56 protein-coding genes and 1 riboswitch (2 of these 57 cut by a window edge) are annotated in these 57,671 nt (G+C 68.9%); of the genes, 11 read left to right on the forward strand and 45 right to left on the reverse strand.

Features of this window, described 5'->3' with window-relative positions:
• The 5 genes from HQ308_RS02375 to mqo all read right to left on the reverse strand — a co-directional run.
• Positions 1 to 68, reverse strand: the start of a protein-coding gene (locus HQ308_RS02375; protein ID WP_222645332.1) for a cobyrinate a,c-diamide synthase. 1,315 nt of this gene lie to the left of the window's left edge; the window shows 68 of its 1,383 coding nt (coding positions 1–68); it begins with the start codon at positions 66 to 68; the stop codon falls past the left edge of the window.
• Entirely contained in the window at positions 62 to 682 is a 621-nt protein-coding gene (gene cobO / locus HQ308_RS02380) for a cob(I)yrinic acid a,c-diamide adenosyltransferase (protein WP_027505063.1), read from the reverse strand. Before cobO ends, HQ308_RS02375 begins: the two co-directional genes overlap by 7 nt.
• A gap of 11 nt (positions 683 to 693) precedes the next feature.
• Positions 694 to 2,595: a VWA domain-containing protein gene (locus HQ308_RS02385; protein WP_222645333.1), complete on the reverse strand. Its 1,902-nt coding sequence runs from the start codon at positions 2,593 to 2,595 to the stop codon at positions 694 to 696.
• A 94-nt stretch (positions 2,596 to 2,689) separates the two neighbouring features.
• Positions 2,690 to 2,773: riboswitch (cobalamin riboswitch) on the reverse strand.
• Between the two features lie 39 nt (positions 2,774 to 2,812).
• Entirely contained in the window at positions 2,813 to 3,298 is a 486-nt protein-coding gene (locus HQ308_RS02390) for a GNAT family N-acetyltransferase (RefSeq protein WP_027505061.1), read from the reverse strand.
• 12 nt (positions 3,299 to 3,310) lie between these two features.
• Positions 3,311 to 4,870, reverse strand: a complete 1,560-nt coding sequence (gene mqo, locus HQ308_RS02395) for a malate dehydrogenase (quinone) (protein WP_222645334.1) — start codon at positions 4,868 to 4,870, stop codon at positions 3,311 to 3,313.
• A 158-nt stretch (positions 4,871 to 5,028) separates the two neighbouring features.
• On the opposite strand from mqo, the gene HQ308_RS02400 reads away from it, so the two are divergent.
• From HQ308_RS02400 to HQ308_RS02410, 3 genes are all read left to right on the forward strand, one after another.
• Positions 5,029 to 6,069, forward strand: a complete 1,041-nt coding sequence (locus HQ308_RS02400; protein ID WP_027505059.1) for an alpha/beta hydrolase — start codon at positions 5,029 to 5,031, stop codon at positions 6,067 to 6,069.
• A complete protein-coding gene (gene mtr, locus HQ308_RS02405) occupies positions 6,066 to 7,475 on the forward strand; it encodes a mycothione reductase (protein WP_222645335.1) in 1,410 nt (469 codons plus the stop codon). Before HQ308_RS02400 ends, mtr begins: the two co-directional genes overlap by 4 nt.
• Before the next feature lie 106 nt (positions 7,476 to 7,581).
• Positions 7,582 to 9,024 carry an HNH endonuclease signature motif containing protein gene (locus tag HQ308_RS02410; protein ID WP_222645336.1) on the forward strand — a complete coding sequence of 481 codons (1,443 nt, stop codon included), beginning with the start codon at positions 7,582 to 7,584 and terminating at the stop codon, positions 9,022 to 9,024.
• Here HQ308_RS02410 and HQ308_RS02415 read toward each other — a convergent pair whose 3' ends face one another.
• From HQ308_RS02415 to dxr, 8 genes are all read right to left on the reverse strand, one after another.
• On the reverse strand, positions 9,025 to 9,567 hold the full coding sequence (locus HQ308_RS02415; RefSeq protein WP_056445022.1) for an alpha/beta hydrolase: 543 nt from the start codon (positions 9,565 to 9,567) through the stop codon (positions 9,025 to 9,027).
• A gap of 37 nt (positions 9,568 to 9,604) precedes the next feature.
• On the reverse strand, positions 9,605 to 11,125 hold the full coding sequence (locus tag HQ308_RS02420) for a cobyric acid synthase (RefSeq protein ID WP_222645337.1): 1,521 nt from the start codon (positions 11,123 to 11,125) through the stop codon (positions 9,605 to 9,607).
• The gene (gene map / locus HQ308_RS02425; protein WP_222645338.1) at positions 11,122 to 11,979 is read right to left on the reverse strand and encodes a type I methionyl aminopeptidase; all 858 of its coding nucleotides are present in this window, start codon (positions 11,977 to 11,979) and stop codon (positions 11,122 to 11,124) included. Before map ends, HQ308_RS02420 begins: the two co-directional genes overlap by 4 nt.
• Before the next feature lie 29 nt (positions 11,980 to 12,008).
• The gene (locus HQ308_RS02430; RefSeq protein WP_222645339.1) at positions 12,009 to 13,817 is read right to left on the reverse strand and encodes a penicillin-binding transpeptidase domain-containing protein; all 1,809 of its coding nucleotides are present in this window, start codon (positions 13,815 to 13,817) and stop codon (positions 12,009 to 12,011) included.
• Positions 13,818 to 13,870: 53 nt separating this feature from the next.
• On the reverse strand, positions 13,871 to 14,704 hold the full coding sequence (locus HQ308_RS02435; protein ID WP_027505050.1) for a GNAT family N-acetyltransferase: 834 nt from the start codon (positions 14,702 to 14,704) through the stop codon (positions 13,871 to 13,873).
• Positions 14,705 to 14,792: 88 nt separating this feature from the next.
• Positions 14,793 to 15,956: a flavodoxin-dependent (E)-4-hydroxy-3-methylbut-2-enyl-diphosphate synthase gene (gene ispG, locus HQ308_RS02440; RefSeq protein WP_155956970.1), complete on the reverse strand. Its 1,164-nt coding sequence runs from the start codon at positions 15,954 to 15,956 to the stop codon at positions 14,793 to 14,795.
• Between the two features lie 103 nt (positions 15,957 to 16,059).
• Positions 16,060 to 17,271 carry an RIP metalloprotease gene (locus HQ308_RS02445; RefSeq protein ID WP_222630776.1) on the reverse strand — a complete coding sequence of 404 codons (1,212 nt, stop codon included), beginning with the start codon at positions 17,269 to 17,271 and terminating at the stop codon, positions 16,060 to 16,062.
• An 8-nt stretch (positions 17,272 to 17,279) separates the two neighbouring features.
• Positions 17,280 to 18,422, reverse strand: a complete 1,143-nt coding sequence (gene dxr, locus HQ308_RS02450) for a 1-deoxy-D-xylulose-5-phosphate reductoisomerase (RefSeq protein WP_222645447.1) — start codon at positions 18,420 to 18,422, stop codon at positions 17,280 to 17,282.
• 107 nt (positions 18,423 to 18,529) lie between these two features.
• On the opposite strand from dxr, the gene HQ308_RS02455 reads away from it, so the two are divergent.
• Both HQ308_RS02455 and HQ308_RS02460 read left to right on the forward strand, forming a co-directional pair.
• A complete protein-coding gene (locus tag HQ308_RS02455) occupies positions 18,530 to 19,063 on the forward strand; it encodes a DUF1990 family protein (RefSeq protein WP_051613190.1) in 534 nt (177 codons plus the stop codon).
• A 100-nt stretch (positions 19,064 to 19,163) separates the two neighbouring features.
• Positions 19,164 to 19,442 (forward strand): DUF2631 domain-containing protein, encoded by a 279-nt coding sequence (locus HQ308_RS02460; protein ID WP_037185298.1) that lies wholly within the window; start codon positions 19,164 to 19,166, stop codon positions 19,440 to 19,442.
• 4 nt (positions 19,443 to 19,446) lie between these two features.
• Here the strand turns inward: HQ308_RS02460 and rlmN are convergent, their stop codons facing one another.
• Positions 19,447 to 20,559, reverse strand: a complete 1,113-nt coding sequence (gene rlmN, locus HQ308_RS02465) for a 23S rRNA (adenine(2503)-C(2))-methyltransferase RlmN (RefSeq protein ID WP_027505044.1) — start codon at positions 20,557 to 20,559, stop codon at positions 19,447 to 19,449.
• 91 nt (positions 20,560 to 20,650) lie between these two features.
• On the opposite strand from rlmN, the gene HQ308_RS02470 reads away from it, so the two are divergent.
• Both HQ308_RS02470 and HQ308_RS02475 read left to right on the forward strand, forming a co-directional pair.
• Complete coding sequence (locus HQ308_RS02470; protein WP_027505043.1) at positions 20,651 to 21,043, forward strand: lipopolysaccharide assembly LapA domain-containing protein; 393 nt, start codon at positions 20,651 to 20,653, stop codon at positions 21,041 to 21,043.
• A gap of 178 nt (positions 21,044 to 21,221) precedes the next feature.
• Positions 21,222 to 22,067, forward strand: coding sequence for a CoA ester lyase (locus tag HQ308_RS02475; protein ID WP_197027755.1), 846 nt, complete (start codon positions 21,222 to 21,224; stop codon positions 22,065 to 22,067).
• Between the two features lie 3 nt (positions 22,068 to 22,070).
• Here HQ308_RS02475 and HQ308_RS02480 read toward each other — a convergent pair whose 3' ends face one another.
• The 7 genes from HQ308_RS02480 to rpsB all read right to left on the reverse strand — a co-directional run bounded on the left by HQ308_RS02480 (position 22,071) and on the right by rpsB (position 29,546).
• Positions 22,071 to 24,446: an excinuclease ABC subunit UvrA gene (locus HQ308_RS02480; protein ID WP_222645340.1), complete on the reverse strand. Its 2,376-nt coding sequence runs from the start codon at positions 24,444 to 24,446 to the stop codon at positions 22,071 to 22,073.
• Positions 24,447 to 24,542: 96 nt separating this feature from the next.
• Positions 24,543 to 25,238: a class I SAM-dependent methyltransferase gene (locus HQ308_RS02485; protein ID WP_222645448.1), complete on the reverse strand. Its 696-nt coding sequence runs from the start codon at positions 25,236 to 25,238 to the stop codon at positions 24,543 to 24,545.
• A 22-nt stretch (positions 25,239 to 25,260) separates the two neighbouring features.
• Complete coding sequence (locus HQ308_RS02490) at positions 25,261 to 26,127, reverse strand: phosphatidate cytidylyltransferase (RefSeq protein WP_037185291.1); 867 nt, start codon at positions 26,125 to 26,127, stop codon at positions 25,261 to 25,263.
• A 44-nt stretch (positions 26,128 to 26,171) separates the two neighbouring features.
• Positions 26,172 to 26,729: a ribosome recycling factor gene (gene frr / locus HQ308_RS02495; RefSeq protein WP_027505038.1), complete on the reverse strand. Its 558-nt coding sequence runs from the start codon at positions 26,727 to 26,729 to the stop codon at positions 26,172 to 26,174.
• Positions 26,730 to 26,778: 49 nt separating this feature from the next.
• Positions 26,779 to 27,504, reverse strand: coding sequence for a UMP kinase (gene pyrH / locus HQ308_RS02500; RefSeq protein ID WP_027505037.1), 726 nt, complete (start codon positions 27,502 to 27,504; stop codon positions 26,779 to 26,781).
• A gap of 156 nt (positions 27,505 to 27,660) precedes the next feature.
• Positions 27,661 to 28,485, reverse strand: a complete 825-nt coding sequence (gene tsf, locus HQ308_RS02505) for a translation elongation factor Ts (RefSeq protein WP_027505036.1) — start codon at positions 28,483 to 28,485, stop codon at positions 27,661 to 27,663.
• 128 nt (positions 28,486 to 28,613) lie between these two features.
• The gene (rpsB, locus tag HQ308_RS02510; protein ID WP_056445046.1) at positions 28,614 to 29,546 is read right to left on the reverse strand and encodes a 30S ribosomal protein S2; all 933 of its coding nucleotides are present in this window, start codon (positions 29,544 to 29,546) and stop codon (positions 28,614 to 28,616) included.
• 355 nt (positions 29,547 to 29,901) lie between these two features.
• Here rpsB and HQ308_RS02515 point away from each other — a divergent pair, with 355 nt between their 5' ends.
• Entirely contained in the window at positions 29,902 to 30,441 is a 540-nt protein-coding gene (locus tag HQ308_RS02515; RefSeq protein ID WP_222645341.1) for a M23 family metallopeptidase, read from the forward strand.
• Positions 30,442 to 30,448: 7 nt separating this feature from the next.
• On the opposite strand, the gene HQ308_RS02520 is transcribed toward HQ308_RS02515, so the two are convergent.
• The 4 genes from HQ308_RS02520 to HQ308_RS02535 all read right to left on the reverse strand — a co-directional run bounded on the left by HQ308_RS02520 (position 30,449) and on the right by HQ308_RS02535 (position 33,847).
• Positions 30,449 to 31,621 (reverse strand): AAA family ATPase, encoded by a 1,173-nt coding sequence (locus tag HQ308_RS02520; protein ID WP_374197718.1) that lies wholly within the window; start codon positions 31,619 to 31,621, stop codon positions 30,449 to 30,451.
• Between the two features lie 134 nt (positions 31,622 to 31,755).
• Complete coding sequence (locus HQ308_RS02525) at positions 31,756 to 32,685, reverse strand: tyrosine recombinase XerC (RefSeq protein WP_027505033.1); 930 nt, start codon at positions 32,683 to 32,685, stop codon at positions 31,756 to 31,758.
• The gene (locus HQ308_RS02530; RefSeq protein ID WP_222645342.1) at positions 32,669 to 33,412 is read right to left on the reverse strand and encodes a siderophore-interacting protein; all 744 of its coding nucleotides are present in this window, start codon (positions 33,410 to 33,412) and stop codon (positions 32,669 to 32,671) included. The genes HQ308_RS02525 and HQ308_RS02530 overlap by 17 nt, the downstream gene beginning before the upstream one ends.
• Positions 33,413 to 33,502: 90 nt before the next feature.
• Positions 33,503 to 33,847: an Lsr2 family protein gene (locus HQ308_RS02535; RefSeq protein WP_027505031.1), complete on the reverse strand. Its 345-nt coding sequence runs from the start codon at positions 33,845 to 33,847 to the stop codon at positions 33,503 to 33,505.
• Between the two features lie 250 nt (positions 33,848 to 34,097).
• On the opposite strand from HQ308_RS02535, the gene HQ308_RS02540 reads away from it, so the two are divergent.
• The gene (locus HQ308_RS02540) at positions 34,098 to 35,429 is read left to right on the forward strand and encodes a DNA cytosine methyltransferase (RefSeq protein WP_082544494.1); all 1,332 of its coding nucleotides are present in this window, start codon (positions 34,098 to 34,100) and stop codon (positions 35,427 to 35,429) included.
• Here HQ308_RS02540 and dprA read toward each other — a convergent pair.
• From dprA to HQ308_RS02555, 3 genes are read right to left on the reverse strand one after another with little or no spacing between them, the layout of a single operon-like run.
• Positions 35,349 to 36,506 carry a DNA-processing protein DprA gene (gene dprA, locus HQ308_RS02545; RefSeq protein WP_235578930.1) on the reverse strand — a complete coding sequence of 386 codons (1,158 nt, stop codon included), beginning with the start codon at positions 36,504 to 36,506 and terminating at the stop codon, positions 35,349 to 35,351. The two genes, HQ308_RS02540 and dprA, sit on opposite strands and share 81 nt — an antisense overlap.
• Positions 36,503 to 38,014, reverse strand: coding sequence for a YifB family Mg chelatase-like AAA ATPase (locus HQ308_RS02550; RefSeq protein WP_222645343.1), 1,512 nt, complete (start codon positions 38,012 to 38,014; stop codon positions 36,503 to 36,505). The genes dprA and HQ308_RS02550 overlap by 4 nt, the downstream gene beginning before the upstream one ends.
• Positions 38,014 to 38,370 carry a YraN family protein gene (locus HQ308_RS02555; protein WP_027505028.1) on the reverse strand — a complete coding sequence of 119 codons (357 nt, stop codon included), beginning with the start codon at positions 38,368 to 38,370 and terminating at the stop codon, positions 38,014 to 38,016. Before HQ308_RS02555 ends, HQ308_RS02550 begins: the two co-directional genes overlap by 1 nt.
• A gap of 198 nt (positions 38,371 to 38,568) precedes the next feature.
• Here HQ308_RS02555 and HQ308_RS02560 point away from each other — a divergent pair, with 198 nt between their 5' ends.
• On the forward strand, positions 38,569 to 38,871 hold the full coding sequence (locus tag HQ308_RS02560) for a hypothetical protein (RefSeq protein ID WP_204867859.1): 303 nt from the start codon (positions 38,569 to 38,571) through the stop codon (positions 38,869 to 38,871).
• Positions 38,872 to 38,908: 37 nt separating this feature from the next.
• Here HQ308_RS02560 and HQ308_RS02565 read toward each other — a convergent pair whose 3' ends face one another.
• The 6 genes from HQ308_RS02565 to HQ308_RS02590 all read right to left on the reverse strand — a co-directional run bounded on the left by HQ308_RS02565 (position 38,909) and on the right by HQ308_RS02590 (position 44,622).
• Entirely contained in the window at positions 38,909 to 39,214 is a 306-nt protein-coding gene (locus HQ308_RS02565; protein ID WP_027505026.1) for a DUF2469 domain-containing protein, read from the reverse strand.
• 7 nt (positions 39,215 to 39,221) lie between these two features.
• Entirely contained in the window at positions 39,222 to 39,965 is a 744-nt protein-coding gene (locus tag HQ308_RS02570) for a ribonuclease HII (protein ID WP_222645344.1), read from the reverse strand.
• Positions 39,966 to 39,976: 11 nt separating this feature from the next.
• Positions 39,977 to 40,732 carry a signal peptidase I gene (gene lepB / locus HQ308_RS02575; RefSeq protein WP_222630753.1) on the reverse strand — a complete coding sequence of 252 codons (756 nt, stop codon included), beginning with the start codon at positions 40,730 to 40,732 and terminating at the stop codon, positions 39,977 to 39,979.
• Positions 40,733 to 40,844: 112 nt separating this feature from the next.
• A complete protein-coding gene (gene rplS / locus HQ308_RS02580; protein WP_027505024.1) occupies positions 40,845 to 41,186 on the reverse strand; it encodes a 50S ribosomal protein L19 in 342 nt (113 codons plus the stop codon).
• Between the two features lie 191 nt (positions 41,187 to 41,377).
• Positions 41,378 to 42,235 (reverse strand): hypothetical protein, encoded by an 858-nt coding sequence (locus HQ308_RS02585; RefSeq protein WP_222637721.1) that lies wholly within the window; start codon positions 42,233 to 42,235, stop codon positions 41,378 to 41,380.
• 65 nt (positions 42,236 to 42,300) lie between these two features.
• Entirely contained in the window at positions 42,301 to 44,622 is a 2,322-nt protein-coding gene (locus HQ308_RS02590) for a Tex family protein (RefSeq protein WP_222645345.1), read from the reverse strand.
• A gap of 122 nt (positions 44,623 to 44,744) precedes the next feature.
• On the opposite strand from HQ308_RS02590, the gene HQ308_RS02595 reads away from it, so the two are divergent.
• A complete protein-coding gene (locus tag HQ308_RS02595) occupies positions 44,745 to 45,701 on the forward strand; it encodes a class A beta-lactamase-related serine hydrolase (protein WP_222645346.1) in 957 nt (318 codons plus the stop codon).
• A 9-nt stretch (positions 45,702 to 45,710) separates the two neighbouring features.
• Here the strand turns inward: HQ308_RS02595 and trmD are convergent, their stop codons facing one another.
• From trmD to smc, 11 genes are all read right to left on the reverse strand, one after another.
• Positions 45,711 to 46,391 carry a tRNA (guanosine(37)-N1)-methyltransferase TrmD gene (gene trmD / locus HQ308_RS02600; RefSeq protein ID WP_056445343.1) on the reverse strand — a complete coding sequence of 227 codons (681 nt, stop codon included), beginning with the start codon at positions 46,389 to 46,391 and terminating at the stop codon, positions 45,711 to 45,713.
• Positions 46,392 to 46,393: 2 nt separating this feature from the next.
• The gene (gene rimM, locus HQ308_RS02605; protein ID WP_222645347.1) at positions 46,394 to 46,939 is read right to left on the reverse strand and encodes a ribosome maturation factor RimM; all 546 of its coding nucleotides are present in this window, start codon (positions 46,937 to 46,939) and stop codon (positions 46,394 to 46,396) included.
• An 8-nt stretch (positions 46,940 to 46,947) separates the two neighbouring features.
• On the reverse strand, positions 46,948 to 47,190 hold the full coding sequence (locus HQ308_RS02610) for an RNA-binding protein (RefSeq protein ID WP_027505019.1): 243 nt from the start codon (positions 47,188 to 47,190) through the stop codon (positions 46,948 to 46,950).
• Between the two features lie 9 nt (positions 47,191 to 47,199).
• Positions 47,200 to 47,661: a 30S ribosomal protein S16 gene (gene rpsP, locus HQ308_RS02615; RefSeq protein WP_027505018.1), complete on the reverse strand. Its 462-nt coding sequence runs from the start codon at positions 47,659 to 47,661 to the stop codon at positions 47,200 to 47,202.
• Between the two features lie 194 nt (positions 47,662 to 47,855).
• Entirely contained in the window at positions 47,856 to 48,920 is a 1,065-nt protein-coding gene (locus HQ308_RS02620; RefSeq protein ID WP_222637819.1) for an amidohydrolase family protein, read from the reverse strand.
• Positions 48,921 to 48,951: 31 nt separating this feature from the next.
• The gene (gene ffh, locus HQ308_RS02625) at positions 48,952 to 50,520 is read right to left on the reverse strand and encodes a signal recognition particle protein (RefSeq protein WP_056445067.1); all 1,569 of its coding nucleotides are present in this window, start codon (positions 50,518 to 50,520) and stop codon (positions 48,952 to 48,954) included.
• A gap of 91 nt (positions 50,521 to 50,611) precedes the next feature.
• Positions 50,612 to 53,098 (reverse strand): [protein-PII] uridylyltransferase, encoded by a 2,487-nt coding sequence (locus tag HQ308_RS02630; protein ID WP_261775694.1) that lies wholly within the window; start codon positions 53,096 to 53,098, stop codon positions 50,612 to 50,614.
• A gap of 57 nt (positions 53,099 to 53,155) precedes the next feature.
• Positions 53,156 to 53,494 carry a P-II family nitrogen regulator gene (locus tag HQ308_RS02635; RefSeq protein WP_027505009.1) on the reverse strand — a complete coding sequence of 113 codons (339 nt, stop codon included), beginning with the start codon at positions 53,492 to 53,494 and terminating at the stop codon, positions 53,156 to 53,158.
• A gap of 3 nt (positions 53,495 to 53,497) precedes the next feature.
• Entirely contained in the window at positions 53,498 to 54,859 is a 1,362-nt protein-coding gene (locus HQ308_RS02640; protein ID WP_027505008.1) for an ammonium transporter, read from the reverse strand.
• Between the two features lie 222 nt (positions 54,860 to 55,081).
• Positions 55,082 to 56,482: a signal recognition particle-docking protein FtsY gene (ftsY, locus tag HQ308_RS02645; protein ID WP_222645348.1), complete on the reverse strand. Its 1,401-nt coding sequence runs from the start codon at positions 56,480 to 56,482 to the stop codon at positions 55,082 to 55,084.
• 4 nt (positions 56,483 to 56,486) lie between these two features.
• Positions 56,487 to 57,671, reverse strand: the final stretch of a protein-coding gene (gene smc, locus HQ308_RS02650; RefSeq protein ID WP_222645349.1) for a chromosome segregation protein SMC. The gene runs 2,439 nt beyond the window's last position; 1,185 of the gene's 3,624 nt are visible here — the last part of the coding sequence; its start codon lies off the right edge, out of view — the gene reads right to left on this strand; its stop codon occupies positions 56,487 to 56,489.

Here is a 57,671-nt window from a genome sequence, read left to right on the forward strand (position 1 = left end):
GCGATGGTGGTCTTTCCGCTGCCGGACGAGGGGGCCGCGATGACGACGGCGGGCAGATCGTTCACCATTCGATGCCGCGCTGACCCTTGCGACCCGCGTCCATGGGGTGCTTGATCTTGGACATCTCGGTGACCAGATCGGCGGCGTCGAGCAGCGCGGTGGGTGCGTTGCGGCCCGTGATGACGACGTGCTGGTTGCCGGGCCGGTCGGTGAGGGTGCGCACCACGTCGTCGACGTCGATCCACCCCCAGTGCAGCGGATAGGTGAACTCGTCGAGGACGTAGAAGCGGTGCCGTTCGTCGCGGATGCGCGCCGCGATCTCCGCCCACCCTTCGCGTGCGTCCTCGGCATGGTCGACCTCGTCGCCGCGCTTGCGCGACCAGGACCATCCCGAGCCCATCTTGTGCCACTCCACGGCGCCGCCGACGCCGGTCTCGTCGTGCAGATCACCGAGGGTGCGGAACACCGACTCCTCGCCGACCTTCCACTTCGCGCTCTTGACGAACTGGAAGACCGCGACGTCGAAGCCCTGGTTCCAGGCGCGCATCGCCATGCCGAACGCGGCGGTGGACTTCCCCTTACCGGGGCCCGTGTGGACGGCGAGGATGGGGAGGTTGCGACGCTGCCTGGTGGTCAGGCCGTCGTCGGGAACGGTGCCGGGTGCCGGAACTCCCTGTGGCATGAACGATCTCCTCAGGCTGCGGCCCGGACGACGCCGGCCACGCTCGCCGACGACAGTTCGGGCAGTGAGATGTAGGTGCCGCGCAGGGCGGTCGCGAGGTCACGGGCGAGTCCGAGGCGAACCATGCCGGACTCGCAGTCGACGACCACGGAGGCCACCTTGTCCGCGGCCAGCAGTGCGGCGGCGTGACGGGCTCGTCCCACCGGATCGGGTCCACCGGTGGCTCGGCCGTCGGTCAGGGTGACGACGAGGGCACGACGCCCCGGCTCCCGGACCCGCTCACGTGCGACGACGTCGCGTGTCGTCAGGAAGCCCGACGCGAGCGGCGTTCTGCCACCGGTGCGTACGTCGCGGAGTCGGGCGACGGCGACGTCCACCGACCGGGTCGGCGGGAGGATCACCTCCGCGTCGCTGCCCCGCACCGAGACGACGGCGACGCGGTCGCGGCGTCGATAGGCGTCGCGCAGCAACGACACGACGGCACCAGTGACCGCCGACAGGCGGTCGCGCGCCGCCATCGAGCCGGAGGCGTCGACGACGAAGACGATCAGATTGCCCTCGCGCCCTTCGCGATCGACGCCGCGCAGATCACCGCCCGCGATGGACAACCGGCCGGACTCGGCCGCTCCCCTGCGCTCCGCGGCACGCATCAGAGTGCCGACGAGATGGAGTGAGCCGCCGGTGAAGTCGGTCGCACGCACGACACGACCCGAGGACACCCGCGCGCGTGAGCGACGGCCGGGTGCGCCGTCGCCGACACCGTCGATCTGCAGGAGCCGGGCATCGTAGCCGTCCCCGGACGCGGCGGTTCCGGAGCTGCCACCGGTCGACGGCCGCGGGGGCGGTTCGTCGGCCGACGGTGCATCGTCGGAGCTCGACTGTTCGGGAGCACCGTCCTCGGCAGCGGGATCGGGTGCGCCTCCGCCGTCGTCCGGGTCGGGATCGGGATCGGGCTCCGGTTCCGAACGTCGCACGTCCTCGTCCGCCTGCGACATCGCGTCGTCCAGCTCGCCGTCCGCGAGTCCGGGAGCATCGAACGGATCGCGCCGACGCCGATGGGGCAACGCCAGCTCGACGGCGACGCGCACGTCGTCCTCGGTCACCGTGGTGCCGCCCCGCCACGCGGCGTGAGCGGTCGCGGTGCGCGCGACGACGAGGTCACCGCGCATCCCGTCGACGTCGAAGGCCGCACACACGGCCGCGATACGACGCAGTTCCGAGTCGGGCAGCTCGACGTCGGCGACACGGTCCCGCGCACCGGCGATGCGGGCCGCGATCTCCGCGTCGGCGTCGGCATGCGCCTCGGCGAACGCGACGGCGTCGCGTTCGTAGTCGAGTCGGCGACGGACGACCGTCATCCGCGTGTCGACATCGCGGGAGGCGGAGACGTCCACGGCGAGGCCGAAGCGATCGAGCAGCTGCGGGCGCAGCTCCCCCTCCTCGGGGTTCATGGTGCCGACGAGCACGAAGGTCGACGGGTAGGAGTGCGAGATGCCGTCCCGCTCCACGTGTACCCGGCCCATGGCTGCCGCATCGAGCAGCAGATCGACGAGATGATCGTGAAGAAGATTGACCTCGTCGACGTACAGCAGGCCACGGTCCGCTGACGCGAGCAGGCCGGGGGTGAAGGCGCGTTCGCCGTCGCGGACGATGCGCTCGAAGTCGATGGACCCGACGACGCGGTCCTCGGTCGCACCGACGGGCAGTTCGACGAGCCGAGCGGGCCGGGTGCCCGCCGAGTCCGTGACGGGAGGCATCAGCGCCGTCAGCGCACGCACGGCGGTCGATTTCGCCGTGCCCTTCTCACCGCGCACGAGCACGCCGCCGATGCCGGGGTGAACGGCACAGAGTGAGAGCGCCAACAGCAGTCGGTCCTGACCGACGATGGCAGAGAACGGATATCCGGGATTCACGCGTGTGGTCCTGTTCGACCTCGGTGACCGCGCCGAGGAGTCGAGACGATGCTGCGCGTGGTCTCCTCACGCAGCAGTGACACGAACGCTCGGCGATCTGGCTCCGTGATCCGACCTCCTGAAGGAGGCCGGACCACGTCACAGTGGCGGGACCGCGCCCGAGTCACACGGGCTTCTCCGAGACGTTCGTCGGTTGTTCAGTGTCGGTGCAGGCGAGTCAGTTCTTGTCGCCTTCGCTCCAGGGACTGCCGCCGCCGCGCCGCATGGGCGTGTGCGGGATGCCGTCCTCGAGAACTTCCTGGCCGTCCGGGTAGAAGCCGTGCTTTGCGTACATCTCCACCAGGTAGCTCTGCGCGTTGATGCGGCACGGGGACGAGCCGACCTCCGCGAGCGCAGCCCGCAGCAGACGCGTGGTGTGGCCCTGCCCGCGCGAGGAGCGGTGGGTGCACAGGCGCCCGATGCGGAACGACTTCTCGCCGTCGTCGTGCTCCTCGAGGAGACGCAGTGTGCAGACCACGCTGCCGTCGCGCTCGAGCCAGAAGTGGCGGGTGTCGGAGAGCAGGTCCTTACCGTCGAGCTCGGGGTAGGCGCAGGCCTGCTCCACCACGAACACCTCCACGCGCAGCTTGAGCAGCTCGTAGAGGGTCTCGTTCGACAGGTCGAGTGCCCAGGATCGCTTGAGTGTTGCAGTCGCCGTCGTCATGTGATGGTGGTATCACACAGTTCCGGAGTGCGCGACCTGCCGGCCGGTGGCCGAGGTCGTGTCGAGCTGCAGCACTCGCGTGGTGTGCGACCAGATCTCGTCGAACAGACGCGGGTTCTCGGCCAGCTTGGTGCCCAGGGACGGAACCATGTCCTTGAGGGTCGGCTCCCACGAGCTGTACCGGTCGGAGAAGCAGCGCTTCAGCACGTCCAGCATCGCCGGCACGGCGGTGGACGCGCCGGGTGACGCCCCGAGCAGGCCCGCGATGGTGCCGTCGCCCGCGTTGATCACGGCGGTGCCGAACTCGAGCACGCCGCCGCGACCCTTGCGACGGATCACCTGGACTCGCTGTCCGGCGGTGACCAGCTCGAAGTCCTTGCCCTGAGCGGACGGCATGAACTCCCGCAGCGTCTCCACGCGGTCGGTCTCGGACTGCAGCAGCTCGGTGACGAGGTACTTGGTGAGGGCCATCTCGGTGACACCGACACCGAGCATCGAGAACAGATTGTTCGGCTTGACCGAGTTGACGAGATCGGTCATCTTGCCCTGCTTGAGGAACTTGGGCGACCAGCCGGCGTAAGGCCCGAACAGGAGTCCGGGCTTGCCACCGATGACGCGGGTGTCGAGGTGCGGCACCGACATCGGGGGCGCACCGACCGAGGCCTTGCCGTACACCTTGGCGGAGTGCTGCTCGACGAGCTCGGGAGTGGTGCACCGCAGCCACTCACCGCTGACGGGGAAACCGCCGAAGCCCTTGGCCTCCGCGATGCCCGACTTCTGCAGGAGGTGCAGGGCGCCGCCGCCCGCGCCGACGAAGACGAACTTGGTGACGATCTTGCGCGTGACGCCGTTCCGCCCGTTGTAGACCTTGACGGTCCAGGTGCCGTCGGAGTTCTTGGACAGGTCGCGGACCTCGTGCCCGAAGTTGACCGACGCGCCCTCCACCGCGAGGTGGTTGAGGAGCTGCTTGGTCAGTGCGCCGAAGTCGACGTCCGTGCCGCCGTCGGACCAGTTGAGCGCGATCGGATCACTGAAGTCGCGCCCCTTCGCCATCAGCGGGAGGCGACGGGCGAACTCGGTCTCGTCGTCGATGTACTCCATACCGGGGAACAGCGGGTTGCCCGAGAGCGCGTCGTACCGCGCTCGCAGGTACTTCACGTTGTCCTCGCCGTGCACGAAGCTGACGTGCGGGATGGGGTTGATGAAGTTCTTGGGGTCAGCGAGCACGCCGGCCTCCAGCGCGTGCGACCACCACTGCCGCGAGACCTGGAACTGCTCGTTGACGTTCAGCGCCTTGCTGATGTCGACGGAGCCGTCCTTGCCCTGCGGGGTGTAGTTGAGTTCGCAGAGGGCGGAGTGGCCCGTACCGGCGTTGTTCCACGGGTCGCTGCTCTCCGCGGCCGCGGCGTCGAGACGCTCGAAGACGGAGATGGACCAGGTGGGCTCGACCTGACGGAGGAGCGTGCCCAGCGTGGCACTCATGATGCCCGCGCCGATCAGGACGACGTCGGTCCTCTCCACCTTCGATCCCGACTTGGTGCCGGACTGACTGTTCTGATCGTGTTCGCCCACTGCTGGATCGACTTCCTTCGTCCATCGGCACTCCCGACAGGGAGTGCGGTGCGGATGCTGCTGTCCGCGGCGCCGTGCCGCGTCACCGCGACAGTCACCGTCTCTGTACCCGATTGTGCCCCTCGCCACCCCTGCGAAGCGGCCATTACTGTGTGAGTGTGACTACATGGGCGCCCGATGTACTCGGTGACGATTACGAGCAACTGACCATACCGCTCGGCTCCGACCCGGACGGCGAGGGCGAGGTGCGGGCCACTCTCGTGCGCCTGACGCGGTCCGTGACGGGTTCCGCGACGCCGAAGGGCGCAGTCCTCTACGTGCACGGTTTCACCGACTACTTCTTCCAGCGCCATCTGGCCGAGCACTTCGCCGATCTGGGACACGCGTTCTACGCACTCGATCTACGCAAGTGCGGACGCTCCATCGGCGAGGGGCAGTCGCCGCACTTCGTGTCCGACCTGGCGCTGTACGACGAGGAACTCGACCGGGCGCTGGCGATCGTGCGCGAGGAGACGGGCGCCGAGGTCCTGATGGCGGCGCACTCGACGGGCGGCCTCATCGTCCCGCTGTGGCTCGATCGTCTCGAACGCACCCGAGGGGGCGCCGCTGCCGCCGGCATCTCCGGTCTGGTGCTGAACAGTCCGTGGTTCGACCTCCAGGGCCCGCCTCTCGTGCGCAGTGTCGGAACCGTCGCGATCGGTGTCCTGGGCCGCGTCGCTCCCCTGCGCGCGCTGCCGGGTCAGGGTCTGGACACCTACGGCCTCTCCATCAGCTCGGGTGGCAACGGCGAGTGGGACTACGACCTGTCGTGGAAACCGTTGGCAGGCTTCCCCATCAAGCTCGGCTGGATCCGCGCGGTCCGTCGCGGCCACGCGGAACTGCACCGGGGACTCGACATCGGCGTGCCGTCCCTCATCCTCCGATCCAAGGTCACGCGCTTCTCCAAGACGTACGTGCCGGACGTCGACGCCGCGGACGCCGTTCTCGACGTCCGACAGATCGCGCGGTGGGCGGGATGCCTGGGCAACCGCACGACGATCGTCCCGATCGAGGGCGCCCGCCACGACGTCTTCCTCTCCACACCCGAGCCGCTGGAACGCGCCTTCGCCGAGATGGACGACTGGCTGCGGCACCGCGGCAGCGGGTTGTCCGACGCGCCCTCGGGCGGCGACCACGCAGAACTGGCGACCGGATCGTGAGCGCCACGGCGGACACCGGGTCCGATGTCCAGCATTTCGACCTCGCGATCATCGGAACCGGTTCCGGCAACTCGATTCTCGACGAGCGCTTCGACGGGTTGACAGTCGCGATGTTCGAGGAGTCCATCTTCGGCGGCACCTGCATCAACGTGGGATGCATCCCGACGAAGATGTTCGTCTACGCGGCGGAGGTGGCCCGCGCTGTCACCACTGCGTCGAAGTACGGCATCGACGCCCACATCGACAAGGTGCGGTGGACCGACATCGTGGACCGCGTCTTCGGCCGGATCGACCCCATCGCGGACGGCGGGGAGAAGTACCGCCGCGAAGGTTCGCCCAACGTGACGCTGTTCAGCAGCCACGCGCGCTTCGTCGGACCGCGCCGTATCGACACCGGTGACGGCCGTGTCGTCACCGCCGACAAGGTCGTCGTCGCGAGCGGCTCGCGTGCCACCGTCCCCGATTTCATCCGCGACAGCGGCGTCACGTTTCACACCAACGACGACATCATGCGGCTGCCGTCCCTTCCGGAGCGGCTGATCGTGCTCGGGTCGGGCTACATCGCCGCCGAGTTCGCGCACGTGTTCTCGGCCCTCGGCTCGCACGTGACGGTCCTGGCACGCAAGGAGCGCCTCCTCCGCAAGTCGGATCTCGAGATCTCGCAGCAGTTCACCACGCTCGCGCAGGACAAGTGGGACGTCCGACTCTCGGTCGATGCCACCGGTGTCCGTCAGGACGGCGACGACGTCGTGGTGTCCCTGTCGGACGGCACCGAGGTACGCGGGGACGCGCTGCTGGTGGCGATCGGTCGCGCTCCCAACGCCGATCAGCTCGGCGCCGACGAGGCGGGCATCGACCTGCACCACGACGGCCGCATCGCGGTCGACGAGTTCGGCCGCACCTCGGCCGAGGGCGTCTTCGCACTCGGCGACGTCTCGTCGCCGTACCAGCTCAAGCACGTCGCCAATGCCGAGGCGCGTGTGGTGCAGGAGAACGTCCTGAAGCCGTCGTGGGACGACACGACGGGGTGGAAGCGCTTCGATCACCGCTACGTCCCCTCCGCGGTGTTCACCGATCCGATGATCGCCGAGGTGGGGCTCACCGAGCAGGAGGCTCGTGACCAGGGATACGACATCGCGGTCAAGGTCCAGAAGTACGCCGACGTCGCGTACGGCTGGGCGATGGAGGACGACGAGGGTCTCTGCAAGGTGATCGCCGACCGCGCGACCGGCCGTCTGCTGGGCGCGCACATCATCGGTGAGCAGGCGCCGACCGTGATCCAACCGCTGATCCAGGCCCTCACGTTCGGGCAGTCCGTCCGCGACGTCGCACGGGGCCAGTACTGGATCCACCCGGCACTGCCCGAGGTGGTCGAGAACGCGCTCCTCGGACTCGATCTCGACTGAATCGGACGCGCTCGCGCCACGCTGATTCCGTGTCGGTGGTGTCGGTTACTGTCTGTTCAGGTCGTCGGGGGGCGGTCTGATCGGGGCATCACCGGGGGGTGAATTCGTGTACGACGCACCAGTTTCCGTCGATGTGTTGGTGTCGGCGAAGGTCGACGCTCAGGCGTCGTTCGCCCGGACCGTGTCGGCGTCGTGTGCGTACGTGCAGGAGTCATCTCGTCGGCCGGCGGTGCTCGGTCCGGGTGGGGTGTTCGACGCGGAAGCTGCTGAGATCTGTGCGGTGGCGGAGGTCGCGGCGGCGTTGGCGGTGTCGACGCGCACGGTGACCGAGTGGCTGTTCCTGACCCGCACCGCGCATCCTGCGGTGGCGGAGGCGTTCGATGCGGGCCTGTTGGCGTATGCGGCGTTCCGGACGGTGTGCCGATCCCTTGCCGGGGTTCCGAACGCCACCGAAGCGCTGCTGCAGCGGGTGATCGCTGCCGCGTCGAGGTGCACTCCGGGTGCGGTCGCCGCGGCGGTCGATCGGATTCTCGCGGAGTTCGACGCGGAATGGCACCGCATCGCTCGGGAGCGCGCGACGACGGAACGGTACGTCTCGGTCAGGAAGCTGGCGCGAGGTCAAGCCGAGCTGAAGGTTCGTGGCCCCGCAGAGCAGATCGCCGGGATGAAGCGGGCCATCGTCGAGGCGGCCCGAGGGGTGACCGATCCGAGTTCGCTGCCGGCGCGGTTGTTCGACGCTGCGCACGCGATCATCACCGGCACACCTCTGCCGTGCGACTGCGTTGACGAGAGTTGCGCCCACGCGCCGTCGCCGGCCGCACCGGCCCATCATGCCGTCATCGTCCTCGACGCCGCCACGGCGGCGGGGTTGGCAGGGGAACCCGGTCACCTCGTCGGCTGGGGTCCGGTTCCTGCGGACACTGCACGGAGGATCGCCGGGGATGCGACGTGGCAAGCACTCATCACCGCAACCGGCGGAACTGAACCGCGAGCGGGATGCAGCTGCCTATGCCCGGAGCACGACCCACCCACCGTCCCCGACCCGCCTGTGCCGATCACGGGTCGGGAAGTCCGCCGCACCCGCCGCATGCCCGCAGGCTGGACACCGACCACGGGGAAGCTGGGCAGCACGACAGCCCGCAAAGCCAGGGAGCAGGTCGAGTATCTCCGCGCGCTCCCACCAACGGCCTTGGACCGCGCCGTAGCCGACCCCGCCGGCCACGGTGGCTTCGCCGTACCCCCGGCCGGCGCGTTGACCTACCGGCCGTCCGAGGCGGTCGCAGCGCTGGTGACAGCCCTGTATCCGGCGTGCGTTCATCCGGGATGTGCTGTGCCCAGCGAGGACTGCGACCTCGACCATGTCGTCCCGTTCGACCACACCGACCCCCGGAGAGCCGGATGGACGGTCGCCGCCAACCTTCAACCCCTGTGCCGCCGGCATCACGGGTTGAAGACACGGGGGCAGTGGCATTACCGGAAGCTTCGCAACGGCATCGTCCACATCCGCGACTCGCAGGGGAACGACTACCTCACCGCGCCCGGCGAATGATCACCAGGCGCTGGTGCGCATCACGATCTCGGTGGCCAGTGCTGCGGCCGCGGCGTCCGGGGTCGACGAGTCGAGCGTGACGACGCGGTAGTCGCCGTAGACGTAGCGGCTCGTCGCGGACGCCTCCTCCGCGAAGGTCGGGTCCACGACCACCATCGTCGTACGCAATTCGACTGCCGGGCAACCGGAGCCGTCACGAACAGCCGGGTGACCCCGGTCGATGACGACCAGGCTCGACACGCGCCCGAACGTGCGGGCGGCGAGCGACCAGGCGCGGTCGGCGCCCTCTCCCCTGCCGACCAGATTGACCCACGGCAACCCGAGAGCATCGAGCAGCGCCACGAGATCGGTGTCGTTCGGACTCACGCCGGGCTCGAGCGTGACGGTGCGCAGATCCGATGTCGTCAGCCGCGCCGCCGTGTCGTCGAAGACGTCTGCGCCGTCGTCGTCGGCCGGGAGCAACAGCACCGCGTGGCCACTGTCCGGCCCGTCGATTCGCACGGTCAGATCGCCGGAGGGCAGGGAGACGGTCTGCTGCTGCATGGGACTGGACGCTACCCGACCGTCGGCGGGGAGGACGTCAGCGCACGTCCAGGATGCGCAGCGACGGTGACATTCCCTCGGCGACGAGCGTGAGAAGCGCGTCGACGTCGAGGGAGCTTTCCATGAGATCGGCCAACAGGTCCACCTGGGCGGTGCGCATCGCGTCGACATCGGTGTCCGGGGCCACCACGAAACCGATGCGGCCGGACTGCTCCGCCACCTCCGTGAGGAAGGCCCGGCGAAAGTCGTCGTTCTCCAGGAGGCCGTGCCAGTGGGTGCCGCGCACCCGTCCACGAACGCTGCCCTCGGGTTCGTCACCGGTGCCCGTGAACCAGGGCTCGTCGCCGCTTCGGGTCACCCGGCCGTGGTGGATCTCGTAGCCGGTCACGGGGACCGCGCCGGCATGCCCGCTGACCCGGGAGAGCACCTTGTCCGCAGCGAATTCGATGTCGAGGTCCAGGAGGCCGAGCCCCTGCACCTGCCCGGCACCCGACTCCACGGCGTCGGTGATCGTTCTCCCCAGCATCTGGTAACCGCCGCAGATCCCGAGGACCGGAGCACCGCGAGCCACGCGCCGCGCCAGCTCGTCCGCGATACCGGCGCGACGAAGCCAGTCCAGGTCCTGGACCGTGGCCTTGGAGCCGGGGAGCACCACCAGATCGGCATCTGCCAGTCGGGAGGCCTCGGTCGCCCAGTGCACCGTCACCCCCGGTTCGCACGCCAGGGCCTCGACGTCGGTGGAGTTCGAGATGCGCGGTAACCGCACGGCGGCGACGCGGAGCCACTGCGATCCGATCGGAGGAGCGGGCCGGCCCAGCGGTGCGTCGGCCACGGTCCCGAGGGAGTCCTCGGCGTCGAGCCACAACTCGTCGCTGAACGGAACGATGCCCAACGTCGGTCGGCCCGTGAGAGTCTCGAGGGTGTCGAGTCCCGGTTGCAGCAGCGCGGGATCGCCGCGGAACTTGTTCACGACGAACCCCGCGATCAGTGCCTGATCCGCCGCGTCGAGCACGGCCAGAGTGCCGAAGAAGTGGGCCAGCACTCCCCCGCGATCGATGTCGCCCACGACGATCACGGGAAGGTTCGCAGCGCGCGCCAGTCCCATGTTCGCCAGATCGGTGGCCCGCAGGTTGATCTCGGCGGGTGAGCCGGCGCCCTCGCAGATCACCACGTCGAAGTCGGCCCGCAGAGCGTCGAGTTCCTCCGCCACGACCGAGCGCAGATGCTGTCGGTGCGTCATGTAGTCGGCGGCGCCCACGGTGCCGGTGGCCCGGCCGCGAACAACCAGTTGCGACGTCCTGTCCCCGCCTGGCTTCAGCAGTATCGGATTGAACCGCACGCTGGGCTCGAGACCGCATGCCCGGGCCTGCAGTGCCTGCGCACGGCCGATCTCCCCTCCGTCCAACGTGACGACGGAGTTGTTGGACATGTTCTGCGCCTTGAAGGGCGCCACCCTCACACCGCGTCGAGCGAGGAGGCGGCACAACCCCGCCACGACGACACTCTTGCCCGCGTCCGAGGTGGTTCCCGCGACCAGAATGGCGCCGCGAAGGGTCAAGGGAGGGTGAGGATCTCGGCGCCCGTCTCCGTGACGACGAGAGTGTGCTCGAACTGGGCGGTCCAGGATCGGTCCCGCGTGACGACGGTCCAGCCGTCGTTCCACTGGTCCCAGTCGATGCCGCCGAGGGTGATCATCGGCTCGATGGTGAAGACCATCCCGGGCTCCAGCACCGTCTCGACGGTGGGCTCGTCGTAGTGCAGCACCACCAGGCCGTTGTGGAAGGTGGTGCCGATGCCGTGGCCGGTGAAGTCCCGGACGACGCCGTACCCGAAACGATCGGCGTAGGCCTCGATGACCCGTCCCACGACGTTCAGAGCGCGACCCGGCTTGACCGCCTTGATCGCCCGCATGGTGGCCTCGTGGGTGCGCTCCACGAGCAGGCGCGCTTCCTCGGAGACGTCCCCGGCGAGGAAGGTGGCGTTCGTGTCACCGTGCACCCCGTCGATGTACGCCGTGACGTCGATGTTGACGATGTCGCCGTCCTGCACGACCGTCGAATCGGGGATGCCGTGGCAGATGACCTCGTTGAGCGAGGTGCAGCAGGACTTCGGAAATCCCTTGTAGCCCAACGTCGACGGGTACGCGCCGTGGTCGACCATGTACTCGTGGGCGATACGGTCGAGTCGGTCCGTCGTGACGCCCGGCTCGACGGCCTTTCCGGCCTCCTGCAGTGCCTGCGCGGCGATGCGGCTCGCCAGACGCATCTTCTGGATGGTCTCCGGGGTCTGCACCCACGGCTCGTGGCCTTCGCGCGCAGTCTTCTTCCACGCGTACTCGGGGCGCTCGACGGACTTGGGAACATCGAGAACGGGTGAGACGGTGCCGGGTTCGAGAACGGTGCGGACGGACATGGCACCAGCGTAGTCGCCGCCGGTCGCGGTCAGTATCCGGCGGGCAACGCGGTGATCATGTCCCGCGTCACGGCGACGGCATTGTCCGAGCTGCCGCCGCGCACGACCAGGGTCGCGAACGCGAGATCACCGCGATATCCGACGAACCAGGCATGGGATCCGCCCTCGACCTCGGCCTCACCCGTCTTGCCGTACACCTCGCCCTGGTCGGCGATCCGGTCCGCGGTGCCGCTCGTGACCACCGAGCGCATCATCCCGCGGAGTCCGTCGACCATGGCCGGCTCGATCTGCGGGTGGTCACCGTCGATCGTGGTCTCCTCCCCCTGGATCAGCCGGGGAACGGGCGTCGATCCGTGTGCGACGGTCGCGGCGGCGAGAGCCATGCCGAACGTCGACACCAGCACCTTTCCCTGTCCGAACCCGTCCTCGGTGCGCTGCACCAATTCCTCTGCGGGCGGGACGGATCCCGACTCGGTGGGCAGACCCACGACGCCGTAGTCGGGCCCGACGCCGAACATGGCCGCCGCGTCGGTGAGAGCACTCGCGGACATCTCACTGGCGAGCTTCGCGAACGAGGTGTTGCACGAGCGCGTGAAGGCCGTGTTCATCGAGACGTCCCCGAGGGAGAACTCGTTGTAGTTGGGCACGCTGCGCTCGCCGATGACGATGCGGCCCGGGCACGGCACGGTGGTCTCGGGCGTCGCGAGTCCCTCCTCGATCGCCGCACCGGCCGTGATGATCTTGAAGGTGGAGCCCGGTGGGTAGAGGCCGGTCGAGGCCACGGGACCATCGCGATCCGCCGCCGGGTTCTGCGCCACCGCGAGGATGTCGCCTGTCGACGGCTGGATCACCACCATCATCGCCTGGTCCCGTGACACGTTGACGGCGTTCTGTGCGGCCACCTGCACCGGACGGTCGAGGCTGATACTGATCGACGGAACCGGCTGCGGCGCCGTCTCGGTCAACACACCGGTGTCGGCGCCGTTGGTGTTGACCGCCACGACGCTCCAGCCCGCGGCACCGTCGACGCGGTCCATCACGGTCTTCTTCACCTGGCTCACCAGGTCGGGGGCGAACGTGCGATCGGTGGAGACCAGGTCGGACTGCTCTGTCACCGACACCCCGGACAACGCGAGCAGACCGGGCGCGACGGCGTCGTAGTCCTCGTCCCGGAGGGTCATCAGGCGGTACGGGCCCTGCGTCGCGGTCGCCGACTCCACGATGGACTGCGCCGTGATCGACGCGTCGAAGGGCTTCAGGATGCGTTCGAGGGTGCGCGCCGTGCCCACCAAGTCGGTCGACTCGGCGGCGTCGAAGGACACCCCCTGGACCACCCCGGGCACCAGGACGTCCGACCCCGCGTGCTCGTTGACCCGCGCCCGCGGCGCCGACGTGGACCGCAGCACCATCGACTGGGTGTCCCCGAGCTTGGGGTGCAGATCGGTCGAGTTCCACCGGACCACCCAGGCCCCGTCGCGTCGGCCCATCTGCAGGGCCCCTTCGTAGGTCCAGGTGCGGTCCTTCGGAAGGTGCCACGTGTAGGTGTAGTCGACGGTCGCGGTGTCGCCGTTCACGCTCACCGCGCCGGTCGCCGCGTCGAGCGACTCGGCCTGCAGGCCGTCCCACGCCTGATCGACGGCGGCAGTCGCGAGGTCCGGCCGATCCGTGGCCTGCGCCGCGGCGGCACTGTCACGCTCGGCCAGCGCGGAGACGAACGAATCGGCCGCGGACTCGGGGCCCTGCGGTTTCGGGGTGCACGCCGAGGCCGCCACCGCGGTGATCGCCGCGACGAGCACGATCAGGACGCGGGTGGCACGGCCGTGTTCACGAGAGGTCATCGATCCTCATCGTAGGGCGACGGGACGCCCGCGGCCCTCACCCTGACAGCGTGTCAGTCGAGCAGAACTGTGGAGAAGGTGGCAACGCGCTCGAACCCGACACGCTCGTAGGCACGGCGGGCGGGCACGTTGAAGCTGTTGACGTACAGGCTGGCCGTGCGGCCGCTGTCGACCACCGCGGCCGCCACGGATGCGGTTCCCGCGGTGCCGAGCCCGCGCCCGCGGTAGAGCGGGTGCACCCACACGCCCTGGATCTGACCGACCGAGGTGGACAGCGATCCGACCTCGGCCTTGAAGACGACGCGGCCCTCCTCGAACCTCGCCCAGGCGCGACCCGCCGCGATCAACGAGGCAATGCGCCGCCGATAGCCGCGTCCGCCGTCGCCCGCGCGCGGATCGACGCCCACCTCCTCGATGAACATCGCCACGGCAGCGGTGAGGTACACGTCCAGCTCGTCGACGGTGACGCGTCGGACGTAGGGGTCCACGGCGGTAGGCGCGCTCGTCAACGCCAGCAGTGGCTGCTCGGCACGCACCTCACGCGGGGTCCCCCAGTCCGCGGCGAGCATGTCCCACAACGGCAGCGTCAGTTCGGCTCGCCCCACCAACGACGAGCAGACGCGGGGAGAGCGCAACGCGCGCTCGGCGAAACTCCGGAGATCGTCGTAGGTACCGAACAACGGCACGAGATTGGCTCCCGAGAAACACAGGGACGATGCCGGACCTCCGCGTGACCACAGTTCACCGTGGTTGTCGCGGGGCTCCACGCCCGATTCCTCGACACGTGCCAGCACCATGCACGATGCGACGGGATCACTGCGCAGCACACGGACGACCTCGTTCGTGTCGCGGCTCGTCAGCGCCTTAGCGCCGAGCAGCTTGAGCATCCCGCCACCTCCGTGACCACCGATCCACACCGAGCACACCCGTTGTCATGGTGACACTGCCAGGAAATGTCGCCGCAGACGAGGAGAATCAGCTGACCGACACGACGGGCGATCCGCCGGCGGCTTCCTGGTCGGACTCGTACGACTCGGCGATACGCATCGCCTCCTCGATCAGGGTCTCCACGATCATCGCCTCGGGCACGGTCTTGATGACCTCGCCCTTGACGAAGATCTGTCCCTTGCCGTTTCCGGACGCCACACCGAGATCGGCGTCGCGTGCCTCACCGGGACCGTTGACGACGCAACCCATGACGGCGACGCGGAGCGGGATCTCCATGCCCTCGAGTCCGGCCGTCACCTGGTCGGCGAGGGTGTAGACGTCGACCTGTGCGCGTCCGCAGGACGGGCAGGAGACGATCTCGAGCTTGCGGGGACGGAGGTTGAGGGACTGCAGGATCTGCGTCCCCACCTTGATCTCCTCGTTGGGCGGCGCGGACAACGAGACGCGGATCGTGTCGCCGATGCCGTCGGCCAGCAGCGACCCGAAGGCGACGGCAGACTTGATGGTGCCCTGGAACGCCGGCCCGGCCTCGGTCACGCCGAGGTGCAGCGGGTAGTCGCACTTGGCGGCGAGCTGACGGTAGGCCTCGACCATGATGACCGGGTCGTTGTGCTTGACCGAGATCTTGATGTCGCCGAAACCGTGCTCCTCGAAGAGGCCGGCCTCCCACAGCGCCGACTCCACCAGCGCCTCGGGCGTGGCCTTGCCGTACTTCTGCATCAGGCGCGGATCGAGGGATCCTGCGTTGACTCCGATACGGATGGGGATGCCCGCGTCACCGGCCGCCTTCGCGACCTCCTTGACGCGGCCGTCGAACTCCTTGATGTTGCCGGGGTTCACGCGCACCGCGGCGCACCCGGCATCGATGGCCGCGAAGATGTACCGCGGCTGGAAGTGGATGTCCGCGATGACAGGGATCTGCGACTTGCGCGCAATGGTCGCCAAGGCGTCCGCATCCTCCTGACGCGGGCACGCGACGCGGACGATGTCGCATCCCGCGGCGGTGAGTTCGGCGATCTGCTGCAGGGTGGAGTTGATGTCGTGAGTCTTGGTGGTGCACATCGACTGCACCGAGATCGGCGAGTCGCTGCCGACACCGACGCTGCCCACCTGAAGCTGACGAGTCTTCCGTCGCGGTGTGAGCACCGGTACGGGTCCGGCCGGCATGCCCAGTCCAACGGTCACTTCGATCCTTTCGAGCTTCTGACGGCATCTGGTGCCGACTGACTCTCCCCACTGTAGTCGCGCCGGGAGGACCGCCGTGTGTTCGCGCCGTCACGCCGGACCTGCGCTTCTAGCGGAAGATCTGAATGGGGTTCACGATGTCGGCGGTGAGGGTCAGGAGCATGAACGCGCCGCCGATGAGAATGACGACGTACGTCACCGGCATCAGCTTGAGGTAGTTCACGGGCGCACCCTTGCCCAGCCCCCGCAGCGAGCGGATCTTGTTCCGGATGCCCTCGTAGACGGTCACCGCTATGTGACCGCCGTCGAGCGGGAGCAACGGGAGCAGGTTGAAGGCACCGAGGAAGAAGTTGAGGGTCGCCAACAGCGTGACGAAGACCTCCCACAGGCCGCGTTCCGCCGCCTGACCGCCGATGACGCTGGCACCGACCACGCTGATGGGAGTGTTCGGATCCCGCTCACCACCGGTGATCGACGTCCACAGTGCCCCCACCTTGCTGGGGAGATCGACGATGGCCTGCACCGTCTGCCCCGCGATGAACACCGTGTAGGAGGCCGATCCGCCGATGGCGGACACCGCGTCGTAGTCGAGGGTGAGTGGAGTGCGGGCGACGCCGATGGCGCCGACCGTGCGCAGCTCCGTGGCGTCGGGTGCGCCGTTCTCGACGGCGAAGAGACGGTCCGTCTCCTGCACGTCGACGGGCACGGTGAGGGTCTCACCGGCCCGCTCGACCGTGACGGACACCGATCCACGCTCGTCCTGGATCGCCGCGACGACGTCGCCGAACGTGGGCGTCGACTCGCCGTTCACGGCGGTGATGACGTCACCGTCCCGGATGCCCGCGGCACCCGCGGGACCGGGACCCGAGCAGGGCGCCATGTCGCCCTCGACGTTCTGCGGGGCCACGCACTGGGTCCCCGCCACGGTGGCCGTCGTGTCGCGATTGGGCAGACCCCAGCCGAGGGCGAGGGTGTACACCAGCACGAACGCCAGCACGAAGTTCATCGCGATCCCGCCGAACATCACGGCGAGGCGCTTCCAGGTCTTCTGCTTGTACATTGCGCGCTCGACCTCGTCGGGAGCGAGCTCGTCCACCGCCGTCATGCCCGCGATGTCGCAGAAGCCACCGGCCGGGATCGCCTTGAGTCCGTACTCGGTCTCGCCGCGACGCCAGGAGAAGATCTTGGGCCCGAACCCGATGTAGTAGCGGCGCACCTTCATGCCGGTGGCCTTGGCCACCCACATGTGCCCGCACTCGTGGAGCGCGATCGAGATGCCGATGCAGATCGCGAAGGCGATCACACCGAGAACGAACACCATCTTCTCGTTCAGCCTTTCGATCGTGCGGCGGCGAGTGTGCGGGCGGTGCCCCGAGCCCACGTGTCCGCTGCGAGAACGTCGTCCACCGTAGACGGTTCCGCGGACCAGTCGCCGCGTCCGGCCTCGACCACGTCGGACACGACGTCCACGATCTGCGGGAACGACAGGCGTCCGTCGAGGAACGCCTCGGCGGCGATCTCGTTCGCCGCGTTGTAGACCGCCGTCATGCAGCCGCCCAGCGCGCCGGCGGTGCGCGCGAGCTCGACCGCGGGGAACACCTCGTCGTCGAGTGGTTCGAAGTCCCACGTGTGGGCTCGGGTGAAGTCCAGGGCCGTCGCGGCGCCGGCGATGCGATCAGGCCATCCGAGTGCCAGCGCGATCGGCAGCTTCATGTCCGGCGGGCTGGCCTGAGCGAGCGTCGATCCGTCGATGAACGTGACCATCGAGTGGACGATGGACTGCGGATGCACGGTGACGTCGATGCGGTCGTACGGGATGCCGAACAGCAGATGCGCCTCGATCACCTCGAGGCCCTTGTTCACCAGGGTGGCCGAGTTCAACGTGTTCATCGGACCCATCGACCAGGTGGGGTGCTTGCCGGCCTGCTCCGGCGTCACGGACTCGAGGCCCTCGCGATCCCAGCCTCGGAACGGCCCACCGGATGCCGTGACCACCAGTCGGGCCACCTCGTCGGCGCGACCGCCGCGCAGGCACTGGGCGAGAGCCGAGTGCTCGGAGTCGACGGGAACGATCTGGCCCGGAGCCGCCGCGGACGTGACCAGCGAGCCGCCCGCCACGAGAGACTCCTTGTTCGCCAACGCCAGTCGAGCTCCCGATTCCAGCGCAGCGAGCGTCGGCGGCAGACCGAGAGACCCGACGAGCGCGTTGAGGACCACGTCGGCCTGCACCTCGCGGACCAACGACGTCGCCGCGTCGGCCCCCGAGCGCAGCCCCGGCGTGTCCACGGTCCGCGCAGCGTCGACGTCGGCCACCGCCACGTCGCGGACACCGGTCTCGGCGATCTGTCGACGCAACAGATCGACGTTGCCTCCGCCGGCGGCCAGCCCGACCACGGTGAAACGGTCTGGTCGAGCCGCCATCACCTCGAGCGCCTGGGTGCCGATGGACCCCGTACTGCCGAGCACCAGCACCCGCACGGGTCCGTCGGTCCCACGTGCCTTCTGTTCCGTCACCTGGACAGTGTGGACGACCTCACTGAGAGCACGGTGAGCGGGCAACTGCGGCTCACCGTGTGAGGATGGACGGCGTGCCCCTGCTCCCGTCCGCCGATCCGGACTCGTACTTCTCGACGCCCCTCACGTACGCCGAGATCGGAGGGACCGCGCACGAGTCGATGCCGGCGGGTTACCACCACGTCGACGTGGAGAAACGCATCGGGACCGGCCTCGAACTTTTCGAGCGGGCCGGACGCCGCATCGTCGAGTGGGACATGCATCGCGGCGCCGGGCTGCGGGTGCGGTCGAGCGCGGCGTCGGCGACCGTCGACACCGTGGTGGTCTTGCTACTCGGTCCGGTCCGCATCCCGTGCCGGGTCGTCGAGGTGATCGACGAGTCGCACCACCGGGGCTTCGCGTACGGCACGCTGCCGGGTCACCCCGAGTCGGGTGAGGAGCGCTTCACCGTTCGACACGATCCGGTCACCGATGCCGTGACCGCCCACATCCGCGCCTTCTCGCGGCCCGGCAACAGGGTCGTCGCACTGGGCGGGCCCCTCAACAGGGCGACCCAGCGCATCGCGACCGGTCGCTACATCGCGGCCCTCACCGCCTGACACGTCGTGGCGACTGCCCCTACGACGGCCGGTCGTACAGCGCGCTAGGATTCAGCCCACCAGGGACCACCTGCATCACAGACTTTCAGGAGGATCGGCCGTGACCGACATCAGCCGCAACCAGGCTTCGGACGTCGAGCGCGTTCCCACGACCAAGGTCAGCACCGCCGAGGTGCCGTCCGCGGAATGGGGGTGGAGCGGCGAAGGCCCCCGTACCTCGCGCATCGCGGGCTGGGTCACCGTCGCGATCCTGCTGGTCATGATCATCGGTAACCACACGGGCCGGGTCGAGGACATCTGGCTCGTCGGCTTCGCCGTGGCCATCGCAGGCCTGCTGGTCCGCGACATCCTGCTCCGCCGCAAGCCGCGCCGCTCCTGACGGCTCAGTTCTCGGCGGCCAGCTGCCCGCAGGCCGCCGCGATCTCCTGACCCCGCGTGTCACGCACGGTGCACGAGACTCCGTGCGCACGGACGCGTCGAACGAATTCCTGCTCCACCGGCTTCGGACTGGCGTCCCACTCGCTGCCGGGTGTCGGATTGAGCGGGATCAGGTTCACGTGGACCAGCGCCCCCAGGGCGCGCTTGAGCTTCTTGGCCAGCATGTCCGCTCGCCACGGCTGATCGTTGATGTCGCGGATCAGCGCGTACTCGATCGAGACCCGTCGCCCCGTGGTGTCGGCGTAGTAGCGCGCCGCGTCGAGGACCTCGGCGATGGGCCAGCGGTTGTTGACGGGGACGAGCGTGTCGCGCAGTTCGTCGTCCGGGCAGTGCAGCGACACGGCCAGCGTCACCGTCAGACCCTCGTCGGCCAGCTTGCGGATCGCGGGCGCGAGCCCGACGGTGGACACCGTCACCGAGCGCTGTGACAGGCCGAGGCCCTCCGGCGCGGGCGAGACGATCCGTTTGACCGCCGCGACGACGCGCTTGTAGTTCGCGAGCGGCTCCCCCATCCCCATGAAGACGACGTTGGACAGTCGCCCCTCGCCGCCCTCGACCGCACCGTCGCGGAGATCCGCCGCAGCGCTCCGCACCTGGTCGACGATCTCGGCCGTGGAGAGGTTGCGTTGCAGGCCGGCCTGGCCGGTGGCGCAGAACGGGCAGGCCATGCCACACCCGGCCTGGCTCGAGATGCACAGCGTCGCGCGATCCGGGTACCGCATGAGAACCGACTCGAGCAGAGTGCCGTCGGCGGCCTTCCACAGCGTCTTGCGCGTGTCCCCGCCGTCGCAGGCAATGTGCTTGACGGGCGTGAGCAACGTCGGGAACAGCGCGTCCCCGACCTTCTCGCGGACCGACGCCGGAAGATCGGTCATCTTCGCCGGGTCCGCCTCCAGCCGGGAGTAGTACTGCCGCGCCAGCTGGTCGGCGCGGAACGCCGGCAGGCCCAGCTCGGCGACGGCCGCTCGACGCTGGTCCGCGTCGAGGTCGGCGAGGTGCTTCGCGGGCATGCCGCGACGGGGAGCGTCGAACACGAGAGGGAGAGCGATGGGTGCCATAGTGAGCACCATTCTCTCACTGTTCGGCGACACTGTCGGGCACGGTCGGGGCAGACGTGCATTCGCCACCTCCGTACAGCATGATCTGTACATGGCCCGCTCATCGCACGACGCATCCGATCCGAACGCCCTGACCGGCACGGACGCTCCTCTGGACACCTCCTCCACCGCCGCGGGTCTCCCCGTCGAGCAGACCGGGCCCACGGACACCCGCCTGGCGCAGGGAAAGACGCCCGACGGCGTCAAGCACACCCGTGCGGCGGCGCTCTACACCGGTCTCGTGGTGGGCGCGATCATCCTGGTCGTCCTGATGGTGTTCATCATCCAGAACCTCGACAGCGTCCCGATTCACCTGTTCGGCTGGACCTTCGACCTGCCCATCGGCATCGGCATGCTCCTCGCCGCGGTCGCCGGTGCGCTCGTCATGGCCACCGCGGGTGGAGTGCGCATCCTGCAGGTCCGCCGGGCCGCCAAGCGCAAGTAGTTTCTCGGCCGCCGTCGTGAGCGATCTCACGTCGCGGCCGTCGGTGTTCCGTCGCGCACGTGAACACTATTGACACAACCTTCACGTGTGGTGGTCTGCCGTGCACAGTGGTGGTCGAACGGTACGAGTCGCAGCTCGACGCGACCCACGAGCGACACACCGAGCGAGGACTGCACACGTGACGACCTTCCTGGAGAACCCCGTGCTATCTGGAGTGGCCGCCGACAAGGCGCGCTCGTGGCTTCTCGTTCCTGCGAGCAAGCCGGAACTCTTCACCCCGGCCGCGGAGTCCGCCGTCGACGCCGTGATCCTGGACATCGAGGACGCCGTCGCACCGGGCGCGAAGCCCGCCGCACGCGATGCCGTCGTGTCCTGGCTCCGTGCCGGCGGCCGCGCCTGGGTACGCATCAACGACGCCACCACGCCGTACTGGGCCGACGATCTCGACGCGCTGCGCGGCATCGACACCCTCGAGGGCGTCATGCTCGCCAAGACCGAGAGCGGAAGCCAGGTCGAGGCCACCGCCGACCGATTGGGTCACGGTTGCCGGATCGTGGCGCTGGTGGAGTCGGCCATGGGTCTCGAGGCTGCCCCCGAGATCGCGCGCGCCGAGGCCACCTTCCGCCTGGCGTTCGGCAGCGGCGACTTCCGGCGCGACACCGGCATGAGCGACGACCCGATGGCGATGGCCTACCCGCGCGCCCGGCTCGTCGTGTCGAGCCGCGCCGCCCGGCTTCCCGGCCCCATCGACGGCCCCACCCTCGCCGTCAACGACAGCATGCTGAGCCGCGACAGCCAGCTCACCGTCTCCATGGGCATGACCGGCAAGCTGTGCATGCACTCCGATCAGGGCCCCATCGTCAACCGCGAACTCGCACCCAGCGCTGCCGATGTGGCGTGGGCTCGGGACGTCATCGCCCAGCTCGGTGAGGACGGCTCCGGCGTGCGCGACGGCAGCGATCTCCCCCGCCTGGCCAAGGCGAAGAAGATCACCGCTCAGGCCGCGGTCTTCTCGATCGGCTGACGGTCACCGCTCGACGTACGCGGCGAGGTGTTCACCCGTGAGGGTGGACCGTGCCGCGACCAGGTCCGCGGGTGTTCCTTCGTAGACCACGGTGCCACCGTCGTGCCCGGCGCCCGGTCCGAGGTCGATGATCCAGTCCGCATGGGCCATCACGGCCTGGTGATGTTCGATGACGATCACCGACTTCCCGGCGTCCACCAGCCTGTCGAGCAGGGCGAGCAACTGCTCGACGTCGGCGAGATGCAGTCCCGTCGTGGGCTCGTCGAGGACCAGGATGCCGCCCTTGTCCCCCATGTGCGTCGCCAGCTTCAGCCGCTGACGCTCGCCGCCGGACAGTGTGGTCAGCGGCTGACCGATCTTCAGATAGCCCAGGCCCACGTCGTTCAGCCGGGTCAGGATTCGATGCGCCGCCGGTAGCGCAGCGTCACCGCCGGCGAAGAACTCCTGTGCCTGCGCCACCGACATCGCGAGCACCTCGCTGATGTCGCGGCCGCCGAGGTGGTACTCGAGGACCGAGTTCTGGAACCGTCGGCCCTCGCACAGCTCGCACACGGTGGCGACTCCGGCCACCATCGCGAGGTCGCTGTAGATCACCCCGTTGCCGTTGCACGTCGGGCACGCTCCCTCCGAATTCGCGCTGAAGAGAGCCGGCTTCACTCCGTTGACCTTGGCGAAGGCCTTCCGGATCGGCTCGAGGAGGCCCGTGTAGGTCGCGGGGTTGCTGCGCCGCGAGCCGCGGATCGCGCCCTGATCGACGGCCACGACGTCCTCGCGGCCCGAGAGCGAGCCGTGAATCAACGAACTCTTGCCCGACCCGGCGACCCCGGTCACGACCACCAGGACACCGAGGGGCACGTCGACGTCCACCGACTTCAGGTTGTGCGAATCGGCGCCGCGGATCTCCACCGCTCCGGTCGACGTGCGCACCGCGTCCTTCACCGCGGCGCGGTCGTCGAAGTGCCGGCCCGTGATGGTGTCACTCGTCCGCAGCCCCTCGACGGTGCCCTCGAAGCACACCGTGCCACCGGCCGTTCCGGCGCCGGGTCCGAGATCGACGACGTGGTCGGCGATGACGATCGTCTCGGGCTTGTGCTCGACGACGAGCACCGTGTTTCCCTTGTCGCGCAACCGGATCAACAGATCGTTCATGTTGGCGATGTCGTGGGGATGGAGTCCGGTGGTGGGTTCGTCGAAGACGTAGGTGACGTCGGTGAGCGACGATCCGAGGTGTCGGATCATCTTGGTGCGCTGCGCTTCACCACCGGAGAGCGTGCCCGCCGGCCGGTCGAGACTCAGATAGCCCAGTCCGATCTCCCGGAACGAGTCGAGGGTGTCTCCCAGCGAGGTGAGCAGCGGGGCCACGGACGGTGCCGACACTCCGCGGATCCACGTCGCGAGATCGCTGATCTGCATGGCGCACGCGTCGGCGATCGACACGCCGTCGATCTTCGAGGACCGCGCACCCTCGTTGAGCCGCGTGCCGTCGCACTCCGGGCACACGGCGAAGGTCACCGCGCGTTCGACGAACGCCCGGATGTGCGGCTGCATCGCGTCGACGTCCTTGGACAGGAACGACTTCTGGATCTGGGGTATCAGTCCGGAGTACGTGAGATTGATGCCGTCCACCTGGATCTTGGTCGGCTCCCGGTACAGCAGGTCCTCGCGCTGGCGCTTGGTGAACTTCGCGATGGGCTTGTCCGGATCGAAGTAGCCGGAGCCGCGAAAGATCCTCCCGTACCACCCCTCCATGCTGTAGCCGGGGATCGTGATCGCACCCTCGTTGAGCGACTTGCTGTCGTCGAAGAGCGCCGTGAGGTCGATGTCGGAGACGGAGCCGCGCCCCTCGCACCGCGGACACATCCCTCCGGTGATGCTGAAGGTGCGCTTCTCCTTCGTCTGACGTCCGCCCTTCTCCACCGTCACCGCTCCCGCACCGGAGATGGACGCCACGTTGAACGAGAACGCCTGCGGGGAGCCGACGTACGGCTGTCCGAGACGGCTGAAGAGGATGCGCAGCATCGCGTTGGCGTCGGTGGCGGTACCGACGGTGGACCTCGGATCGGCGCCGAGCCGCTGCTGGTCCACGATGATGGCCGTCGTCAGACCGTCGAGCAGATCCACGTCGGGCCGCGCGAGACTGGGCATGAACCCCTGCACGAACGCGCTGTACGTCTCGTTGATCATGCGCTGGGACTCGGCGGCGATCGTGCCGAACACCAACGAACTCTTGCCCGATCCGGACACGCCGGTGAAGACCGTCAGACGGCGCTTCGGGAGGTCGACGCTCACGTTCTGCAGAGTGTTGACTCTCGCCCCCTGCACCCGGATGACGTCGTGGGTGTCGGCGACGTGCCGTGCGGTACTCGACTTCGTGGCCATGGCTGATGTCCTTCGTGGTGCAGCGAACGGGTCAGCGGACACGGTAGCCGGTGCGCATCGGGGCTGCTTCTCGATTCCTGATCGCCACGCGGCGGCTCAGGCCGTCTCGAGTCCCTGCGGTCTGCGACGAGTGTGCACCCGGTATCCGACCTCGACGGACGTGCCGGTGAACTGCCGCAGCGCGTGAGCGGCCACCCGCGGCGAGAACTCGATTCCCAGCACCGCAGCGGCCTCCTCGCGGTCCGCGAACGACCACCGCGTCCGGACCCGGCGCAGGTCGAAACCCTGCGCGGCGAAGAATCGTTCGACGGTGAGGGGGTCGTAGTGCGGCAGGTCGCGGCGCATCCATCCTCCGTACGGATCGACCGTGGCGTCGAGATCCACCACCACCACCACACCCCCGGGGCGCAGGACGCGCATGGCCTCGGTGATGCCCGGCCCGCATCCCGGCCCGAAGAAGTAGGCCGTCCTGGCGTGCACGACGTCCGCCGAGCAGTCCTCCAGCGGCAGCCGATCCGCAGTCCCCCGGAGCACCCGCACAGCCGAGCCCGCGACCCGGTGCCGAGCACGCTCGATCAGTGGTGGGTGTGGTTCGACACCGACCACGGACCGTGCCTCGCGGGCGAACAGAGGCAGATGGAATCCGGTTCCGCATCCGACGTCGACGACGTCGCGTCCCGCCCACGGCGTGAGATCCCGCAGCACCGCCTCGATCTCGCCGGTGACGTCCTGGGCGCGATTCTCGGCCTCGTACACGTCGGGCCAGTTCCAGATGTTCGGACTGGCGATCACGCCGTCGCGACCGGGCACAGGATCAGACGAAGATCGTCAGAACGATCCACGTCACGAGGATGCTGGGCAGAACGGAGTCGAGGCGGTCCATCAGTCCGCCGTGACCGGGAAGCATCGTCCCCATGTCCTTGATCCCGAGCTCCCGCTTGACCTGCGACTCGACCAGGTCGCCGAGCGTCGCGGAGAAAACGATGAGCACGCCCAGCAGGGCCCCCACGAACGGGTTCGCGTCCAGCAGGAACGTGACGGTGAGGACGCACCCGACGACACTGAAGAGCAGCGATCCGCCGAGCCCCTCCCAGGACTTCTTCGGGCTGATGGCCGGCGCCATCGCATGCCGTCCGAACAGGACTCCGGCCGCGTAGCCGCCGACGTCCGAACACACCACCGCGATCATGAGCACGAGGACGCGCGAGCCGCCGTCGTCCTCGAGGGTCAGCAACGCCGCGAACGCACCGAACAGCGGCAGCCACGACAGGACGAAGATCGAGATCGCGCAGTCGCGCAGGTAGTTCTTCGGTGCCACGTCCAGACCACCGGACAACAGGCGCCAGACCATCGTGACCAGCACCGTCGCGGCGAACGCACTGAGCGCGCCCAGTGCGCCGAACGGCCAGGCGAGCCAGATCATCGCCTGACCTCCGAGGATCACCGGGATCCGGGGCACCGAGATGTCGGACTCCCGCAGCCGCTTCGTCACCTCCCACGAGGCGACGGCGACCGCGGCCGCGGCGATGCCGATGAACACGAGCGGAACCAGGACCAGGACGACGATGAGCGACACGCCCAGTGCGCCGCCGACCGCGATCGCCGCGGGGAGGTCGCGGCCCGCCCGCGAGGTCTTCGGGGCGGGATCGGCGGTCGAACCGTTGTCGGCCGATACGGACACTGCTTCTCGTTTCACTTCATCTGGGCCACCGGGACGTGCGGAGGTCACACCTCCATCAGTTCCGCTTCCTTGTTCTTCACGATCTCGTCCACCTGCGCCACGTACTTCGCGGTGGTCTTGTCGAGCTCGGCCTCCGCACGCGTGACCTCGTCCTCGCCTGCCTCGCCGTCCTTCTGGATGCGCTTGAGCTCGTCCATCACCTTGCGGCGGACGTTGCGGATGGACACCTTCGCGTCCTCACCCTTGCTCTTGGCCTGCTTGACGTACTCGCGGCGCCGCTCCTCGGTGAGCTGCGGGATCGAGATCCGGATGATGTGTCCGTCGTTGGACGGGTTGAACCCCAGGTCCGAGTTGCGGATCGCAGTCTCGATGGGGCCCAACTGGGCCTGCTCGTACGGCTTGACGATCACCATGCGCGCCTCGGGCACGTTGATGCCCGCGAGCTGGGTGATGGGGGTCAGCGAGCCGTAGTACTCGACCACGATCTTCGAGAACATCCCCGGGTTCGCGCGACCCGTCCGAATGGACGACAGATCGTTCTGCGCGACCGTGACGGCCTTTTCCATTCTCTCTTCGGCGTCGAAGAGCGCTTCGTCGATCACGACCGTTCCTTCCGAAAACCTCTAGTGTGCAGCGACTGCACGTGGTGACTCACTTGACCAGGGTTCCGATCTTCTCACCCGACACCGCTCGCGCGATGTTTCCCTCGGTGAGCAGATTGAAGACCATGATCGGCATCCCATTGTCCATGCAGAGGCTGAAGGCTGTGGCATCGGCCACCTTCAGCCCCTTCTCGATGACCTCGCGGTGCGAGATCTCGGTGTACATCGTGGCGGTCGGATCCTCTCGCGGGTCCGCGGAGTAGACCCCGTCGACGCCCTTGGCCATCAACACCACTTCCGCGCCGATCTCGAGCGCACGCTGCGCCGCCGTGGTGTCGGTGGAGAAGTAGGGCATGCCCATGCCGGCTCCGAAGATGACCACGCGCCCCTTCTCGAGGTGGCGTTCGGCGCGCAGCGGGATGTACGGCTCGGCGACCTGCCCCATGGTGATGGCCGTCTGCACGCGCGTGGTGATGCCCTGCTTCTCGAGGAAGTCCTGCAGGGCGAGGCAGTTCATGACGGTGCCCAGCATGCCCATGTAGTCGGAGCGGGACCGGTCCATACCGCGCACCTGGAGCTCGGCTCCGCGGAAGAAGTTCCCGCCGCCGATGACGACGGCGACCTGGACACCCGAACGGACGACGTCCGCGATCTCCTCCGCCACCTTCTGCACCACGTCGGGATCGAGCCCGACCTGGCCACCACCGAACATCTCACCGCCCAGTTTGAGCAGCACTCGGGAGAATCCGGTGCGGGCGGGCGACGACTCGGTCATGAAGGCTCCTGTCCGTGGGGCGTGTGCGGGTCGGTGTCCGCACGACACTGTTGCGCCTGATCTTGCCCCATGCGTCGGCACGGGGCGCACATGACTGTGCCGTCCACCCATCGGGGTGGACGGCACGGTCATGACGTCACTCGGGTGTCACGAGGCTCAGTTGGAGCCGACCTCGAAACGCACGAAGCGCGTGATGGTGACTCCGGCGTCGGCGAGAAGAGCCTTGACGGTCTTCTTGCTGTCCTGGACCGAGGACTGCTCGGTCAGCACGACGTCCTTGTAGTAGCCGTTGACGCGACCCTCGATGATCTTGGGCAGTGCCTGCTCGGGCTTGCCCTCCTCGCGGGCGGTCTGCTCCGCGATGCGTCGCTCGCCCTCGACGATGTCGGCGGGGACCTCGTCGCGGGTGACGTACTTGGCCTTGAGCGCGGCGACCTGCATCGCTGCGCCGCGAGCGGCCTCGGCTGCGGCCTCGCCCTCACCGGTGTACTCGACGAGGACACCGACGGCGGGCGGGAGGTCAGAGCTGCGCTTGTGCAGGTAGGTCGCGACCGGACCGTCGAAGGAGACGACGCGACGGATCTCGAGCTTCTCGCCGATCTTGGCCGAGAGCTCCTGCAGTGCGGCGTCGACGGTCTTGCCGTCGAGCTGCAGCGCCTTCAAGGCGTCGACGTCGGCCGGCTTGCCCTCGGCCGCCACGTCCGCGATGGACTGCGCGAAGTTCTGGAACTCCTCGTTCTTGGCGACGAAGTCGGTCTCCGAGTTGATCTCGAGGAGGACACCGTTCTTCGCGACGACGAGACCCTCGGCGGTGGAACGCTCGGCGCGCTTGCCGACGTCCTTCGCGCCCTTGATACGGAGCTGCTCGACGGCCTTGTCGAAGTCGCCGTCGTTGTCGGCGAGCGCGTTCTTGCAGTCCAACATGCCGGAGCCGGTCAGCTCACGGAGCCGCTTGACGTCGGCGGCAGTGTAGTTCGCCATCGTGGGCGAGCCTCCTTGCATTGCTCGTGGAGACGCACGGGTGATGCGTCTCGTGTGTGACGAGAGAGGGGGTGAATCAGAACGAGACCCGGTGCGCCACTAACGGGCACACCGGGTCTCGACCGTGATCAGTTCTGCGCGGTGGGAACGTCCGCGACGGGTGCCTCGGTCTCGGCGGGAGCCGCCGCACCGTTCGCGCCCTCGGCGGCCGGAGCCTCCGTGACAGGTGCGTCGGTGGTTGCCGGGGTCTCGGCAGCGGCCTGCTGCGTCGCCTCGGCGGCCGGGGAGGCCTGCGAGAGCTGCTCGAGCTCCCACTCGGCCAGGGGCTCGCCGGCACCGACCTCGGGCTTCTCGTCCGTACCGGCGTTGCGGCCGGCACGCGCCTGCACGCCCTCGGCCACGGCGGACGCCACGACCTTGGTGAGGAGTGCTGCGGAACGGATCGCGTCGTCGTTGCCCGGGATCGGGTAGTCGACGACGTCGGGGTCGCAGTTGGTGTCCAGGATCGCGATGACCGGGATGTTCAGCTTGCGAGCCTCGGCGACCGCGAGGTGCTCCTTGTTGGTGTCGACGATCCAGATCGCCGACGGGACCTTGGACATGTCCCGGATACCACCGAGGGTGCGATCGAGCTTGGTCATCTCACGCGTGAGCATGAGGATTTCCTTCTTCGTGCGGCCCTCGAAGCCACCGGTCTGCTCCATCGACTCGAGTTCCTTGAGCCGGATCAGACGCTTGTGGACCGTGGTGAAGTTGGTGAGCATGCCGCCGAGCCAGCGCTGGTTCACGTAGGGCATTCCGACCCGAGTCGCCTCGGCCGCAATGGACTCCTGTGCCTGCTTCTTGGTCCCGACGAAGAGAACGGTGCCACCGTGGGCGACGGTCTCCTTGACGAATTCGTACGCCTGATCGATGTACGTCAGCGTCTGCTGCAGGTCGATGATGTAGATGCCGTTGCGATCGGTGAAGATGAATCGCTTCATCTTCGGATTCCAACGACGGGTCTGGTGCCCGAAGTGCGTGCCGCTGTCGAGCAGCTGCTTCATGGTAACGACAGCCATAGCTGTGGATCTCTCTTTCGTGTGCCGGTTGATGCGCGAGCACCGTCGATCGCCGAACCCGTGGGTCCGTCGTACCGCAGGTGTGTCGTGCCCTGGCGCTCGTCGTCCGTCGGACCTGCAGTGCAGGACCAGCCGACGAACCCGTGCTCCGGTGGAGGATCGACAGGTGCCGTTCCATACCGAAGCGCGACGAGCGCGCGAAGTCGACCCGTGTGGACAGGCCGCAGAAGTCAGTGTACGTCCGCGACGCCGCAGGTCATAACCGGGTCGACCGCCTGTGCACGGAGGACGGTCCGTCCCCGGGTGCGGTGGCTCGACGCGGGACCACTGTCGTCGCGTTCGCAAGAGTGCGGGGATGACCTGTCTCCGCTCCGCCCGCCGTTGGTCGCCGCGTTCGGCGCTCGTGTCCGCGGCGCTGACGGCAGCCCTGCTGGCGTCCGGATCCGTAGCCGCCGCGGACACGGACGGACGCCCGTTCGACTGGCCGCTGCAGCCCCGTCCCGCCGTGGTGGCCCCGTACGACCCGCCACCCGAGCGGTGGCTGCCGGGCCATCGCGGCGTCGACCTCGATGCGGGCTCCGATCCGACACACACCGTCGTCGCGGCCGGGGACGGCGTCGTCGTGTTCGCAGGTGCGGTCGCCGGCCGCCCCGTCGTCTCGATCGACCATGCCGGCGGCCTCCGGACGACGTACGAGCCGGTCACGCCCACCGTCACGGTCGGCACCCGGCTGCGACGAGGTCAGCCGATCGGTGTCCTCGAGGCAGGTCACCAGGGGTGCGGCGCCGCCTGGTGCCTGCACTGGGGAGCGCGTCGCGGCCGTGACTACCTCGATCCCACGGCTCTCGTCGACCGCGGTGTGGTGGTGCTGAAACCCCTGGCCGAGCCCGAGTGAGGCGCCTTCAGTACGCGCGGTGACGCTGCGGCGTCGACTGCGGCGCGGACGCGTGCCGGCCCTCCGCGTCGGGGAAATCGTCCGCCATCATCGCCGCCAGGTCCATGAAGGCGGCGCGCGTGCGGGGGCGCAGTCGATCGAGATCGACGACGGAGCCCTCCGCCAGATGATCGTCGAAGGGAATCACCACGACGGCGCGGCAGCGCGCGAGGAAGTGCCGGGTGAGTTCGTCCATGTCGATGCTCGCGGCGCCCGGTCGGTGGGCGCTGATGACGACGACGGTCCGCTCGACGAGGTGCGCGTACCCGTGCAGCCCGAGCCAGTCGAGGGTCGCGGCGGCGCTCTTGGCGCCGTCGACCGCCGGCGAGCTGACGAGCACCAGTGCGTGCGCCAGCGACAGCACCCCCTCCATCGCCGAGTGCATGATGCCCGTGCCGCAGTCGGTGAGGATCAGGTTGTAGTGCGCTCGGAGGGTGTCGATGACCGCGCGGTAGTCCTGTTCGGTGAACGCCTCCGACGCGGCCGGGTCACGCTCCCCCGCGACGACCTCGAGACGACTCGACGACTGGGAGGTGTGCTCCCTGATGTCGGCGTAACTCCGGATGGTCGGCCGGGCAGCGAGGAGATCGCGCACCGTGGACATCGTCTGCCGCGGGACGCGCTCCCCCAGCGTTCCGAAGTCGGGGTTCGCGTCGACGGCGATGACGTCGTCGCGTCGCAAGGAAGCGAACACCGACCCCAGCCCGACGGTGACGGTCGTCTTGCCCACCCCGCCCTTGAGGGACAGGAAGGCGATCCGGTAATCGCTGCGCAGCGGTTGTCGAATGCGGTCGATCTGGTGGCGACGCTCCGCCTCGGAGGCGACCGCACCACGGCCACCCGGTCGCCCACTGCCCAGGACGCGATCCAGGGTGCGGCGCCACCCCGGCCGAGTGGAGGACGGGGCCGGCGAGACGAAGGGCGACCCGGGTCGGCGCACCGGACTCTCCGCACCGAAGGCGGCCGAGTCGCGTCGCGGATCGGCGAGGCCCGGATGGTGCGGTGCGGGAACGTGGGAGGGCGGAACGGACGGCCGAGAGAATCGTTCCGGTTCGGGCGGAGACCAGGGTCCGTTCGTACCCGCCCGGCTGCCGGGACCTGAGGAGTGCGGGCTGTCGTCTCGACGATCCACGGTCCCCACCCTCCTGTCGACGGTCTGCTCCGATTGCCGATCAGGGACGAACGGTGTGGTTCACAGCGCCGGCACGGTCACATCCCCCGTGCAGACGGTACCAAACGTGCACGAGCGTGCGAGGTGGTCGACAGGACCCGACGTCAGGCTCGCGGATGCGCCTGATCGTGGACCGCGCGCAGCCGCTCCACGGAGACATGGGTGTAGATCTGCGTCGTGGCGAGCGACGCGTGCCCGAGCAGTTCCTGCACCACGCGGAGATCGGCGCCGCCCTCGAGCAGGTGGGTCGCGGCGGAGTGTCGGAGGCCGTGCGGACCCAGGTCCGGGGCACCGGGCACGGCGGACAGCACCTCGTGCACCACCGAGCGCGCCTGCCGCTGATTCAGGCGTCCGCCGCGACGCCCCAGGAGCAGGGCCGCGCCGGAGTCCGGTGTGGCCAGGGCGGGGCGGCCCACGGTCGACCACTGCACCACCGCGTCCTCCGCGGGCGCGCCGAACGGTACGACGCGTTCCTTGTCGCCCTTGCCGAGGACGCGGAGCACCCGTCTGTCGAGATCCACGTCGTCCACATCGAGACCGCACAGTTCGCCGACCCGGATTCCGGTCGCGTACAAGAGCTCTACGACGACCCTGTCGCGCAGGGCCATCGGATCCTGTTGCTCGGCACCGGATGTCGCGGCCGTCATCGCGTCCCGAGCGTCACGCTCACGCAGCACGCCCGGGAGCGTCCGACGCGACGGCGGTGCCGACAGCCGCACCGCCGGGTCCGCGGTGAGTGCTCCGACGGTGCACGACCACGCGGTGAAGGTGCGCGCCGAACTCGCTCGACGCGCGAGAGTCGAGCGGGACACTCCCGCGACCGACATCGAGGCGAGCCACGAGCGCAGGGAGCGAAGTGTGATCACGTCGTCGAGTGCCGCGGACGGATCACCGTGCGCGTCTCGACAGAAGCCGATCAGAGCACGGGCGTCGCCGACGTACGCGCGCACGGTGTGCTCGGAGCGGTTGCGTTGCAGAGCGAGATGCTCGGTGAATCTCGCGAGGAGCGCGAGATCGTCAGGATTCGCTGGCAGCGAGTTCTCGCTTCCAGGTGCGGAATCCCTCCTCGGTGCGGCCACGACGCCAGTATCCCGATATCGAGGCCCATTCCGCAGTCAAGCCACGCTCTTTGCGGATGTAAGGCCGGATCTCGTGCATCACGGACTGCGCTTCACCGTGCACGAAGACATGAGGCTGACCGGGCAGCCACTCCACCGCACGGACGGCGGCGGCCAGCGGTGAGCCACCCGGATCCTGGTCGCGGTACACCCAGCGGATGTCGGCAGAGGTCGGCGCCGCGATCTCGACGCGGTCCTCCGGACTCGCTGCTTCGAGCACCACTCGCGCGACGGCTCCCTCGGGAAGCGCCGCGAGTGCTGCGGAGATGGCGGGCACGCCCGTCTCGTCGCCGGCGAGAAGGTGCCAGTCTGCGTCCGCACGAGGCGAGTACGCGCCGGCGGGACCGAAGAACGAGAGCTGGTCCCCCGCCGCGGCGCTCAGCGCCCACGGGCCGGCGACACCCTCGTCGCCGTGGACGACGAAGTCGATGGCGACTTCGCGGGCCTGCGTGTCCACCGATCGCACCGTGTAGGTGCGCAACGTCGGCTCGTCGGCGTCACCGAAGTGCAGCTTGACGTAGCTGTCGGCGAACTCGGACGGCGCGAACTCGTCGAAGTTCGCACCGCCGAGCACCACGCGCACCATGTGCGGGGTGAGCCGCTCGGTGCGGAGAACGGTCAGGGTGGTCAGTCGTCGCGCCACAGGGCACCTCCATCGGGTACGGGCCTTGCCGCCGGTGGGGCGCAAGACGTGGTTAGCCTACCCTAATTCGCCGACCGGCCCCACGACAGGTCAGTGCGCGGCGTCGTACGCGTCCTGGATCTCCTGGCTGATGCGCCCGCGGGTGCTGACCTCGAAGCCGTTCTCCTTGGCCCACGCCCGCACGTCCTGCAGATTCTGGCGGCCCTTCTTCGGCGCCGCGGCGGACCCGTTCCGGCGAGACTTCTTGCCGCCCACCTTCTCCGCGTGTTCGATCCAGAATGCGAATTGGTCGTACAACTCGTTGGCGTGCTTGCTGTTGAGATCGATCGAATAGGACACGCCTCCGACCGCGAACTCGACCGTCTCGCCCTGCCCGTCCTTGATGAGTGAACCGTCGACATCGTCGATCATTTGGACGGTGGTGCGTCGTGCCATTGTTCTGCGCTCCTCGATACCGGGTGGAGAAAGAATTTCCTCCAAGATAACAGCCGAGATGGCCGACATCGTGACACCGACCCGACACCGCCCTGACAACATCCGAATCACGACATCTCGGTCGTGAATTCGACGACCTGTTGTTCGTGACCGACACGGGACGATCGGGCTCACCGCGGTCGCCGGTACTGTGACGGACGCAAACTCGACGCGGCCACTCCCGTCGACGTCGGCCACGAAGGGTTCACGGATGACCGCACAGAGTTTCTCGGAAACGCGTGCCGTGTCGTCGACGACGAGACCGTCCGGTTCGCTGACCTTCGTCGATCTCTTCAGCGGTGCGGGCGGAATGAGTTGCGGCTTCGCACGACACGGCGCCTTCGATGTCGTCGGCGCGGCGGACGCACAACTGGGTAAACCGAGCAGTGCGCGCGGATCTCTCGAATGCAATGCGTCCTACGAGGCGAATATCGGAACGGTGCCGCACGCCGTGGATCTTTCCGCTGTCACCGGGGCCGAGTTGGCGCGACTCTTCGCCCCGCGTCTGAACGGACGACCACTCGACGTACTCAGCGCGTGCCCGCCGTGCACCGGCTTCTCCCGTGCAAATCCTCGAAATCATCTCACCGACGATCCACGCAATTCGCTCGTGACCCGTGTCGCCGACTCCGTCGAGGCTCTGCGCCCGATCGTCCTCGTCATGGAAAACGCACGAGAATTGGTCGGCGGTAATTTCCGTGGTCATCTCGACGCGTTGGCTCTGCGGTTGGATCACCTCGGCTACGACGTCGATGCCTCGGTGCACATGCTCAGTACGGTCGGCTTACCGCAACGACGCGAGAGATCCCTGGTGGTCGCGGTGCGGCGCGATCACGAATTGCACACTCTTTCCGAATTGTGGGAGGGCACGACCATCGCACCGGAGGCGATCACGGTGCGTCGCGCGATCGGCCACCTGCCCCGCGTCGAGGCCGGTGAGACGGCGTCCGGCGATCCGATGCACCTCTCGCCCAGCATCGGTCGTGAGTCGACCCGCCGCCGCCTCCACGCCCTCCCCCACGACGGCGGTTCCTGGCTCGACCTCAGGTCCGCCCCCGGCGGCGACGACCACCTGACGCCCGCGATGCAGCGCCTCGTCGCCGCCGGGCGCCTGGGGTCGCACCCCGACGTGTACGGCCGACTGTGGTGGGACCGTCCCGCGCCCACCGTCAAACGGGAGTGCGCCCACTTCGGCAACGGCCGCTACACCCATCCCGAGCAGGACCGGCTGTGCACGGTGCGAGAGTTGGCCCTGCTGAACGGTTTTCCGGACGACTACGTGTTCCGCGCGCGATCGCTGTCGAACATGTACCGCCACATCGGGGACGCGGTACCGCCGCTCGTGTCCGCTCAGCTCGCCGCGCTGTGCACCTGGATCATCAGCGGCGTCAAGCCGGACCTGCGCGACGCGATCCTGCCCGGCACCTCCCTGCGGGCAGAGGACCTGCTCCCGGCACAGCCCTCACCGGATCTTCTCGATGCGCACCCATCCCGCCTCGTCGCGGCCGGCGTGTCCCTCGATCTCGAGGACCACCAGCGCTGACCGCACCGCCGACACGGGCACGCCGGAGTCCACGGACAGTTGCTGCACCGTTCGGGCTCCCGTGGCCGGGAACGCGTCCAGCACGCGGGCGGGAGTCTGCGGCAGGCGATCGAGATCGCGGCCGAACAGGGCGTCCCGGTCGTCGTCGTCCTCGACACCCGCACCCACCGCACCCGCCTCGGCCACCACGTCCCGGGCACCCGTCACCAGACGCGCTTCGCCCTCGCGGATCATCCGGTGGCACCCCGTCGACGACGCGGACGTCACCGGCCCCGGTACCGCCATGACCGGTCGCCCCAGTGCCCGTGCCCACGACGCCGTGTTACGCGCCCCGCTGCGCCATCCCGCCTCGACCACGACCACGCCGTCACACAGTGCGGCCACCAGCCTGTTGCGGGAGAGGAAGCGGTACCGGGCGGGTGGTGTGCCCGGCGGATACTCCGACACCACCGCACCCGTCTCCGACACTCTCCGCAGCAGACGCTCGTGCCCCGCCGGGTACGCCCGGTCGACGCCGCACGCCAGCACTGCCACCGTGCAGCCGCCCACGCCCAGCGCGGCGCGATGCGCCGCACCGTCGATGCCGTACGCGCCGCCGGAGACCACCGTCCACCCGTCCACTGCCAGGTCTCCCGCGATCTCTCCCGTCACGTGCTCCCCGTAGCTCGTCGCGGCGCGCGTTCCCACCACGGCCACCGCCCGCTCCGTGGACGACGCCACCGGCGCCGGACCCACCACCCACAACGCCAACGGCGCACCGCCGTCGCGAGTCGGCAGAGCCCCGTCCGGCCGTTCGAATCCGAGGAACCGCCAGGCGGGCCACTCCTCGTCCGACGGCACCACCAGTCGACCGTCCATCGCAGCCATCAGGTCGAGGCTCGCCGCGGCGGTGTCGAGATGTGCCCGCGCCGACACGCGGTCCCACACCGCCTTCGGAACGTCCCCGGTGCGCATCGTCGCCGCGGCGTCCACCACTCCGCGCGAGGCGATGAGCTGCTCGACGGCGCGCGACGGACCCTGCACCACAGTCGAGACGTACGCCCACGCCAGGGTCTCCGGATTCTCCGCTCCACTCACACGCCACTCCCCTGTTCGCGAAAACTCATCGCCGACGCCACGCACTCCGGTCCCGGAGACATCCGCCCCTCGAGGTCGCCGAGCGTCCAGGCCAAGCGCAGGATGCGGTCCGCGCCCCGCGCCGTGATGCCACCGCGCCGCAGCGCCCGTTCGATCGGGATCAACGCCTCGCGTTCGAGCCTGAAGCGCTGGCGCAGTGCCGATCCGGGTACTTCGGCATTGGTCTGCCAGCCGAACTCGGACCACCGTTCCGCCGCCGCCTGCCGCGCTGCCGTCACTCTGCCGCGCACCACCTCGGTCGTCTCCCCCACGTCGTCGGTCAACATTCCGGTCGCAGTGGGCTGCATCGACAGCCGCAGGTCCACCCGGTCGAGCAGTGGTCCGGACAGCTTGCCGAGGTAGCGCCGGCGGGCGTTCGGCGCACACACGCAGTCGGCGGTCCGCGGCGATGCGCACGGACACGGATTGGCCGCCAGCACCAGTTGGAAGCGAGCGGGATAGCGGGCGACCCCGTCGCGCCGCGCGATGCGCACCTCGCCGTCCTCCAGCGGGGTACGCAGTGCCTCCAGCACGCGCACCGACATCTCGGCGCACTCGTCGAGGAAGAGCACGCCGTGGTGCGCCCGGCTCACCGCACCCGGTCGCGCCATGCCGCTTCCGCCGCCCACCAGTGCCGCCACCGAGGTGGTGTGATGCGGCGCGATGAACGGGGCGGTGGTGATCAACGGACACTCCGCCGTGAGTGTCCCCGCGACGGAGTGCACCGCCGTCACCTCCAGGGCCTGACCCTCCGTCAGCGGCGGCAGCAGGCCGGGCAGCCGACCCGCGAGCATCGTCTTGCCGATACCGGGCGGTCCCGTGAACATCAGATGGTGTGCGCCGGCGGCCGCGACCTCGAGAGCCCAGCGTGCTTCGGACTGTCCGACCACGTCGACGAGATCGCCGTACCGGGGCTCCGGACCCGGCCGTGTCGGCATCGGTTCCGGGAGAGTGCACCGGTGCGAGAGCCACTCGATCACCTGCCGCAGATGCGCGGCCCCGAGGACCTCGATCCCGCCCACCAGGCCCGCCTCGACGAGGCTGTCCTGCGGCACCACCACACGAGTCCATCCCGCTCCGCGTGCGGCGAGCACGGCGGGAAGGACCCCGCGCACGCTCCGCACCCGCCCGTCGAGTGCCAGCTCACCCACCAGCACCGTCGAGGCCAACAGACCCGGCGGCACCACCTTGGCGGCGCCGAGCACCGCGCACGCCAGTGCCAGGTCGTACACGGATCCCACTTTCGGGAGTGTGGCCGGCGACAGCGCGAGCACCACCTTGGACGCGGGCCAGCTCTGGCCGGAGTTGTTCACCGCGGCCCGCACTCGGTCCCGTGACTCCTGCAGCGCCGCATCGGGGAGTCCGACCACGTGCACGCCCGGCAGGCCCCGCCCCACGTCGGCCTCGATCTCCACCAGGATGCCGTCGATGCCCGTGACGGCGACCGAGAACGTCCGTCCCAGGGCCATCAGAACGCCGCCCTCAGATGCGAGAGCAGAGGCCCCCGGCCGTCGGCGATCACGACCTCCACGACGTCGAACCGCACCGGCACCCACGGACCGGACCGCTCGGCGAGCCACAGCCCGGCCAGCCGGTGGATGCGCTGCGCCTTCGCCGGTGTGACCGCCTCGGCCGGAGTGCCGTACCCGTCGCCGGAGCGGGTCTTCACCTCGACGAACACGACGGTGTCGCCGTCCACGCCGATGATGTCGACCTCGCCGTGCCGACACCGCCAGTTGCGGTCGAGAATGCGCAGACCCACCGTCGTCAAATACGACGCGGCAGCCTCCTCGCCCGCTCTGCCCATTTCCGCGTTCGTCGCCATGGCTCCCCTCGCCGACCCGGTGCCCGGTGGTGGGCACACCCGGTGTCGGAGCACGACTGTGCAGGCACGCGGCGACCGTGCCGCGGCGCCGACCTGCGGCCGCAGAAAACCCGGGGACGACGCTCGACCCGGGGATGACGGACCACCGAAACCCCCTGTTGCGCGGCGCTCGGCCCTGGGGTTTGCGATGATCGGGTCATGAACACTGCACGCGACTCGTCGGCGAGCGGGACGCCGTCCGGCAGTGAGTTCCTTCTCCGCCGCGTGCCGGACGATCGGCGGCCCGCTCACCCTTATGCACTGCTGTGGACGTCGAACGATGCGCTGGGTCGGGAATCGACCAGGGAGGTGGGGTGCGGCGACTACTCGTGGGCGCTACGGACGGCACGCATCCTGTCCATTCCGCGCGCGTCGATCGAGCACGACCAGCGCGGCGGCGTGGACGACGGCTACGAGGGGTGGCACCTCAACGCGCGGATCCTGGGAACGGATCAGCGCTGATTCACTCGGGAAGTCCCCGTCACTCGGGAAGTCCCCGTCACTCAGGAAGTCTCAGATCCGGCTTGTCGAGTTCCTCGATGTTGACGTCCTTGAACGTGATCACCCGGACGTGCTTGACGAAGCGCGCGGGTCGGTACATGTCCCACACCCACGCATCGGACATCCGCACCTCGAAGTAGATCTCACCGTCCGCGTTCCGCGGGATCATCTCCACCGAGTTCGCGAGATAGAAGCGACGCTCGGTCTCCACCACGTAGGTGAACTGGCCGACGATGTCGCGGTACTCCCGGTACAGCGACAGTTCCATCTCGGTTTCGTACTTCTCGAGATCCTCGGCACTCATGCCGCCATCATCGCGCATCGGCGCCCTCGTGTTCCCATCGACCCCGCTCCTGCGGCGACACCGTCGGTGCGGCGCCGGCATCCTCGAGGCAGGCGACGTTCGACCACGAGCGACGGTGCTCCCGGCTCGCCCCGAGACGGGCGAGGGCGTCCGTGTGCAGCGTCGTGTTGTAGCCCTTGTGTACGGAGAAGTCGTAGCCGGGAATGTCTCCGTCGAGTGAGCGCATGATGCGGTCGCGATGCACCTTGGCGAGCACGCTCGCGGCGGCGATACATGCCGCGGTGGCGTCACCACCGATCACCGGGAGTGACGGCGCGGGAAGCCCGGGCACCCGAAAACCGTCGGTCAGGACGTACCCGGGGTCGACCGACAGTCCGGCGACCGCGCGGCGCATGCCCTCGATGTTGGCGACGTGGATGCCGATGCGGTCGATCTCGGCCGCGGGGACGGTGACGATCGAGTATGCCGTCGCCCAGCGGATCACCCTCGGGAACAACGACTCCCGCGTCTTCTCGCTCAACTTCTTCGAGTCGTCCAGAAGGTCCAGCGCGGCGCGGGCGCGATCGCCCAGGATGCACGCGGCGATGACCAGTGGGCCCGCACAGGCGCCACGACCCGCTTCGTCCACGCCCGCCACGGGCCCGAGCCCCGACCGGAGAAGGGCCGACTCCATGGTGCGCATGCCACCCGCACGCCGGATGACGGTGCGTGGCGGCCACGACGTCCGGGAGAGCCGCGTGGTCGACTTCATGGGCCCCGAACTCACTGCCCCTGGATGTCCGGATCGTCGATGAGACCCCAGCGACCGGGCGGCAGCACGATGGCCTGCGCCTTGCCGATCACGTTGTCCAGCGGGATGGTTCCCTGCAGTTCGTCGGCGACGTGGAAGCGCGAGTCGGCGGAGTTGCTGCGGTTGTCACCCATGACCCACACGTTGCCCTCGGGCACGGTGACGGGCCCGAAGCACCGCCCGGAACGAATCGGGGTGTCGCACGTGAGCGTGCCGGGCACGAAGTCGAAGTCCATGGTGATGTACGGCTCGTCGAGCGGCTTGCCGTCGACGAGAACGCGCCCCTGCTCGTCGCAGCACTCGACGGTCTGACCGCCGGTGGCGATGACGCGCTTGACCAGATCGTTCTCGTCCGGTGCGACCAGGCCGACGAGGGATCCGAGTTCCTGAGCGCCGCGGACGACGACGTTGGACGACCGCGTGGAGACGTAGTCGCCGTCCCAGGACGGCGGTCCGCGGAACACGACGACGTCACCGGCCGTCGGATCGCCGAAGCGGTACCCGATCTTCTCCACGACGATGCGGTCACCGGTGCAACCAGTGCAGCCGTGCAAGGTCGGCTCCATCGATTCCGAGGGGATCAGGTACACCCTCGCGACGAAGGTCTGCAAGAGGAAGCTGAGCACCAGGGCGACCAGGATGAGAATCGGGAGCTCACGCCAGAAGGACCGTGGCTTCTTGGTTCGCTGCGCCTCGTCGTTGTCGTCGCCCGCGCGCTCGTCCGTCACGGGTCAAGATTAGCGGCAGCGCCGCGGTGCAGAACGGCCGGGACGCAGAACGGCCGGACACCGGGGAACGAGTCCCCTGTGTCCGGCCGTCCAGCTAGTGGAACGCCGAAGATCAGCGCTTCTCCTTGATCTTGGCTGCCTTGCCGCGCAGCTCGCGCAGGTAGTACAGCTTCGCGCGACGCACGTCACCGCGGGTCAGCACGTCGATCTGGGCGATGTTCGGGGTGTGGACGGGGAAGGTGCGCTCCACGCCGACGCCGAAGGACACCTTGCGGACCGTGAAGGTCTCGCGGATGCCGCCACCCTGACGCCGAATGACGACGCCCTTGAAGATCTGCACGCGCTCCTTGGAGCCCTCGATGACCTTCACGTGCACGTTCAGTGTGTCGCCCGGGCGGAACTCGGGTATGTCGCTGCGCAGCGACTGCTTGTCCAGGAAATCCAGGGTGTTCATGGTTCATCCTTGCTGTGACGAGATCTCGAGCAGAGGACCCGAGCGGCTGCCGTCGGCGGATGCCGTCGACGCTCGACTGGTTCGTACTCCGAATAGGTGTCCACCGGATGCCGGGCATGCGAGTAGCACGCCCGGTGTCAGGCAACCCCACGATTGTGCCAGAGAACCGGTGCCCGACGAAATCGGCCGGATCAGCCCGCGCCGACCGATTCGCGATCGGGGCGCGACTCCCCCGGCGCCGGCGCCGGAACGACGATGCGATCGAGTTCGTCCTCGGCAGCGGCGCGCACGTGCGCGACGTCGGGCGTGCCCGCGATGGCGTCCTGCATCCAGATCTTCGCGCGGACGACGGGACGGCGCAGGTTGCGCTCGCGCCGCAGGGCCTTCTCCATCCGCCGCGGGCGTCGGGTGTAGCGCCAGCGCGCCCAGGGTGACCCCGGCCGGCCGATCCGGATCGCGCCGATCACGAGCAGCGGCAGAAAGAACAGGCCGGCGAGCCCGGTCCAGATCTTGCCCTTCGCGAGGACGATCGCGGCGAGGAGGAGATTGAGCGCGGCCAGGACGACGATGATGCTCCGCACCGCGACGCTGGGATCGTCACGGAAGCCGGCGACGTCGAAGAACTCGAGCGGTTTGAGACCGAACAGCAGCATGACGGTGGCGGCCACGGCGACGAAGACCGCGTCGACGGAGGTGCGGCCCTGCTCGGCCCAGTACACGTCCTCCAGGTAGAAGATGAGCGCGAACTCGTCGAGTACCAGTGCCGCACCGATACCGAAGAACGCCGCGAGCGCCGCGCCCGTGGTCTGGGTGCCGTCGACGTACACGGTGATCATCGCGATACCCGAGACCAGCATGGCGATCACACCGAACACGACGTGATGCACGTGGTGTCCGCCCGGCGTGACGTTGCCCGGCCACCAGGACACCTGCGCGCGGATCATGCGGACGCTGAACCGGATGAAGACGAACCCGGCGATGAACCCGACGAGGAAGAACAGCAGCGGGATGCGCCCCTCGTCGGAGACGTGGTGCATCCACCGCTCCATCGCAGCGCCTTCCTGCCGTGCCCGTCCTGTGACGAGGAAGTCTATCCGCGCCGCCGCGACACCCTCTACTTTCCGAAGCCCGCCTTCCGCAGGGCATCGGCCATCGATCCCGTTGCCGCGGCCGGTGCCGAGGACTGCGCTCCCTTGCGCGGTCCGGCTCCGGTCTTCTGCCTGTTCCGCGCGCCCTGGCCTCCCGACCCGCCGCGTGGAGCCGATGCCGCTGCCGTACCGCCGATCTCGTCGGTCAATCGCAGGGACAGGCCGATCCGCTGGCGCGGCAGGTCGACCTCCATGACCTTCACGCGCACGACCTGTCCGGACTTGACGACGTCGTGCGGGTCCGAGACGAAGCGGTCGGACATCGCCGAGACGTGGACGAGTCCGTCCTGGTGCACACCCACGTCGACGAAGGCGCCGAAGGCCGCCACGTTGGTCACCACTCCCTCGAGCACCATGCCCGGTCGGAGGTCGGCGACCTTCTCGACACCGGCCGCGAAGGTGGCGGTGGCGAACTCCGGACGCGGATCGCGGCCGGGCTTCTCGAGCTCGGACAGGATGTCGGTGACGGTCGGGAGTCCGAACCGGTCGTCGACGAAGTCCTGCGGGCGCAGGGACCGCAGCACCCGCTCGTTGCCGATCACCTCACGGACTCCCATGCCGGCCCTGTCGACGATGCGGCGCACCACGGGATACGCCTCGGGGTGCACGCTCGACCGGTCGAGGGGGTCGTCGCCGTCGGTGATGCGGAGGAACCCGGCGCACTGCTCGAAGGCCTTGGGCCCGAGCCGCGGAACCTTCTGCAGCGCGGATCGGGATCGGAAGGGGCCGTTCTCGTCGCGGTGCGCGACGATCGACTCGGCGAGAGTGGTGGCCACGCCGGAGACGCGCGCGAGCAGAGGCACGCTGGCGGTGTTGACGTCGACGCCGACCGCGTTGACCGCGTCCTCGACGACGGCGCCCAGGGAACGCGCCAACATGGATTCCGAGACGTCGTGCTGGTACTGCCCCACGCCGATCGACTTCGGGTCGATCTTCACCAGTTCCGCGAGAGGATCCTGCAGACGACGGGCGATGGAGACCGCGCCGCGGATCGAGACGTCGAGATCGGGCAGTTCGCGCGACCCGTAGGCGGACGCGGAGTACACGGAGGCGCCGGCCTCGGAGACCATCGCCTTGGTCAGGTTCGCGTCCGGGTACTTCGCGATGAGTTCCGCCGCCAGCGCGTCGGTCTCACGCGACGCGGTGCCGTTGCCGATGGCCAGCAGATCGACACGGTGCTTCGCCGCCAGTGCGGCCAGCGTCGCGAGCGCCTCGTTCCACTTGCCCTGGGGCTTGTGCGGATAGATGGTGTCGTACGCGAGGACCTTGCCGGTGGGGTCCACGATCGCGACCTTGGTTCCCATGCGGAACCCGGGGTCGAGGCCCATGGTGGTGCGACTGCCGGCGGGCGCAGCCAACAGCAGGTCCTTAAGGTTGGAGGCGAAGACGTCGACCGCGCGCTCCTCCGCGGACTGCCGCAGGCGCATGCGGGTGTCGATGCCCAGGCTGACCAGAAGCTTGGTCCGCCACGCCCATCGCACCGTGTCCAGGAGCCACCGATCGGCCGCACGGCCGTGGTCGCCGATACCGAAGCGCGCCGCGATGCGGGTCTCGTACACCGACGCGGTACCGGGTGCGGGTTCGTCGGTGTTCGGCTCCGGATCCATCGTGAGGGAGAGCACCTCCTCTTTCTCCCCGCGCAGGACTGCCAGTACTCGATGGGACGGAACGGAGGTGAAGGACTCGGAGAACGCGAAGTAGTCGGAGAACTTCGCACCGTCCGTCTCCTTGCCCGGTCGCACCGCGCTGGTCAACCGGCCACGGGTCCACATCAGCTCGCGCAGCGACCCGACGAGGTCGGCGTCCTCGGCGAAGTGCTCGACGAGGATCGCGCGCGCACCGGCGAGCTGCTCCTCGCCGAAGGACGTCGGATCGGTGGTCGGATCGGACAGCAGGGCGTCCGCCACGGGCTGGTGGCCGGCCTCGCGCGCGATCTGCGCCTTGGTGCGGCGCTTCGGTTTGAACGGGAGGTAGATGTCCTCGAGGCGCGCCTTGGTGTCCGCGAGCACGATCGAGTCCTCGAGCGCGTCGTCGAGCTTGCCCTGCGAGCGGATGGACTCGAGAATCGCGGCGCGGCGCTCGTCGAGCTCGCGCAGGTATCGCAGTCGCTCGTCGATCGTGCGCAGCTGGGTGTCGTCGAGCGTGCCCGTGACCTCCTTGCGGTAGCGCGCGATGAACGGCACCGTCGCACCCCCGTCGAGCAGGTCCACGGCGGCGCGTACGCGCTCCTCCGCGACGTCGAGCTCCTCGGCGATCCGGCGATTGACAGATTTCACAGCGGTCGTCACGGCGATGGACCCTACCGCGCCGGTACCGTGGAGTGACGGTGCCGCCCCGGGTTCCGAGCGCCGACGCGCCCGGTACGTCCACTCTCGAATGTGGGGGCACTCGATGACAGAACGGTAGTCACGTGACAACTCCCTCGGCGCGCCTGCGACGAGCCTCCACCATGTTGGCGGCGGTGGCGCTCGCCACCACGATGGCGGCGGCCTGCGCGCAGCCGGCCGAGCCGACGGCGACGACGATCCCGGTCGCACCGGAGTTCCCCGAACCCGAGATGCCGATGGCACCGGACCTCACCGGCCGCCTGCAGCAGGCACTCGACGGCGCGGCCGCGCGCGGCGCGACGCTCTCCATCGGCTTCCTCGACCGGGAGACCGGGACGTACATGGGTTCCGGTGACAACGATCCGATCGAGACGGCGTCGGTGGTCAAGTTGTTCATCGCCGACGATCTGCTCTACCGCTCGTCGCGCGGCGAGTTCGCCCTCGACGAGGAGTCCCGTGCCCTCATCGCGCCGATGCTCTCGTCGTCGGACGACAGTGCGGCGCAGGTCCTGTGGGACGCCGCCGGTGGATCCGACGTCGTGGCACGCGTCGCCGGCCGCTACGGCCTGCCCGCCACAATCGCGTCGGCGGACGGGATCTGGTGGAACACCCGGACCACCGCGGCCGACCTGGTGCGGTACTACGACGCCGTCCTCGACGGCACCGGCGGACTGAACCCGGCGGACCGGGCGACCGTCGTCGGAGACCTCGAGGCGTTCACCCCCGAGGGGGCAGACGGCTATCCCCAGACCTTCGGCATCCCGCGGGCACTCCCCGGCGAGACGGTCCGCGGGGTCAAGCAAGGGTGGATGTGCTGCGTCGACGGTCGGTGGATCCACCTGAGCACGGGATTCGTCGGCGACGGAGAACGCTACGTGGTGGCGGTGCTCTCGCGGGAGGATCCCTGGTACGGCGCGGACGGCGGCAGCGCGGAGACGACGGCGGACACCGCGGTGACGGACGACGACGGCGCCAAGCACGCGCGCGTCACCGTCACCGGCGCGCTGAAGATCCTGTTCCCCACCGGGGTCGTCGCCTGAGAGATCGCGTCAGGGCAGGAGGTCGGGCCGGCGCTGAGCGGTACGCTCGAGCGACTGTTCCCGCCGCCACTGTTCGATGCGGGAGTGGTTGCCGGACAACAAGACCGGCGGCACGTCCAGGCCGCGCCACGTGGCCGGTCGGGTGTATCCCGGCCCCTCGAGGAGACCGTCGGAGAACGAGTCCTGTTGGTGCGAGAGCTGATTGCCCAGGACGCCGGGCAGCAGCCGCGTCACGGCCTCGGTCATCACCAGCACCGCGGCCTCGCCGCCGATGAGCACGTAGTCCCCGATGCTGACCTCCTCGACGCGCACCCGGGTCGCCGCGTCGTCGAAGACTCGCTGATCGATGCCCTCGTAGCGGCCGCATGCGAACACCAGATGATCCTCGCGCGACCATCTTTCGGCGGTGCGCTGGGTGAAGGGCACTCCGGCGGGCGTGGGCACCACCAGGATCGGGTCGGCGTCGCGCATGACGTCGTCCAACGCGTCTCCCCACACCGTCGGCTTCATGACCATGCCGGGGCCGCCGCCGTAGGGCGAGTCGTCGACCGCCTTGTGCACGTCGTGTGTCCAGTCCCGGAGGTCGTGGACACCGAGGGTCACCAGACCGTTCTGCACGGCCTTGCCCAGCAGCGCGGTACGCATGGGCTCGAGGTACTCGGGGAAGATCGTCACCACGTCGATACGCATGGTCACTCGCCGTCCAGAAGCCCTTCGGGCGGGTCGATCTCGACGGTCCGCGTCTCGCGGGAGACCGACACCACGATCGCGGACACGAACGGTACGAGCAGTTCGCGGCCGACGTTCTCGTCGGCCGGCGTGATCGACAGCAACTCCCCCGCAGCGGAGTGCAGCACCTCGCTGACCGTGCCGATCACCGTGCCCGCCGACTCGTGATCCGGAGCGAACTGCACCGTCATGCCCTCGAGCTCGTGGTCGTAGAACTCGTCCGGATCGTCGGACGGGGGTAGATCCGCGGTGTCGACGACGAACAGGGTGCCGCGCATCGCGTCGGCGGTACTGCGATCGTCGATTCCCTTCAGACGCAGCAGAAGCCGCCCGGAATGCTCCCGGGCGGCTTCCACCGTGTAGTCGGTCGTGCTGTTGTCGTGACGCGCACGGCCGTGCAGAACGGATCCCGGAGCGAACCGCTCGTCAGGATCGTCCGTGCGGACCTCCACGACGACCTCGCCCTTGATGCCGTGCGACTTGGCCACGCGGCCCACGACGAGCTCCACGTCGGTGATCAGCGATCGGTGTCGACGACGTCGACACGGATCCCACGGCCGCCGATACCCGAGACGAGGGTACGGAGCGCGGTGGCGGTACGACCGCCACGGCCGATGACCTTGCCCAGATCGTCGGGGTGCACGTGCACCTCGACGGTCCGGCCACGGCGACCGGTGATCATCTCGACACGAACGTCGTCCGGATTGGACACGATGCCGCGAACCAGATGCTCGACGGCGTCGGCGACCATGGTGCTCACAGGTGGGTCCTACTTCTCGGTGGACTCGGCGGTGGCGTCGGCGGTCTCGTCTGCCGGTGCGCTCTCGGCGTCGTCGGCCTTGGCGGCCTTCTTCTTCTTCGGCGTGGTGGCCTCGGCGACGGGCTCGTTGTCGGCGGCGGCGAGCGCAGCGTTGAACAGGTCCAGCTTGGACGGCTTCGGCTCCTTGACGCGGAGCGTGCCCTCGGCGCCCGGCAGGCCCTTGAACTTCTGCCAGTCACCGGTGATCTTGAGGAGTGCCTCGACGGGCTCGGTGGGCTGTGCGCCCACGCTCAGCCAGTGCTGCACGCGATCGGAATCGATCTCGATCAGCGACGGCTCTTCCTTCGGGTGGTACTTGCCGACGGTCTCGATGGCACGGCCACCGCGACGGGTACGCGCGTCGGCGATGACGACGCGGTACTGCGGGTTGCGGATCTTGCCGAGACGGGTGAGCTTGATTTTGACTGCCATGTGAAACGAAGCCTCTTTCGATGTGGTCGCAGGACGCGACCGCTGGTCACGGCGCAATTCAGCGATGCGCACGGCATGCGCACCCGGTTTTGCGGTGGATGGGTGTTGTGACCGCCGCTCGGTACGGAACCGGAGACGGGCGAACAGCGACTTATTCTGCCAGACGCTGCCCGAGCGTCATAATCCCAGCCCGGTCACCAGATCCGGCCGCGCAAGACCACCACGTCCGGCGCCGACAGGACGTCCGGCCCGGTTCGTGGGTCCGTGGAGTAGAACACCAGATCCGCGGGTGCGCCGTGCTCGATGCCCGCACGCCCGAGCCACCGCCGCGCCGTCCAACTGGCCGCACCCAGGGCGTCGGTCGGCGACAGGCCCACGCCCACCAGCGCCGCCACCTCGTCGGCCACCCGCCCGTGCTCGATGCTGCCGCCCGCGTCGGTGCCCGCGTAGATCGGGACTCCGGCGTCGTGCGCGCGCCCCACCGTGTCCGCCACTCGGGCGTGCAGATCGCGCATGTGATCGGCGTAGCGCGGGTAGCGGGTGGCCGAGTCGGCGATCGACGGAAATGTCTCGATGTTGATGAGCGTGGGCACCAGTGCGGTTCCGTGCTCGACCATCATCTCGATGGTCTCGTCGGTCAGGCCGGTGCCGTGTTCGATGCAGTCGATGCCGGCACCGATCAGCCCGGGCAGCGCGTCCTCGCCGAAGACGTGCGCAGTGACCCGGGCGCCCTCGGCGTGGGCGGCGTCGATGGCCCGGCGCAGGACCGCGTCGTCCCACAAGGGTGCGAGGTCGCCGACCTCGCGGTCGATCCAGTCGCCGACCAGCTTGACCCACCCGTCGCCGAGGCGCGCCTGCTGAGCCACGGCCTCGGGCAGTTGCGACTCGTCCTCGAGATCGACGGCGAGGCCGGGAATGTAGCGCTTGGGCATCGCGATGTGCCGACCCGCGCGGATGATGCGCGGCAGATCCTCGTGGTCGTCGAGTGCGCGGGTGTCGACGGGCGATCCCGCGTCACGCAGCAGCAGCGCACCCACCTCGCGCTCGGTGGTGGCCTGCGCGACGGTGCCGTCGTGATCCTCGTGCCCGCCGCCGTACGTGATACCGACATGGCAGTGCGCGTCGACGAGACCCGGAACGATCCAGCCGCCCCGCGCCACCGTGGTGGCACCGGGAACCGGATCCAGTGAAACGAGGCCGTCTCGCACCCAGACGTCCACCTCGTCGTGGCCGGGCAGCACGACGCCGCGCAGATGCAGACTCGGCGAGATGCGCACCGCGTGCTCCGCCCTACTTCTTGGGGAGCTTCAGCTGCGACAGGTCGATGCCCTCGAGGCCCGGCGGAAGCTGGTCGAGGCCCTTCGGCATCGAGGACAGATCGGGCATCCCCGCGGGCATTCCGCCCGGCATACCGGGGAAGCCTCCCCGCACGCCCTTCGGCGGTGTGGGTCCGCGACCGCCCTTCTTCCCCTTCTTGCCCTTCTTGTTGCTGCGCTGAACCTGCTTGCGCGCGCCGGGCATGCCCATGCGGCCGGCCATCGACGCCATCATCTTGCGGGCCTCGAAGAAGCGGTCGACGAGCTGGTTGACGTCGGAGACCTTCACACCGGAACCGTTGGCGATGCGCAGACGACGGGAGGCGTTGATCATCTTCGGATCGGCCCGCTCGGCGGGTGTCATACCGCGGATGATGGCCTGCACGCGGTCGAGCTGCTTGTCGTCCACCGACGCGAGGGCGTCCTTCATCTGACCGGCACCGGGCAGCATGCCGAGCAGGTTGCCGATCGGTCCCATCTTGCGGATCGCCATCATCTGCTCGAGGAAGTCCTCGAGCGTCAACTGGCCGGACCCGATCTTCGCGGCGGTGTCCTCCGCCTGCTTCGCGTCGAAGACGGTCTCGGCCTGCTCGATGAGGCTGAGCAGGTCGCCCATGCCGAGGATGCGGCTCGCCATGCGATCCGGGTGGAAGATCTCGAAGTCCTCGAGCTTCTCGCCCGTCGACGCGAACATGATCGGTCGACCGGTGACCTCGCGGACGCTCAGCGCGGCGCCACCGCGGGCGTCGCCGTCGAGCTTGGTCAGCACGACGCCGGTGAAGCCGACACCGTCCTGGAAGGCCTGCGCCGTGCTGACGGCGTCCTGGCCGATCATCGCGTCGAGCACGAACAGGATCTCGTCGGGGTTCGTCGCGTCGCGGATACCGGCGGCCTGGCCCATGAGCTCGGTGTCGATACCGAGACGGCCCGCGGTGTCGACGATGACGACGTCGTACTGCTTGGCCCTGGCCTCCGCGACACCGGCGCGAGCGACCTCCACCGGATCGGCCGCGGTCACGCCGAGGGCATTCTCGCCGCCGCCGATCGACGTGCCCGGATGCGGCGCGAAGACGGCGGCGCCCGCACGCTCGCCGACGATCTGGAGCTGACTCACCGCACCGGGGCGCTGGAGGTCGCAGGCCACGAGGAGCGGGGTGTGGTTCTGGTCCTTGAGCCACTTGGCTAGCTTGCCGGCGAGTGTCGTCTTACCGGAGCCCTGCAGACCGGCCAGCATGATGACGGTCGGCGGGTTCTTCGCGAACTCCACCCGCCGGGTCTCGCCACCGAGGATGCCGACGAGCTCGTCGTTGACGATCTTGACGACCTGCTGCGCGGGGTTGAGAGCAGCGGAGACCTCGGCGCCCTTCGCGCGCTCCTTGATCCGAGTGATGAAAGCGCGCACGACCGGCAGCGCGACGTCGGCGTCGAGCAGTGCCAGGCGGATCTCGCGGCACACCGCATCGATGTCGGCGCCCGAGAGCCGACCCTTGCCTCTCAGATCCTTGAGGCTTCCGGTCAATCTGTCGGACAGTGATTCGAACACCGATACTCCTGAACATCGCGAGAGAAGTGAAGACTCCGTCGACCAGACTAACGGTCGATCGACCCGGCGGTGGCCCGGCCCGACGCGTACCTCAGTCGTCCGACTCGGGCTCCTTCGGACGCAGGGCGGGGACGACGGCCAGCAGCGCGCGTTCGAGCTCCTCGCGCTGTGCCCGCGATCCGGCGCCGCCCTCCGACGCCCCGCTGGTGTCGACGCAGAACGCGTCCACCACCGAGGATCCGCGGGTGGTGACCTTGGCCCAGCGCACGTCGGCACCGTGCTTCTCGAAGACGGACGAGAGCCGGCACAGCAGCCCGAGCCGATCCTCGGCGCGGACCTCCACGATCACGGAGTCACCGTCCGGACCGTCGAACCACAGCACCCGCGGCGGCGCCTGCGCGTACAGCAGCACCTCCGACGAGTCGAGCGCTCCGAGATCGCCGTCCGACGCGGCGATCCGTGCCCCGGCCTCCTTGAGGTCGAGTTGCGCGAGCAGGTCGAGGTCCCCGTCGAGTGCCCGGATGAGCTCCTGGCGCAGCAGGCCGGGCTGGGGCGGCGCCCCGAAGGTGGGCGTGACGACGAAGCGGTTGATCGCGAACCCGTTCGCGCTGACCACGGACGCGGACAGCACCCGCAGCGCGGCCAGAGCGAGCACGCCCGACGCGTTGGACAGCAGGCCGAGCCTGTCCGGCGCGGTCACCGTCACCTCGAACGTGTGCGGACTGTCCGACGGCTGCAGATCGACGTCGACTCCGCCCTCGGCGGCGCGGGCCGCGAGCGCCGCGTCGATCGGATCGGGCGTCGGCAGTGATTCACCGGCCATGATCATGCGGCAGCGCCGCACGAGCTCACCGATGAGCGAGGACTTCCAGTCCCCCCAGACACCGGGTCCCGTCGCGAGCGAGTCCGCCTCGGCCAGCGCGTGCAGGAGTTCGAGCAGGATCGGATCGCCGTCCAGCGCGTCGACCACCCGCTGCACCGTCGCGGGATCGTCCAGGTCGCGTCGGGTCGCGGTGTCCGGCAGGAGCAGATGGTGGCGCACCATCGCCTCGAGCAGCCGGACGTCCGACGGCCACAGACCGAGCCGCTTGCCCACCTGCGTGGCCAGATCCGCGCCGACGATGCTGTGGTCTCCCCCGCGGCCCTTGCCGATGTCGTGCAGCAGTGCCCCGAGGACCAGCAGGTCGGGCCTCGCGACCCGGGTGGTGAAACCGCTCGCGTGAGCGGCGGTCTCGACGAGATGGCGATCCACGGTCCAGGTGTGCACGGCGTCGCGCGGCGGCAGGTCGCGCACCGCCCCCCACTCGGGAAGCAGACGCCCCCACAGGCCCGTCCGGTCCAGAGCCTCGATCGCGTCGATGGCGCGGCGGCCGGATCCGAGGACCACCAGCAGGTCGTTCAGTGCCTCCTTCGGCCACGGCTCGCGCAGTTCCGGTGCACTGTCGGACAGCCGGCCCAGGGTCGACGCGGACATCGGCATCCCTGTCACCGCGGAGGCCGCAGCGACACGCATGATCAGTCCCGGATCCTTGTTGGGGCGGGCGTCCCGCGCCAGCACCACCTCGCCGGCGTGCTCGACGACCCCCTCGTCCAGGGGCCGACGCACAGGTACCCGGCGGAGCCGCGAGAGTCCGCGTCGCGGTATGGCATTCCCGGCGGTACGCAGGCCCACGTCCGTCGAGTAGACGATGGTGCGCGCCGAATCACTCAGTACGCGTGCGAGATCGAACCGATCGCCGATACGGAGCGCGGCGGCGATCTCGTCCGCGTCCTGCGCTCGCAGCTGATCACGGGCACGGCCCGCCACCCGGTGCAGCTCGGTACGGACGTCGAGGATCCGTCGGTGAGCGAAATCCAGTCCACCGCCCGGTGATTCGGGCCCGAGGCCCGGCATCGCGTCGGTGAGCTGCGCGATGGAGAGCGCGTCGAGCAGCTGCACGTCGCGCAGTCCGCCGCGTCCACTCTTGAGATCGGGCTCGGCCCGGTGGGCGATCTCGCCGCTACGCCCCCAGCGAGTGCGGGTCAGCGCGTGCAGTTCGTCGAACCGATCGCGGATCCCGATGCGCCACTGACGCCGGGTCCCGTCGATCAACATCGAACTGAGTTCGGCGTCGCCCACGATGTGTCGGGCGTCGAGCAGACCGAGGGCCGCGGTCATGTCGTGGGCGGCCACGTCCAGAGCCTGCGGAACCGTGCGGACACTGTGATCGAGCTTGATGTGCGCGTCCCACAGCGGGTACCAGAGTTGGTCGGCCACACCGCTGACGAGCGCGGGATCGAGATCGTCGTGCAACAGCACCAGGTCCAGGTCCGAGTACGGCAGCATCTCGCGGCGACCCAGGCCGCCGACGGCGACGATGGCGAATCCGCTGTCCGGCTTGATGCCCACCTCGGAACCCTTGGTGGTCAGCCAGAACTCGTGCAGATCGACGAGCGCCTGGCGCAGCGCCGTCGCGTCCAGTCGTCGATTCCGGCCCTGGCCGGCGAGCAGTTGCTCGCGCGCTCGGACGAGATCCGCCGCTGCTTCGGAACCTCCCACGGGGCTCACTCCTTCTGGTGTCGTGTCGCCGAGAAACAGATCGGCCGCGGATCCGCCCCGTCGAACGAGGCGGATCCGCGGCCGGACTGACGGGAACTACAGAGCGTCGGAGCCACGCTCGCCGGTGCGCACGCGCACGACGGCCTCCACGGGCGAGACCCAGACCTTGCCGTCACCGATCTTGCCGGTACGGGCTGCCTCGACGATCACCTCGACGACCTTGTCCACGGCCGCATCGTCCACGACGACCTCGACGCGCACCTTGGGAACGAAGTCCACGGAGTACTCGGCACCGCGGTAGACCTCGGTGTGGCCCTTCTGTCGGCCGTACCCCTGTACCTCGCTCACGGTCATACCGAGAACGCCTGCCTGCTCGAGAGCCGTCTTGACGTCCTCGAGAGTGAACGGCTTGACGATTGCAGTGATCAACTTCATGTCTCACGCCTCCTTGCTGGGAACGCGTCCCAGTGTTGACCCACCGAGTGCCGCAAAGTCGTAGGCGGTCTCGGCATGTTCCGATTCGTCGGCTCCCATGGATTCACCATCGTCGTCGATCCGGAGGCCCACGGTGTACTTGACGATGAGCGCGACGATGGTCGTACCCACCAGAGAGTAGAGCAGCACCGCACCGGCACCGACTGCCTGACGCCACAGCTGGTCGAATCCGCCGCCGTAGAACAGCCCCTCGACACCGGCCGGCGCCTCGGAGGTGGCGACCAGTCCGACGAGCAGCGTGCCCACCAGACCGCCGACGAGGTGGACGCCGACGACATCGAGCGAGTCGTCGAAACCGAACTTGAACTTCAGGCCGACGGCCAGTGCGCAGAGCACACCGGCGACGACGCCGATGACGAGTGCACCGAGGATGTTGACCGAGGAGCAGGCCGGGGTGATGGCCACGAGTCCGGCGACGATGCCCGACGCACCACCGAGACTCGTCGCGTGCCCGTCACGGATGCGCTCCGTGAGGAGCCAGGCCAGCATGGCTGCGGCCGTGGCCGCGATGGTGGTGACGAAGGTGGCACCGGCGATGCCGTTGGAGCCGACGGCGGAACCGGCGTTGAAGCCGAACCAACCGAACCAGAGGAGGCCGGCACCCAGCATGACGAACGGCAGGTTGTGGGGGCGGAACGGAGTACCCGGCCATCCCTTGCGCTTGCCCAGGATGACGGCGAGCACCAGACCCGCGGCACCCGCGTTGATGTGGACGGCGGTACCGCCGGCGAAGTCGACCGCCGCGAGCTTGTTGGCGATCCAACCACCGGTCGTGGTGGTGACCTCGTCGAAGGAGAAGACCCAGTGCGCGACCGGGAAGTAGACGAGGGTCGCCCACAGTCCGGCGAACAGCAGCCACGGTCCGAAGCGCATGCGGTCGGCGACAGCGCCGGAGATGAGCGCGACCGTCAGGATCGCGAACATGGCCTGGAAGGAGACGAACACGGTCGCGGGGATGGTGCCGACGAGCGGGATCGCGGCATCGGTGAGCACACCGGCCTCGTCCTCGGACGCGAGGTACGTTCCGCCGATCAGGCCCTTGAGCCCGAAGTACTGGAACGGGTCACCGATCAGGTTGCCCTTGTCCTCGCCGAAGGTGACCGAGTAGCCGTACAGCACCCAGAGAACGCCGACGACGCCCATCGCGCTGATGCTCATCATGATCATGTTCAGCACGCTCTTCGCGCGGACCATGCCGCCGTAGAAGAACGCAAGACCCGGAACCATGAGCAACACGAATGCCGCGCTTGTCAGCATCCATGCGGTGTCACCGGTGTCGGGCGCACCGATAGTGGGAAAATCCACCTTGAGCCTCCTCCTTCTTCCTCGCCCCAGCCGATGGCGGCTGACGACCTGAGGAGAAGGGTGCTCACTCGACGTTTCGGCGACGACACTGCGGTGTTTCGTCGGTGTGAACGCACAGCCGAATCATGTTGCGACCGTGTTGCGTCTCGGTCTTTTCACCCGATTCGGCCGCCGAGGACTCGACGAGAGTCGAATTCTCGGCGGCACGAGCGGGGCTCGCGGTCAGCCCAGAAGAGCGTCGACGAACGCGCCGGGCTCGAACGGAGCGAGGTCGTCGGCGCCCTCACCGAGGCCCACGAGCTTCACCGGGACACCGAGTTCACGCTGCACCTGGAACACGATGCCGCCCTTGGCGGTGCCGTCCAGCTTGGTCAGCACGACGCCGGTGATGTCGACGACCTGAGCGAAGACCCGGGCCTGCGCGAGACCGTTCTGACCGATGGTCGCGTCGAGCACGAGCAGGACGTCGTCGACGGGCGCCTTCTTCTCGATGACGCGCTTGACCTTTCCCAGCTCGTCCATCAGTCCGGTCTTGGTGTGCAGTCGGCCCGCCGTGTCGATGAGCACGGCGTCGACTCCGTCGGCGATCCCGCGCGTCACGGCGTCGAACGCGACGGCGGCCGGATCGGCGCCCTCCTTGCCGCGCACCACCTCGGCACCCACGCGCTCGGCCCACGTCTGCAGCTGGTCGGCCGCCGCGGCGCGGAAGGTGTCGGCCGCGCCCAGCACGACCCGACGACCGTCCGCCACCAGGACGCGGGCGAGCTTGCCGGTCGTCGTGGTCTTGCCGGTGCCGTTGACGCCGACGACGAGCAGGACCGACGGCCGGTCACCGTGCGGCAGCGCACGGATCGAGCGGTCGAACGACGGGGTGAGCTGCTCGATCAGCACCTCGCGCAGCAGGGCGCGGGCCTCGGGCTCCGTCCGCACGTTGCGCACGGCCATCTGTTCACGCAGCGTCGCGACGATCTCGGCGGTCGCCGCACTCCCCAGGTCGGCGACGAGGAGGGTGTCCTCGACCTCCTCCCACGAGTCCTCGTCGAGGTCGCCGCCACCGAGCAGTCCGAGCAACGACCGGCCCACGGCGTTCTGCGATCGCGACAGTCGACCGCGCAGCTTGGTCAGGCGGCCCGACGTCGGCTCGATCTCGTCGAGCACCGGAGCGGAGCTCGGCGGTTCTGCGGGCGTCTCCTCCTCCACCGGAGGGACGACCACGGGCGGGGTCTCGACAGTCGGTGCCTCCGTGGCCGGAGCGGGCTCGTCGAGCACCGGGTCCGGCAGCGAGATGTCGGTGATGCCCCGCTTGGGTGCGTCGCGAGGAACCGACGCGTCGTCACCGACCCGCGGCTGATCGTCGGTGTCGGTGCGCTCGAGGGTGGGTTCGGGGATCGGCTTCCGGGGCGCCGGCTCGGGCGGAGCCGCCGTGCCCTGCGAGAAGTCGAATCCGGTCCCGGCCTTGTAGCCACCCGATCGGTCGACCTCGCGGACCTGCTCGGTGGTGTCCGGACGGGCCAGGGAGATGCGGCGACGACGCTGCAACACCAACCCGACGACGAGCACGACGACGAGCAGTGCGAGGACGGCCGCCACGACGATCCACAGTTCGGTAGTCACGTCGACCATCCTGTCAGGACGGTGGCTCGGGAGTCGCCACCTCCCCCGCGGGCTCGAGGACGGCACGCTTGGGCAGCCGCTGCGAGATCACCGTCGTGATGCCGTCGCCGCGCATGCTCACGCCGTACAGCGCGTCGGCCACCTCCATGGTGGGTTTCTGGTGCGTGATGACGATGAGCTGCGACTTCTCCCGCAGCTGCTCGAACAGGCCGATGAGGCGACGGAGGTTCGTGTCGTCCAGCGCCGCCTCGACCTCGTCCATGACGTAGAACGGGGACGGCCGGGCCCGGAAGATGGCCACGAGCATCGCGACCGCGGTGAGCGACTTCTCGCCGCCGGACAACAGCGACAACCTCTTGACCTTCTTGCCCGGCGGACGGGCCTCGACCTCGATGCCGGTGGTGAGCATGTCCGAGGGGTCGGTCAGTACCAGTCGGCCCTCACCGCCCGGGAAGAGCTTGGCGAAGACGCCGACGAACTCGCGCTCGACGTCGGCGTAGGCCTCGGTGAACACCTGCAGGATGCGGGCGTCGACGTCCGCGACCACGCCCAAGAGATCCTTGCGCGCCGACTTCACGTCCTCGAGCTGGGTGGACAGGAAGTTGTAGCGCTCCTCCAGGGCGGCGAACTCCTCGAGCGCCAGCGGGTTGACCTTGCCCAGCGTCGCGAGGTCCTTCTCCGCACGCTTGACCCGGCGCTCCTGCTCCGCGCGGTCGAACGGCATCGGGGCCGGGGCCACCACCTGCTCGCCGCGTTCCTTGGCCTGCTCGTACTCCGCCATCTCGAGGTCGGTCGGCGGCAGCGTGACGTCGGGTCCGTACTCGGCGATCAGGTCGTCGGGCGCGATGGAGAACTGCTCCACCACGTTCTGTTCGAGCTGCTCGATGCGGAGCACCGCCTGCGCCTTGGCCACCTCGTCGCGGTGCACCGCGTCGGTCAACTGCGTGGCGCGCGCGGCGAGGGCGCGAACCTGTTCCCGCGTTCGGTCCAGCTCGGCAGCTCGGTCGGAACGACGGCGAGCCAGTTCGTCGCGGCGCACGGCAGCGTCCGCCACGACGCGCTCCAGCCGTCCGGCGACACGAGTCCCGGCCTCGGCGACCGCGGCGGCCACCGCAGCGGACTGCACGCGGCGTGCCCGTGCCCGCTCGGCCCGCGCACGGCCTTCTCGTTCCATCCGTGCCTGCCGACGGAGCTGGTC

This window comes from Rhodococcus sp. BP-241, assembly GCF_019836145.1.
Lineage (GTDB): Bacteria > Actinomycetota > Actinomycetes > Mycobacteriales > Mycobacteriaceae > Rhodococcoides.

Bases quoted from the DNA above. Each gene is read 5' to 3' on its own strand.
- cobO (WP_027505063.1), bottom strand. From the start codon at position 682: ATGCCACAGGGAGTTCCGGCACCCGGCACCGTTCCCGACGACGGCCTG.
- HQ308_RS02390 (WP_027505061.1), bottom strand. From the start codon at position 3,298: ATGACGACGGCGACTGCAACACTCAAGCGATCCTGGGCACTCGACCTG.
- HQ308_RS02415 (WP_056445022.1), bottom strand. From the start codon at position 9,567: ATGCAGCAGCAGACCGTCTCCCTGCCCTCCGGCGATCTGACCGTGCGA.
- map (WP_222645338.1), bottom strand. From the start codon at position 11,979: ATGTCCGTCCGCACCGTTCTCGAACCCGGCACCGTCTCACCCGTTCTC.
- HQ308_RS02430 (WP_222645339.1), bottom strand. From the start codon at position 13,817: ATGACCTCTCGTGAACACGGCCGTGCCACCCGCGTCCTGATCGTGCTC.
- HQ308_RS02435 (WP_027505050.1), bottom strand. From the start codon at position 14,704: ATGCTCAAGCTGCTCGGCGCTAAGGCGCTGACGAGCCGCGACACGAAC.
- HQ308_RS02445 (WP_222630776.1), bottom strand. From the start codon at position 17,271: ATGGTGTTCGTTCTCGGTGTGATCGCCTTCGCGATCTGCATCGGCATC.
- HQ308_RS02455 (WP_051613190.1), top strand. From the start codon at position 18,530: ATGGACGGCGTGCCCCTGCTCCCGTCCGCCGATCCGGACTCGTACTTC.
- rlmN (WP_027505044.1), bottom strand. From the start codon at position 20,559: ATGGCACCCATCGCTCTCCCTCTCGTGTTCGACGCTCCCCGTCGCGGC.
- HQ308_RS02470 (WP_027505043.1), top strand. From the start codon at position 20,651: ATGGCCCGCTCATCGCACGACGCATCCGATCCGAACGCCCTGACCGGC.
- HQ308_RS02480 (WP_222645340.1), bottom strand. From the start codon at position 24,446: ATGGCCACGAAGTCGAGTACCGCACGGCACGTCGCCGACACCCACGAC.
- pyrH (WP_027505037.1), bottom strand. From the start codon at position 27,504: ATGACCGAGTCGTCGCCCGCCCGCACCGGATTCTCCCGAGTGCTGCTC.
- tsf (WP_027505036.1), bottom strand. From the start codon at position 28,485: ATGGCGAACTACACTGCCGCCGACGTCAAGCGGCTCCGTGAGCTGACC.
- rpsB (WP_056445046.1), bottom strand. From the start codon at position 29,546: ATGGCTGTCGTTACCATGAAGCAGCTGCTCGACAGCGGCACGCACTTC.
- HQ308_RS02515 (WP_222645341.1), top strand. From the start codon at position 29,902: ATGACCTGTCTCCGCTCCGCCCGCCGTTGGTCGCCGCGTTCGGCGCTC.
- HQ308_RS02535 (WP_027505031.1), bottom strand. From the start codon at position 33,847: ATGGCACGACGCACCACCGTCCAAATGATCGACGATGTCGACGGTTCA.
- HQ308_RS02540 (WP_082544494.1), top strand. From the start codon at position 34,098: ATGACCGCACAGAGTTTCTCGGAAACGCGTGCCGTGTCGTCGACGACG.
- HQ308_RS02550 (WP_222645343.1), bottom strand. From the start codon at position 38,014: ATGGCCCTGGGACGGACGTTCTCGGTCGCCGTCACGGGCATCGACGGC.
- HQ308_RS02555 (WP_027505028.1), bottom strand. From the start codon at position 38,370: ATGGCGACGAACGCGGAAATGGGCAGAGCGGGCGAGGAGGCTGCCGCG.
- HQ308_RS02560 (WP_204867859.1), top strand. From the start codon at position 38,569: ATGAACACTGCACGCGACTCGTCGGCGAGCGGGACGCCGTCCGGCAGT.
- HQ308_RS02565 (WP_027505026.1), bottom strand. From the start codon at position 39,214: ATGAGTGCCGAGGATCTCGAGAAGTACGAAACCGAGATGGAACTGTCG.
- HQ308_RS02570 (WP_222645344.1), bottom strand. From the start codon at position 39,965: ATGAAGTCGACCACGCGGCTCTCCCGGACGTCGTGGCCGCCACGCACC.
- rplS (WP_027505024.1), bottom strand. From the start codon at position 41,186: ATGAACACCCTGGATTTCCTGGACAAGCAGTCGCTGCGCAGCGACATA.
- HQ308_RS02585 (WP_222637721.1), bottom strand. From the start codon at position 42,235: ATGGAGCGGTGGATGCACCACGTCTCCGACGAGGGGCGCATCCCGCTG.
- trmD (WP_056445343.1), bottom strand. From the start codon at position 46,391: ATGCGTATCGACGTGGTGACGATCTTCCCCGAGTACCTCGAGCCCATG.
- rpsP (WP_027505018.1), bottom strand. From the start codon at position 47,661: ATGGCAGTCAAAATCAAGCTCACCCGTCTCGGCAAGATCCGCAACCCG.
- HQ308_RS02635 (WP_027505009.1), bottom strand. From the start codon at position 53,494: ATGAAGTTGATCACTGCAATCGTCAAGCCGTTCACTCTCGAGGACGTC.
- ftsY (WP_222645348.1), bottom strand. From the start codon at position 56,482: ATGGTCGACGTGACTACCGAACTGTGGATCGTCGTGGCGGCCGTCCTC.